The organism is Bradyrhizobium sp. Gha, assembly GCF_900113735.1.
Taxonomy (GTDB): domain Bacteria; phylum Pseudomonadota; class Alphaproteobacteria; order Rhizobiales; family Xanthobacteraceae; genus Bradyrhizobium.
This window is the reverse complement of record NZ_FOQM01000045.1, coordinates 1-57049: the sequence shown is the minus strand read 5'-3', so window position 1 is coordinate 57049 and position 57049 is coordinate 1. Positions and strand designations below refer to the sequence as shown.

Annotated in this window: 52 protein-coding genes and 4 pseudogenes (1 of these 56 cut by a window edge); 19 read left to right on the top strand and 37 right to left on the bottom strand. The window is 64.2% G+C overall.

Annotated elements, in window-relative coordinates:
* On the bottom strand, window positions 1–371 hold the beginning of the coding sequence (locus tag BM222_RS34435) for an aspartate aminotransferase family protein (RefSeq protein WP_177243629.1). It extends 832 nt beyond the left edge of the window; only the first 371 of its 1203 coding nucleotides appear in the window; its start codon is at window positions 369–371; its stop codon lies beyond the left edge, outside the window.
* Window positions 372–824: 453 nt separating this feature from the next.
* Between BM222_RS34435 and BM222_RS34430 the strand changes: the two genes are divergently transcribed.
* Window positions 825–1337: a GcrA family cell cycle regulator gene (locus BM222_RS34430; RefSeq protein WP_092238750.1), complete on the top strand. Its 513-nt coding sequence runs from the start codon at window positions 825–827 to the stop codon at window positions 1335–1337.
* Between the two features lie 101 nt (window positions 1338–1438).
* Here BM222_RS34430 and phoB read toward each other — a convergent pair whose 3' ends face one another.
* The 12 genes from phoB to BM222_RS34370 all read right to left on the bottom strand — a co-directional run bounded on the left by phoB (window position 1439) and on the right by BM222_RS34370 (window position 13012).
* Complete coding sequence (gene phoB / locus BM222_RS34425; RefSeq protein WP_092238727.1) at window positions 1439–2146, bottom strand: phosphate regulon transcriptional regulator PhoB; 708 nt, start codon at window positions 2144–2146, stop codon at window positions 1439–1441.
* Window positions 2147–2168: 22 nt separating this feature from the next.
* A complete protein-coding gene (gene phoU, locus BM222_RS34420) occupies window positions 2169–2885 on the bottom strand; it encodes a phosphate signaling complex protein PhoU (protein WP_092238724.1) in 717 nt (238 codons plus the stop codon).
* A gap of 11 nt (window positions 2886–2896) precedes the next feature.
* Window positions 2897–3721 (bottom strand): phosphate ABC transporter ATP-binding protein PstB, encoded by an 825-nt coding sequence (gene pstB / locus BM222_RS34415; protein WP_092238721.1) that lies wholly within the window; start codon window positions 3719–3721, stop codon window positions 2897–2899.
* Window positions 3718–4563, bottom strand: a complete 846-nt coding sequence (gene pstA, locus BM222_RS34410; RefSeq protein ID WP_092238720.1) for a phosphate ABC transporter permease PstA — start codon at window positions 4561–4563, stop codon at window positions 3718–3720. Before pstA ends, pstB begins: the two co-directional genes overlap by 4 nt.
* A gap of 1 nt (window position 4564) precedes the next feature.
* The gene (pstC, locus tag BM222_RS34405) at window positions 4565–5554 is read right to left on the bottom strand and encodes a phosphate ABC transporter permease subunit PstC (protein WP_177243631.1); all 990 of its coding nucleotides are present in this window, start codon (window positions 5552–5554) and stop codon (window positions 4565–4567) included.
* Window positions 5555–5703: 149 nt separating this feature from the next.
* Window positions 5704–6717, bottom strand: a complete 1014-nt coding sequence (pstS, locus tag BM222_RS34400; protein WP_092238746.1) for a phosphate ABC transporter substrate-binding protein PstS — start codon at window positions 6715–6717, stop codon at window positions 5704–5706.
* A gap of 151 nt (window positions 6718–6868) precedes the next feature.
* A complete protein-coding gene (locus tag BM222_RS34395) occupies window positions 6869–8161 on the bottom strand; it encodes an ATP-binding protein (protein WP_092238714.1) in 1293 nt (430 codons plus the stop codon).
* A gap of 28 nt (window positions 8162–8189) precedes the next feature.
* On the bottom strand, window positions 8190–9248 hold the full coding sequence (locus BM222_RS34390) for a putative bifunctional lysylphosphatidylglycerol flippase/synthetase (protein WP_092238709.1): 1059 nt from the start codon (window positions 9246–9248) through the stop codon (window positions 8190–8192).
* A 482-nt stretch (window positions 9249–9730) separates the two neighbouring features.
* Window positions 9731–10630, bottom strand: coding sequence for a haloalkane dehalogenase (locus BM222_RS34385; protein WP_092238706.1), 900 nt, complete (start codon window positions 10628–10630; stop codon window positions 9731–9733).
* Entirely contained in the window at window positions 10627–11217 is a 591-nt protein-coding gene (locus BM222_RS34380; RefSeq protein ID WP_177243630.1) for a TetR/AcrR family transcriptional regulator, read from the bottom strand. Before BM222_RS34380 ends, BM222_RS34385 begins: the two co-directional genes overlap by 4 nt.
* A gap of 101 nt (window positions 11218–11318) precedes the next feature.
* The gene (locus BM222_RS34375; RefSeq protein WP_177243628.1) at window positions 11319–11615 is read right to left on the bottom strand and encodes a hypothetical protein; all 297 of its coding nucleotides are present in this window, start codon (window positions 11613–11615) and stop codon (window positions 11319–11321) included.
* Between the two features lie 2 nt (window positions 11616–11617).
* Complete coding sequence (locus BM222_RS34370) at window positions 11618–13012, bottom strand: OmpA family protein (protein ID WP_092238697.1); 1395 nt, start codon at window positions 13010–13012, stop codon at window positions 11618–11620.
* Window positions 13013–13177: 165 nt separating this feature from the next.
* Here BM222_RS34370 and BM222_RS34365 point away from each other — a divergent pair, with 165 nt between their 5' ends.
* A complete protein-coding gene (locus BM222_RS34365; RefSeq protein WP_092238694.1) occupies window positions 13178–14236 on the top strand; it encodes a polysaccharide deacetylase family protein in 1059 nt (352 codons plus the stop codon).
* A gap of 69 nt (window positions 14237–14305) precedes the next feature.
* Window positions 14306–15106 carry an SDR family oxidoreductase gene (locus BM222_RS34360; protein WP_092238691.1) on the top strand — a complete coding sequence of 267 codons (801 nt, stop codon included), beginning with the start codon at window positions 14306–14308 and terminating at the stop codon, window positions 15104–15106.
* Between the two features lie 177 nt (window positions 15107–15283).
* On the opposite strand, the gene boxB is transcribed toward BM222_RS34360, so the two are convergent.
* The 4 genes from boxB to BM222_RS34340 all read right to left on the bottom strand — a co-directional run bounded on the left by boxB (window position 15284) and on the right by BM222_RS34340 (window position 21169).
* Complete coding sequence (boxB, locus tag BM222_RS34355; protein WP_092238687.1) at window positions 15284–16735, bottom strand: benzoyl-CoA 2,3-epoxidase subunit BoxB; 1452 nt, start codon at window positions 16733–16735, stop codon at window positions 15284–15286.
* Between the two features lie 125 nt (window positions 16736–16860).
* Complete coding sequence (gene boxC, locus BM222_RS34350) at window positions 16861–18549, bottom strand: 2,3-epoxybenzoyl-CoA dihydrolase (protein WP_092238684.1); 1689 nt, start codon at window positions 18547–18549, stop codon at window positions 16861–16863.
* A gap of 142 nt (window positions 18550–18691) precedes the next feature.
* Window positions 18692–19504, bottom strand: coding sequence for an alpha/beta fold hydrolase (locus BM222_RS34345; RefSeq protein WP_092238681.1), 813 nt, complete (start codon window positions 19502–19504; stop codon window positions 18692–18694).
* Window positions 19505–19627: 123 nt separating this feature from the next.
* Entirely contained in the window at window positions 19628–21169 is a 1542-nt protein-coding gene (locus BM222_RS34340) for a benzoate-CoA ligase family protein (RefSeq protein WP_092238678.1), read from the bottom strand.
* Between the two features lie 121 nt (window positions 21170–21290).
* On the opposite strand from BM222_RS34340, the gene BM222_RS34335 reads away from it, so the two are divergent.
* Window positions 21291–22199 (top strand): helix-turn-helix transcriptional regulator, encoded by a 909-nt coding sequence (locus BM222_RS34335; protein ID WP_092238675.1) that lies wholly within the window; start codon window positions 21291–21293, stop codon window positions 22197–22199.
* A gap of 2 nt (window positions 22200–22201) precedes the next feature.
* The gene (locus BM222_RS34330) at window positions 22202–22594 is read left to right on the top strand and encodes a group II truncated hemoglobin (RefSeq protein ID WP_092238670.1); all 393 of its coding nucleotides are present in this window, start codon (window positions 22202–22204) and stop codon (window positions 22592–22594) included.
* A gap of 58 nt (window positions 22595–22652) precedes the next feature.
* Here BM222_RS34330 and BM222_RS34325 read toward each other — a convergent pair whose 3' ends face one another.
* Both BM222_RS34325 and BM222_RS34320 read right to left on the bottom strand, forming a co-directional pair.
* The gene (locus tag BM222_RS34325; RefSeq protein WP_092238667.1) at window positions 22653–22985 is read right to left on the bottom strand and encodes a PRC-barrel domain-containing protein; all 333 of its coding nucleotides are present in this window, start codon (window positions 22983–22985) and stop codon (window positions 22653–22655) included.
* Window positions 22986–23059: 74 nt separating this feature from the next.
* Window positions 23060–23845 (bottom strand): IclR family transcriptional regulator domain-containing protein, encoded by a 786-nt coding sequence (locus BM222_RS34320; RefSeq protein ID WP_092238742.1) that lies wholly within the window; start codon window positions 23843–23845, stop codon window positions 23060–23062.
* Window positions 23846–23957: 112 nt separating this feature from the next.
* Between BM222_RS34320 and BM222_RS34315 the strand changes: the two genes are divergently transcribed.
* Both BM222_RS34315 and BM222_RS34310 read left to right on the top strand, forming a co-directional pair.
* The gene (locus tag BM222_RS34315; protein WP_092238664.1) at window positions 23958–25316 is read left to right on the top strand and encodes an aromatic ring-hydroxylating dioxygenase subunit alpha; all 1359 of its coding nucleotides are present in this window, start codon (window positions 23958–23960) and stop codon (window positions 25314–25316) included.
* Window positions 25317–25491: 175 nt separating this feature from the next.
* A complete protein-coding gene (locus BM222_RS34310; protein WP_092238661.1) occupies window positions 25492–26928 on the top strand; it encodes a glutamine synthetase family protein in 1437 nt (478 codons plus the stop codon).
* Window positions 26929–27057: 129 nt separating this feature from the next.
* Here BM222_RS34310 and BM222_RS34305 read toward each other — a convergent pair whose 3' ends face one another.
* From BM222_RS34305 to BM222_RS34275, 7 genes are all read right to left on the bottom strand, one after another.
* On the bottom strand, window positions 27058–27771 hold the full coding sequence (locus BM222_RS34305; RefSeq protein ID WP_092238658.1) for an ABC transporter ATP-binding protein: 714 nt from the start codon (window positions 27769–27771) through the stop codon (window positions 27058–27060).
* Window positions 27764–28531: an ABC transporter ATP-binding protein gene (locus BM222_RS34300; RefSeq protein ID WP_092238655.1), complete on the bottom strand. Its 768-nt coding sequence runs from the start codon at window positions 28529–28531 to the stop codon at window positions 27764–27766. Before BM222_RS34300 ends, BM222_RS34305 begins: the two co-directional genes overlap by 8 nt.
* Window positions 28524–29468 carry a branched-chain amino acid ABC transporter permease gene (locus BM222_RS34295; RefSeq protein ID WP_092238652.1) on the bottom strand — a complete coding sequence of 315 codons (945 nt, stop codon included), beginning with the start codon at window positions 29466–29468 and terminating at the stop codon, window positions 28524–28526. Before BM222_RS34295 ends, BM222_RS34300 begins: the two co-directional genes overlap by 8 nt.
* Window positions 29465–30382, bottom strand: coding sequence for a branched-chain amino acid ABC transporter permease (locus tag BM222_RS34290; RefSeq protein ID WP_092238649.1), 918 nt, complete (start codon window positions 30380–30382; stop codon window positions 29465–29467). The genes BM222_RS34295 and BM222_RS34290 overlap by 4 nt, the downstream gene beginning before the upstream one ends.
* 292 nt (window positions 30383–30674) lie before the next feature.
* Window positions 30675–30893: a hypothetical protein gene (locus BM222_RS34285; protein ID WP_092238646.1), complete on the bottom strand. Its 219-nt coding sequence runs from the start codon at window positions 30891–30893 to the stop codon at window positions 30675–30677.
* A gap of 1 nt (window position 30894) precedes the next feature.
* Window positions 30895–31554: an acyl-homoserine-lactone synthase gene (locus tag BM222_RS34280; protein WP_092238739.1), complete on the bottom strand. Its 660-nt coding sequence runs from the start codon at window positions 31552–31554 to the stop codon at window positions 30895–30897.
* A gap of 86 nt (window positions 31555–31640) precedes the next feature.
* Window positions 31641–32369: a LuxR family transcriptional regulator gene (locus BM222_RS34275; protein ID WP_092238643.1), complete on the bottom strand. Its 729-nt coding sequence runs from the start codon at window positions 32367–32369 to the stop codon at window positions 31641–31643.
* A gap of 163 nt (window positions 32370–32532) precedes the next feature.
* On the opposite strand from BM222_RS34275, the gene BM222_RS34270 reads away from it, so the two are divergent.
* The 7 genes and pseudogenes from BM222_RS34270 to BM222_RS34240 all read left to right on the top strand — a co-directional run bounded on the left by BM222_RS34270 (window position 32533) and on the right by BM222_RS34240 (window position 38273).
* On the top strand, window positions 32533–32709 hold the full coding sequence (locus BM222_RS34270; RefSeq protein ID WP_092238640.1) for a hypothetical protein: 177 nt from the start codon (window positions 32533–32535) through the stop codon (window positions 32707–32709).
* A 201-nt stretch (window positions 32710–32910) separates the two neighbouring features.
* On the top strand, window positions 32911–33849 hold the full coding sequence (locus BM222_RS34265; RefSeq protein WP_092238637.1) for a LysR family transcriptional regulator: 939 nt from the start codon (window positions 32911–32913) through the stop codon (window positions 33847–33849).
* A 145-nt stretch (window positions 33850–33994) separates the two neighbouring features.
* Complete coding sequence (locus tag BM222_RS34260) at window positions 33995–34873, top strand: shikimate dehydrogenase (RefSeq protein WP_092238634.1); 879 nt, start codon at window positions 33995–33997, stop codon at window positions 34871–34873.
* Window positions 34874–34928: 55 nt separating this feature from the next.
* Window positions 34929–35138, top strand: a pseudogene (locus BM222_RS34255) (ABC transporter substrate-binding protein); the annotation flags it as partial.
* Window positions 35135–35350 (top strand): annotated as a pseudogene (locus tag BM222_RS34250) (ABC transporter ATP-binding protein); the annotation flags it as partial. The pseudogenes BM222_RS34255 and BM222_RS34250, both read left to right, overlap by 4 nt.
* The gene (locus tag BM222_RS34245; RefSeq protein WP_092238631.1) at window positions 35347–36405 is read left to right on the top strand and encodes a Gfo/Idh/MocA family protein; all 1059 of its coding nucleotides are present in this window, start codon (window positions 35347–35349) and stop codon (window positions 36403–36405) included. The pseudogene BM222_RS34250 and the gene BM222_RS34245, both read left to right, overlap by 4 nt.
* Window positions 36402–38273, top strand: a complete 1872-nt coding sequence (locus BM222_RS34240) for a bifunctional sugar phosphate isomerase/epimerase/4-hydroxyphenylpyruvate dioxygenase family protein (protein WP_092238628.1) — start codon at window positions 36402–36404, stop codon at window positions 38271–38273. The genes BM222_RS34245 and BM222_RS34240 overlap by 4 nt, the downstream gene beginning before the upstream one ends.
* 109 nt (window positions 38274–38382) lie before the next feature.
* On the opposite strand, the gene BM222_RS34235 is transcribed toward BM222_RS34240, so the two are convergent.
* On the bottom strand, window positions 38383–39555 hold the full coding sequence (locus tag BM222_RS34235) for an ABC transporter substrate-binding protein (protein ID WP_092238624.1): 1173 nt from the start codon (window positions 39553–39555) through the stop codon (window positions 38383–38385).
* Between the two features lie 311 nt (window positions 39556–39866).
* Between BM222_RS34235 and BM222_RS34230 the strand changes: the two genes are divergently transcribed.
* Window positions 39867–41132, top strand: coding sequence for an NAD(P)/FAD-dependent oxidoreductase (locus BM222_RS34230; RefSeq protein WP_092238621.1), 1266 nt, complete (start codon window positions 39867–39869; stop codon window positions 41130–41132).
* Between the two features lie 152 nt (window positions 41133–41284).
* Here BM222_RS34230 and BM222_RS34225 read toward each other — a convergent pair whose 3' ends face one another.
* Window positions 41285–42493 (bottom strand): cytochrome P450, encoded by a 1209-nt coding sequence (locus BM222_RS34225; RefSeq protein WP_092238618.1) that lies wholly within the window; start codon window positions 42491–42493, stop codon window positions 41285–41287.
* Window positions 42494–42574: 81 nt separating this feature from the next.
* Between BM222_RS34225 and BM222_RS34220 the strand changes: the two genes are divergently transcribed.
* Window positions 42575–43078, top strand: coding sequence for a MarR family winged helix-turn-helix transcriptional regulator (locus BM222_RS34220; protein ID WP_092238613.1), 504 nt, complete (start codon window positions 42575–42577; stop codon window positions 43076–43078).
* A gap of 370 nt (window positions 43079–43448) precedes the next feature.
* On the opposite strand, the pseudogene BM222_RS34215 reads toward BM222_RS34220, so the two are convergent.
* Window positions 43449–45306, bottom strand: a pseudogene (locus BM222_RS34215) (feruloyl-CoA synthase).
* 92 nt (window positions 45307–45398) lie between these two features.
* Here BM222_RS34215 and BM222_RS34210 point away from each other — a divergent pair.
* Window positions 45399–45701 (top strand): annotated as a pseudogene (locus BM222_RS34210) (MarR family winged helix-turn-helix transcriptional regulator); the annotation flags it as partial.
* A gap of 192 nt (window positions 45702–45893) precedes the next feature.
* Window positions 45894–47699, top strand: coding sequence for an allophanate hydrolase (atzF, locus tag BM222_RS34205; RefSeq protein ID WP_092238611.1), 1806 nt, complete (start codon window positions 45894–45896; stop codon window positions 47697–47699).
* A gap of 3 nt (window positions 47700–47702) precedes the next feature.
* Here atzF and BM222_RS34200 read toward each other — a convergent pair whose 3' ends face one another.
* The 8 genes from BM222_RS34200 to BM222_RS34165 all read right to left on the bottom strand — a co-directional run bounded on the left by BM222_RS34200 (window position 47703) and on the right by BM222_RS34165 (window position 56382).
* Window positions 47703–48425, bottom strand: a complete 723-nt coding sequence (locus BM222_RS34200; RefSeq protein ID WP_177243627.1) for a GntR family transcriptional regulator — start codon at window positions 48423–48425, stop codon at window positions 47703–47705.
* 4 nt (window positions 48426–48429) lie between these two features.
* Complete coding sequence (gene hpxZ, locus BM222_RS34195; RefSeq protein WP_092238605.1) at window positions 48430–48822, bottom strand: oxalurate catabolism protein HpxZ; 393 nt, start codon at window positions 48820–48822, stop codon at window positions 48430–48432.
* A 1-nt stretch (window position 48823) separates the two neighbouring features.
* On the bottom strand, window positions 48824–50218 hold the full coding sequence (locus BM222_RS34190; protein ID WP_177243626.1) for an AtzE family amidohydrolase: 1395 nt from the start codon (window positions 50216–50218) through the stop codon (window positions 48824–48826).
* 7 nt (window positions 50219–50225) lie between these two features.
* Window positions 50226–50405: a DUF4089 domain-containing protein gene (locus tag BM222_RS34185; RefSeq protein WP_028148078.1), complete on the bottom strand. Its 180-nt coding sequence runs from the start codon at window positions 50403–50405 to the stop codon at window positions 50226–50228.
* A 29-nt stretch (window positions 50406–50434) separates the two neighbouring features.
* Entirely contained in the window at window positions 50435–52204 is a 1770-nt protein-coding gene (locus BM222_RS34180) for a dipeptide ABC transporter ATP-binding protein (protein WP_092238602.1), read from the bottom strand.
* Window positions 52205–52442: 238 nt separating this feature from the next.
* A complete protein-coding gene (locus BM222_RS34175; protein WP_092238599.1) occupies window positions 52443–53342 on the bottom strand; it encodes an ABC transporter permease in 900 nt (299 codons plus the stop codon).
* Window positions 53343–53557: 215 nt separating this feature from the next.
* Window positions 53558–54571, bottom strand: a complete 1014-nt coding sequence (locus BM222_RS34170; protein WP_092238596.1) for an ABC transporter permease — start codon at window positions 54569–54571, stop codon at window positions 53558–53560.
* Between the two features lie 191 nt (window positions 54572–54762).
* Complete coding sequence (locus tag BM222_RS34165) at window positions 54763–56382, bottom strand: ABC transporter substrate-binding protein (RefSeq protein ID WP_092238593.1); 1620 nt, start codon at window positions 56380–56382, stop codon at window positions 54763–54765.
* Window positions 56383–56764: 382 nt separating this feature from the next.
* Here BM222_RS34165 and BM222_RS34160 point away from each other — a divergent pair.
* Window positions 56765–57049: transposase (locus BM222_RS34160; RefSeq protein ID WP_143106143.1), on the top strand; the 285-nt coding region annotated here is incomplete at its 3' end.

Below are 57049 nucleotides of genomic sequence, written 5' to 3'. Positions count from 1 at the left end.
TAGCGCTCGGGATGGCCCTTGGAGAAGTGATGATGGCGGACCAGCTTGATCACGCCCTCCAGCGCCTCGGCGCCGGAATTGCAGAAGAACACGAAGTCGGCAAAACTCTCGTTGCACAGACGCGCGGCGAGCTTCTCGCCATCCGGGCTCTGGAACAGGTTCGACATGTGCCAGAGCTTGGTGGCCTGCTCCTGCAACGCCTTGACCAGCGCGGGATGGGCATGTCCAAGCGCATTCACGGCGACGCCCGAGGTGAAATCGAGATACCGATCGCCATTGGTTGCGATCAACCAGACGCCTTCACCGCGCTCAAAACCGAGATCGGCCCTGGCGAAAACGGGGAGCAAATGCGGCGCTGCGCTGTTGGTCATGACGGCCACTTGAATGTTGCGGACGGCGTGGGCGTGCATTGCGCAACGCACCATTGACCGGCCTGAAAACGAAACGTGCCGCCTTTTAAGGGCGGCACGCGTCACTATTTTAGGCTTGGTGAAACCGGTGTCAATGCCGCCCGAAAGCCTCGCGAAATGCTGAATCCGTAGTCTTGCGGTGGCGATTTTGCGGGATATCAGCCACGGAACATGTGGAAGCGAGTCGCCGGACTCTTGCGCGTGAGTCACGCCATATTGTAGCGTTCGGCTTGTCAGATACGACATCTCGTGCAGCTGTTCTGATCCCAAAAGTCCTCTCGTACCGGCGTAAACGTTCGGGCGTCTCATGGCGCCCGGCGAGCCTTAAGGGATTCTGACGGCACGGGTTTTTCGAAGCTTACGCATTCGTCGTGCGGCCCCAGGATGGCGGCGCGCGGTGAAGGAAAGGGTGCAATGACCGTTTTGACCTGGTCCGACGATCGCGTCGAACAGCTGAAAAAGCTCTGGGAGGCCGGACTTTCGGCCAGCCAGATTGCCGCGGAGCTTGGGAATGTCACCCGTAACGCCGTGATCGGTAAGGTGCACAGGCTCGGCCTGTCCGGCCGCGCCAAGAGCCCGTCTTCGGCAGCTCCGCGGCCGCGCAAGGCGCGTCCCGCGCAGCACATGATGCGCGTGAGCCGCCCGATCTCGCGCGGCAACACCGCGCTCGCCCAGGCCTTCGAGGTCGAGGTCGAGGCTGAACCTGTGACCTACGACAACGTGGTGCCGATGAGCCAGCGGCTGTCGCTGCTCGAATTGAACGAGGCCACCTGCCACTGGCCCGTCGGCGATCCGTCGAGCGCGGACTTCTTCTTCTGCGGCGGCAAGGCCCTCTCCGGCCTGCCCTATTGCGCCCAGCACTCGCGGGTCGCGTATCAGCCGGCGGCCGATCGTCGCCGCGCGCCTGCGAAGCCGGGTCCGCGCTGAGCATAGCTCCAGGCGACATCGTCCCGGTACCGGCCGCGACGACCGAGACATAAAAAGCGCGCCACAGGGCGCGCTTTTTATTTTGCGTGCTTGTCACGTGCTCAGGCCTGCTCGGCCTTCGCGAAGCGGTCGTCGAGCGCGTAGCCGGCGCCACGGACGGTGCGGATCGGGTCCTGCTCGCGGCCGAGATTGAGGAGCTTGCGCAGGCGGCCGATATGCACGTCGACGGTACGCTCGTCGATATAGATGTCGCGGCCCCAGACGCTGTCGAGCAGCTGCTCGCGCGAGAACACGCGGCCGGGATGCTCCAGGAAGAACTCCAGCAGGCGATATTCGGTCGGGCCGAGGTCGATCGGCCGGCCCGAGCGCGCCACGCGACGCTTTTCTCGGTCGAGCTCGATGTCGCCGAAAGCCAGCACGGTTGCGAGCCGCTCGGGGCTTGCACGCCGCAGCAGTCCTTTCACCCGCGCCAACAGCTCGGGCACGGAGAACGGCTTGACGATGTAATCGTCGGCGCCGGTGGCGAGGCCCCTGACACGCTCGCTCTCCTCGCCGCGCGCGGTGAGCATGATGATCGGCAGCTGCTTGGTCTCGGACCGCGTCCGCAACCGGCGGCACAGCTCGATGCCGGACAGGCCCGGCAGCATCCAGTCGAGCACGATCAGATCGGGAATGTGCTCCTTGAGACGGGTGTCGGCGTCGTCGCCGCGCATCACCGTCTCGACGTCATAGCCGTCGCCTTCGAGATTGTAGCGAAGCAGCTCGGTGAGAGCCTCTTCGTCTTCAACCACCATAATGCGTGCGCCCATGGGGTCGTCGCTCCTTGAGGAATCAGGTGTTGGGGACGGTGGTCGCGAAGGTCGTCATGTCGCCCTTCGGTCGCTTGTCGGTGATGGCCTGGCCTTCGATCATGTAGAACACGGTTTCGGCAATGTTGGTGGCGTGGTCGCCGATCCGCTCGATGTTCTTGGCGCAGAACATCAGATGGATGCAGAACGAGATGTTGCGCGGATCCTCCATCATGTAGGTGAGGAGTTCGCGGAACAGCGAGGTGCAGATGGCATCGACCTCCTCGTCGCCCTTCCACACCGCCATCGCCGCGGGCAGATCATGCGCGGCATAGGCGTCCAGCACCGACTTGACCTGTTGCTGCACGAGGTCGGTCATGTGCTCGAGGCCACGGAACAGCTTGAGCGGATGGAAATCCGTCTCCAGTGCCGCGACGCGTTTGCCCATGTTCTTGGCGAGGTCGCCGATCCGCTCGAGATCGGTCGCGACGCGCATGGCGCCGACGATCTCGCGCAGATCGATCGCCATCGGCTGGCGGCGGGCGATGGTGAGCACGGCGTGCTCCTCGATTCGCCTTTGGAGCGCGTCGATTTCGGCGTCGGTGATGACGACGCGCTGGCCGAGCGCGACGTCACGACGGATCAGCGCGTCGACGGAATCGACGATCATCCGCTCGGCGAGGCCGCCCATTTCCGCGACCGACCGGGTGAGCTCCTGGAGGTCGGTATCGAAAGCCTTTGCGGTATGTTCAGAACCCATGTCCCGTCTCCTCAGCCGAACCGGCCGGTAATGTAATCCTGCGTGCGCCGGTCGGTCGGCGACGTGAAGATCTTGCTGGTGTCGTCGAACTCGATCAACTCGCCGAGATACATGAAGGCGGTCTTGTCGGAGACGCGCGCCGCCTGCTGCATGTTGTGGGTGACAATCGCGATCGTGTAGTTCTCGGACAGTTCCTGGATCAGCTCCTCGACCTTGGCGGTCGAGATCGGGTCGAGCGCCGAGCAGGGCTCGTCGAACAGGATCACCTCGGGCCGTACGGCGACGGTGCGCGCGATGCAGAGGCGCTGCTGCTGGCCGCCGGAGAGCGAGAGGCCGGATGCGTTGAGCTTGTCCTTGACCTCGTTCCACAGCGCGCCGCCGCGCAGCGCCTTCTCGACACGGTCGTCCATCTCGGACTTCGAGATCTTCTCGTAGAGACGGATGCCGAAGGCGATGTTCTCGTAGATCGTCATCGGAAACGGCGTCGGCTTCTGGAACACCATGCCGACGCGCGCGCGCAGCAGATTGAGGTCCAGCTTGGGGTCCAGGATGTTGGTCTGGTCCAGCATCAGCTGACCGGTGACGCGCTGACCCGGATAGAGATCGTACATCCGGTTGAAGATGCGCAGCAGGGTCGACTTGCCGCAGCCGGACGGGCCGATGAAGGCCGTGACGCGGTTGGTGCCGAGCGCCAGATTGATGTTCTTCAGCGCGTGGTGCTCGCCGTAATAGAAGTTGAGATTGCGCACCGTCACCTTGGCCGGAGCTTCGGGCAGCGGCTGCTGGGCATGCGGGAGCCCGCCGGAGGCGCTCATCGATACGGAAAGGTCACTCATTTTGCGGTCCTCTCGGCGCCGAGAATGCGCGCGCCAATGTTCAGGGCAAGCACGGTCAACGTAATCAGCAGCGCACCGCTCCAGGCGAGTTGCTTCCAATAGGCGTACGGGCTCTGGACGAAGTTGTTGATGGTCACGGGCAGGTTCGCCATCGTCTTGTTCAGGCCGAGGCTGAAGAACTGGTTCGACAGCGCGGTGAAGAGCAATGGCGCGGTTTCGCCGGCGACACGGGCGGTCGCGAGCAGCACGCCGGTAATGAGACCCGAGCGGGCCGCGCGATAGGCGATCCGCTTGATCACCAGCGAGCGCGGCAGGCCGAGCGCCGAGGCCGCTTCACGCAACGCGTTCGGCACCAGCAGCAGCATGTCCTCGGTCGTCCGCAGCACCACCGGGATCACGATGACGGCCAAAGCGAGCGAGCCTGCGATCGCCGAGAAGCCGCGCATCGGCACCACCACGGCGCCATAGATGAACAGGCCGATGATGATCGAGGGCGCCGACAGCAGGATGTCGTTGATGAAGCGGATCACCGAGGTCAGCTTGTCGTTGCGACCGTACTCGGCGAGATAGGTGCCGGCGAACAGGCCGAGCGGCGCGCCGATGCCGACGCCGATCACGGTCATGATCAGCGAACCGACGATGGCGTTGCGCAGGCCGCCTTCGGTCGAGCCCGGCGGCGGCGTGTCGGCGACGAACAGTTCGAGGTTGAGGCCCGCCAACCCGTTGTAAAGCAGCGTCATCAGGATCAGCGCGAGCCAGGTCACGCCGAAGGCGGCGGCTGCGATGCAGAGCGTGCGGACGAGGATGTCCTTGCGGCGGCGGCGTGCATAAATCGGGTTCATGTTACTTCCCCGCCTTCCTTTCCAGACGCAGCAGCATCAGCCGGGCGCCGGCGAGCACGAAGAACGTCAGCACGAACAGCAGCAGGCCGAGCAGGATCAGGCCGGACTGGTGCAGCCCGTCGCTCTCGGCGAATTCGGAGGCGATCGCCGCCGAGATCGTCGTGCCCGGCGCGAAGATCGACGACGAGATGCGGAACGAGTTGCCGATGATGAAGGTGACCGCCATGGTCTCGCCGAGCGCGCGGCCCAGCGCCAGCATGACGCCGCCGATGATGCCGACGCGGGTATAGGGAATGACCACGCTGCGCACCACTTCCCAGGTGGTGCAGCCGACGCCATAGGCAGCTTCCTTCAGCACCGGAGGCACCGTCTTGAACACGTCGACCGAGATCGATGTGATGAAGGGCAGCACCATGATCGCGAGGATCAGCGCGGCGTTGAACAGGCTGAGATAGGACGGCGGACCTGCGAAGATCGCGCCGAGCACGGGGACGCCGTCGAACATCTTGATCATGAAGGGCTGGAAGGTGTTGGCCAGGAACGGGCCCAGCACGAAGAAGCCCCACATGCCGTAGATGATCGAGGGAATGCCGGCGAGCAGCTCGATCGCCATGCCGATCGGGCGGCGCAGCCATTGCGGGCAGAGCTCGGTCAGGAAGATCGCAATGCCGAGACCGACCGGAATGGCGATCAGCATCGCTATGAAGGAGGTGACGAGCGTGCCGTACATCGGTCCGAGCGCGCCGAGCACGGGTGGATCCGCCGAGGGCGCCCAGCGCTGCGTCCAAAGGAACGCGAAGCCGTACTCCTTCATCGCCGGCACGGCGCCGATGATCAGCGAAACGATGATGCCGCCGAGAATGAGAAGCACCGAAATCGCGCTGAGCCGCGTAATCCAGTAGAAGGTAACATCGCCGAGCTTGAACGCGCTCAAGGCCTTGGCGCGATCGTATGGTCCGGCGTCGTCGATTACATCGCTCTGAACGGCCATTTCTGCCACGCCGATCCCCTGTGCCAAGTCATATACGCTTTTTGATGGTCTCGCGCCCCGGACTCGGCACGAGGCCTATCCGGGGCAGACAAGTCGTGAGGTCGGCAATGCGGCCGCAGCAGGCCGCACTGCCTCCGAGAGCAAAGAGCTTAGCTCTTGATGTCGGCTGACCAGGTCTTCTCGATCAGCTTCACGACGTTCTCGGGCATCGGGATGTAGTCGAGCTCCTCCGCAGACTTCGCACCCTTTTCAAAGGCGAACTGGAAGAACTTCAGCGCTTCCTGCGACGCGGCCTTGTCGGTCGCTTCCTTGTGCATCAGCACGAAGGTCGTCGCGACGATCGGCCAGGACTTGTCGCCGGGCTGGTCGGTGAGGATCAGGTAGTAGCCCGGAGCGCTGGTCCAGTCGGCGTTGGACGCGGCAGCCTGGAACGACTCGTTGGTCGGGTCGACGGTCTTGCCGGCCTTGTTGACCATCTTGGTGTAGGTCAGCTTGTTCTGCTTGGCGTAGGCGTATTCGACATAGCCGATCGAGTTCTTGGTCTGGGCGATATTTCCGGCAACGCCCTCGTTGCCCTTGGCGCCGACGCCAACGGGCCACTCGACGGCGGTGCCTTCACCGACCTTGCTCTTCCAATCGGCGCTGGCCTTGGAGAGGTAGTTGGTGAAGTTGAAGGTGGTGCCCGAACCGTCCGCGCGGTGAACGACCGAGATCGCTTCCGACGGCAGCTTGGCGCTCGGGTTCAGCTTCTTGATCGCAGCGTCGTCCCACTTGGTGATCTTGCCGACGAAGATGTCGGCGAGGGTGGCGCCGTCGAGGACGAGATCGCCGGCCTTCACGCCTTCAACGTTCACGACCGGAACGATGCCGCCCATGACCATCGGCCACTGAGCGAAGCCGTCCTTCTGGAGCTGATCCGCCTTCAAGGGAGCGTCGGTCGCGCCGAAGGTCACGGTCTTGGCCTGGATCTGCTTGATGCCGGCACCAGAACCGATCGACTGGTAGTTCACGCCATTGCCCGTCTCCTTCTTGTAGGCATCGGCCCATTTGGAGAGGACGGGGAAAATGAAGGTCGAGCCGGCACCGGTGATGTCTGCGGCGAAGGCCGTCGTCGTCGTTGCGGCGACCAAGCCGGCAGCGACGATCGTTTTGATGAATTTCATGCTGGTCTCCATACAGGGGAGCGAAGCGCCCATCAGCGCCCGATCGCGCTCCCCGCGCCGCCCCTTTAGGAGCGGTCGGCTGAGCTTTTACGAAGCTTTCATGACAGTCGGATGACACAATCAAGCGCTTGAAATCGCTTGATTTTCTTGTCTAGACGAAAGTCTTGGCCTGGGGAAAACAGGCGGTGAAAGTGGCGCCCTGGTTGGGCACGCTTTCGATCAAAAGACGGCCGCGGTGACGATTTAGAATGTGTTTCACCAGGGATAGTCCCAGTCCTGTTCCGCCCTGCAAGCGGCTGTCGCCGACATCGACCCGATAGAACCGCTCGGTCAGGCGCGGCAGGTGCTCGGGTGCGATGCCGGGGCCGAAGTCGCGGACCATGACCCGGATTTCCTGAGTTCCATCGGCACCCGAGGGAGCGGTCAACGACACGATGACGCGCCCGCCGGAGGCACCGTATTTGAGCGCGTTCTCGATCAAATTCTCGAACAAGCGGAGCAGTTCCTCCCGGTCGCCGGCGATCATGACCGGGGTGTCAGGCAGATGGGTCTCGACCTCGACCTGACGTTCCCGCGCCAGCGGCTCGAGCCCGTCGGCGACCTGGAAGATGATCGGCAGCAGATCGACCAGGGTGTCGGGCCGCACGTGGGCCGACAGCTCCACCCGCGACAGCGACAGGAGATCGTCGATCAGGCGCGCCATGCGGGTCGCCTGATTGTGCATGATGCCGAGGAAGCGCTCGCGCGCCTTGGGGTCGTCCTTGGCCTGGCCCTGCAACGTATCGATGAAGCCGGACAGCGCCGCCAGCGGCGTGCGCAATTCATGGCTGGCATTGGCGACGAAGTCGGCACGCATCTCCTCGACCCGGCGCAACGGCGTCTGGTCGTGGAACGTCATCAGCATGCATTTGTCGGCGCCGCCGAAATTGGTCGGCACCGGCACCGGAGTGATGATCAGCTCCATCCAGCGATCGACGGGCACGTGGTCGAGATAGGTCGCGCGCCGCGGCTCGGTGGTCGCAATGGACTCGCGCAGCGCGGTGATGATCTCCGGCGAGCGCAACGCGAACTGGGCCAGCTCGTTCTTGCGCAGCGCCGGCGCGAGCTGGGCGGCGGCGGCATTGAGATGGATGACGCGGCCGGCGCGGTCGAGCAGCACGGCAGGATCAGGCATGCCCGCGACGACGGCGGCCACGGCCGCGCTCTCGACCGGATTGACCCGCCTGACGTCGTCGCGCGAGGCTGCGGTATCATGCAGGCGCCAGGGGATCAGCGCGGCAGCCGCGATGCACAGGAACACCGCCGCGGCCCGGATCGCCGACAATTCGCCGAGCGAGACCACCACCGACAACGCCAGCGCCGCGGCAATCAGGATGACGGTCGAGTGCCGCAACCGGTCGGACCAGGGCTGCGCGGGGGGAGACGAGGGAGCGTCGATCGCCATCGGGGCGGGCTTCTCCTTGTTGCGCCGGTCAGGCGCCGCTGCCGTCGCGACGCTCTCTCACATAGGCGGCTTTGGGTGCCGGACCGGGGTCGAGCTTGAGCGCCGCCTGCTGCAAGCGCTTGGACCGCGCACCGATGATAACTTCGCGAAGCGTCAGCAAGATTACAGAGATGACGAAAGGCGACAGATAATAGAGCACCCGGAACAGCAGCATGCCGCCGAGCAGCTCCTCGCGATCCATCTGCCAGAGGCCGACCAGCATGGCGGCGTCGAACACCCCGAGCCCGCCGGGCGAATGACTGGCAAAGCCGAGCAGCGTCGCCGAGACGAAGATGACCGCGACCACCACGAAGCCGAGATTGGGCTCGTCGGGGACCAGCACGTACATCGCGAGCGCGCAGAAGCCGAGATCGATGATGCCGATCGCGATCTGGAGCAGGGTCAGCGGGCCGCCCGGCAGCACCACGGTCCAGGGGCCGCGCCCGACCACCCGGGGCTGGGTCCAGACCCAGACCACATAACCAACCAGCGCCACGATGATCATCATCGCGATCGTCCTGTTGAGCCAGGGCGGCAGCTGATCGATCGCGGCGGCGGCCTCCGGATGATAGGAGATGCCGAGGCCGAGCACGGCGGCATTGCCGAGCCAGAAGGTGAGGCCGGCCAGGAAGCAGATTTTCGCGACGTCGATCGCGTTCAACCCGCTCGCCGAATAGATGCGGTAGCGCACCGCGCCACCGGTGAAGACGCTGGCGCCGACGTTGTGGCCGATCGAATAGCTGGTGAAGGCCGCGAGCGCGTTGATGCGATAAGGCACATGGGAATGGCCGATCGCGCGGACCGCGAACAGATCGTAGAATGTCAGCGTGAAATAGCCCGCGGCAACGAACAAGGCCGCCATCGCGATCTGGCGCGGCTCGGTGCTCTTGATCGCCTCGATCACCTCGTTTTTGTCGATGCCCCGCAGCATGTGGTAAAGCACATAGCAAGCGATCCCGATGACCGCGACGCTGGTCATAACTCCAAGCTTATGCAGGATTTGCTTGTGGCGCAGAAACGTCATCGTCCTGCGTATGGCTTCCAGCATCTAGACCTCGAACAACGCTTCAGCGGCCGGCGAACAGGCGGACGACGCACAGGCATTCAACGAGCCCTCGCCGCCGGCCTCGCGTATGCCCCCCGTCCTTCCACTAGCGCGTTTCGGGGCCGAGTGGAATTCGCCAATGTGAACAAAATCACGTGCCTTCAATATTTTAGGCAGGGTGTGGGCTCCTGATGCACGGTTTGGCGCTTTCGGCGCCAAGCTCGAGGCAAATCTCCATGGCGATCCTGCGCAGAGGCCATGAAGTTTTGATGATTTCGACCGGACAATGTTCCGCCGCGGCTTAAGTCGAAATCAATCTATGGATCGCATCGGCCGGTTGAAAGAGCCGACTGCAGGACGCACGACCGCGTCGCTCATGACGCCTCGCCCCAGATCATCGCGTTGCACTGCGGCATTACAGACGACATCGCGGCCACCCGCCAGGGCGGCCGCGATGCGTATGTTGTTCGGAGGTAGCGCTCTCTTCACGCCGCAAGCTGCGAGCGAACGGCTTCGATGCCTGCGATCCAGCCCGCGACGGAGCGACCGATCGCCTCGGCATGATCCTCCTGAAGGAAGTGCAGTCCGGGGCCGAGATGCACGTGCGCGCAATGCCTCAGCGAGGCCGCGAACCGCTCGGCAAAATCGGGCGAGACAATGGCGCCGGGCGCACCCGAGAACAGCAACTTGGGGTAGGACGATGTGGCCAGCGCGGCATGCGCTGATTGAAGCGTCGCATAGACATCGGCGGGCTCGTTTGCGATCGGCAGTTCGCGTGGAAGCGCAAGAACCGGGCGGCGGCTCTGCGGCGTCGGGAACGGCGCGCGATAGGGCGCCATCTCGTCGTCGCTGAGCTTGCGCACGATGCCGCCCGGCAGCACGCGCTCGACGAACGCGTTGGCCTCGAGGATCATCGCCTCACCCTCGCCCGGCGTCCTGAATTTGCGGAAGGTCTCACGCACAGCCTCGGCCTGGTGAAAGTCCTGCCAGGTCGGCATCGGACGGATGAACTCCATGAAAGCCAACCCGCGCACGATCTCCGGCCGGCGCGCGGCGAGATGGAATGCGAGCGCCGTGCCCCAATCCTGCGCGACCAGATAGGCCGATTTGATGCCGCGTTCGTCGATGAAGGCATCGAGATAGCGGGCAAGATCGAAGAAGCGATAGGCAATATCCGGTTTGTCGGATTGGCCGAAGCCGATGTTGTCCGGCGCGATGCAACGGGCGACCGGTGACACCAGCGGCAAGATGTTGCGCCAGATATGCGAGGAGGTGGGATTGCCGTGCAGGAAGAGCGCGACGGGCGCGTCCTCCGCGCCTGTCTCGCGATAGGCCATGCTGCTTCCGAGGACGGACGCTTTGCGGATCTCGATCTGCTTGGTCATGTCAGCTCCTTGAACACGGTTTGGAATGCGATGGTCTTGAAACGCTCGAGCGCTTTGGGATTGCGGTCGACTTTCATGCGCAGGATCGCGCCCTGCCACGACGCGAGCAGGAAGTCGGCAAGCTCCTCGGGCTCGAAATCGGATGCGATCTCGCCGCTTTCCTGAGCGTCTCGGATGCAGGCGGCGAACGGCGAGCGCCATTCCGCAAAGATCGCCCCAAGGCGCGCGCGCAGCAGTTCGCTGCTGCCAGATGCCTCCAGGCTGAGATCGCCGATCAGGCAGCCGCGACCGTAGCCATCAGCCTCCAGCCGGCCGGTGATGATGTCGAGATAGCGCCTGAGCCGCGCGCGCGGCGTCAGAGAGGCGTCGTCGAGGGCCTCGGCAACCAGCCCCCTGGTCACCTCGAAATAACGGTCGAGCACCTCGGAGGCGAACGCCTCCTTGGAGCGGAAATGGTTGGTGAAGGACCCCTGCGGCGCGCCCGCAGCAGTGGTGACGTCGCGCACGCTGGTGCCGTGATAGCCGGTCCGGAACATGACCTTGAGGCCGGCGTCGAGGATGGCGTCTTTGAGCGAGGGTTTCGGCATGAGGAATATAATACGTACGTACGTATTATTGTCAAGCGCCACCTTGTTTTCTCGACAATGTTGTTGCCGATCAATCCGTTACCGAGCCTTTGAAGGTCAGATCAGCCTGCCGGTTGGCTCCGCGAGACCACCCAATAGCGCAGGCATGCGCCAATGGTGCAGCCGACGAGATAGCAGGTGAACATGATGAGGCCGAGGTCGAGCCAGTAGCCGAAGCGGCCCGGGACCACATGCGCGAACGAGGCCGCGAGCAGGCCTGCAACCAGCACCGCGAGCCAGCGCGCCGTCATCTTCGAGGTGCCGTTGCCGCGCTGGACCACCGAGATCCAGCCCATGCAGAACCCCAGCAGAACCGAGCCGATCAGCCAGCCCATATGGAACGAGACGAGATAGGGCATCGTCACCTCACCAGAAATTCGATGCGGCGGTTTTGCGCCTTGCCATCGTCGGTGTCGTTGGCGGCGACAGGCTGCGTGCTGCCGTAGCCGACCGCAGTGAAGCGGTCAGCCGGCAAGCCGGCCTTGACGAGATAAGCGATCACCGCCTGTGCGCGCTTCTCAGACAGCGCCTGATTGAACGAATCCTCGCCGTCGGAATCAGTGTGGCCCGCCACTTCGATATTGGTGGTCGGGCAACGCAGCGCCGTCTCGATCAGATGATCGAGAATGCCGGCGGAGTCAGGATCGATGTCGGCGCGCTTGGGCGCGAAGCGGATCTTGCCCTTCGCCAAAAGCTCCGAGAACAGTTGCTGGCAGACGGTACCGTCGACCGGACCCGCCGGCGGCTTCACCGTGATTTCGGGCTTGTATTGCCAGTTTTTTGGAAAGTCCTTGCCGAGGCCGGCGCGGATGTCGTTGGCCGCACCCTCGTACAGCGCATCCCCCGACAGCTTCACCTCGCGATCGGACACCACGAGCGTACCGGTCGACAGCCGTGACAGCGCGCCGAGCGCTGCGATCACGGCGGTGTTGAACGAACCGGGCGCACCGACGCTGGCCTTGAGATTATCGACGACCTTCTCAGTGAAGAATTTTCGCGACGCGCTGGTCGCGATCGCGGCGTGCACGGCATTGTCAGGCACGTAGCCGGTCAGCGTCAGGGTGGCCGCGACCGGATCCTTATAGGCCTGGAAAATATAAGGCGGTGCCTTGATCTCGTTGGCGGCGATCGAGAATCCCTCGGGCAGGTTCTTCAGCGCCGCGCCGATCGCCTCGCGGCCGCCGAGGTCGCGCGCCATGCCCGACAGACTGACCTTGGTATCCGATATCGTGATCTTGCCGTCTTTGAGCTTGCCGATCTGGTCGAGCAGCAGCATCGCGGCCGCCTCGAAACGCGGCGGTGCGCCGCGGGCGAGACCCATCTGATCGGCGATCTCGGTCCCGTTGGCCTCTTTTCGCGCGGCCTCTGTGAGGCGCGCCTTTATCGCCGGCAGCGGAGCGGAGCCCGACAGCGTCACTCGCACCACGTCACGCTCGGCGTTCCAGACGAAGGGTTTGGCTTCGGGAGCAAGCCGGGTCTGGTCATCGACCAGCCGCACGCCGGGAACCAGCTCGACCGCCGTGACGGCATCGCGGCGTCCCTCCTCGGAGAAGGCATCGGCAACCAGGCTGATGTCACGGCCGTCGACCGCGATCCGGGTCTTGTCCAGGACGGTGTCCTTTAGCGCGGCCGAACTGCGGGCCGAGAGGTCGGCCTCGACAGGCAAGGTGTTGTTCCAGGCCGCAATTCCCCACATGACGGCCAGGGGAATCAGCCCCGGCCACCATTTGCTGGCCCACCTGAAAAGCATCTGCATTCGACGATCCGAACTCTGGAACCGGAGACAAAACAAACCCTTGGCAGGCTGTCAAACCGGAAATGGGGCCCTTTGCGGGGCCACGCGTGGACAATTGGAATAACTTTTTCTTCAAGGGTCATTCCTTAAAACTGAAGGCGGAATGCCAGGGGCGACCCACCGGTCATGAAACAACTGCGTAACAACGTCATTCGCGCCGGGCTGGGAGCACTCTATTTCAGCGGGGCGCACCATCTGCTGCGCCCGCTGCTGTCGGGCGTCGGCGCCATTTTCATGCTGCACCATGTGCGGCCGGCCCGGGCGGGCGCCTTCCAGCCGAACCGGCATCTCGAGGTCACCCCCGACTTCCTGCGCGCGACGCTGTGCCATTTGCGCTCATGCGAGATCGACATCGTCAGCATGGACGAACTGCACGAGCGGCTGGCGCAGGGCCGCTTCGAGCGCCGCTTCGCCGCCTTCACCCTGGACGATGGCTATCGCGACAACCGGGACCATGCGTTGCCGGTGCTGCGCGAATTTGACGCGCCCGCGACCATCTATGTCGCGAGCGACTTTGCCGAGGGCACGGGTCGATTGTGGTGGACCGCGCTGGAGGCCGTCATCGCCAAGGCCGAGCAGGTCGAGGTGCGGATCGGCCGTTCCGCGCTTCGGCTCGATGCGAGCACGACGGCCGCGAAACAGGCGGCATTCGACCGTCTGCATGATTGGCTGCGCGCGCTGCCGGGCGAGCACGATCTGAAGCGCGAGATCGAAGCTCTCTGCGCCGCGCATGGTGTCGATATGGCAGCCCTGTGTCGCAGCCTTTGCCTGTCCTGGGACGAGGTGAAACAGCTCACGGCCGATCCGCTGGTCACGATCGGCGCACACACCGTCAGCCATTGCAACCTCGCCAAGCAGAGCCAGGAGATCGCCGCGCGGGAGATGGCCGTGAGCCGGGCGCGGATCGAGAACGCGCTGGAGCGCGAGGTGGTGCATCTCGCCTACCCCTATGGCGACCACGAAGCCGCAGGAACGCGCGAATTTGCGCTCGCGGCATCCGCCGGCTTCAAGACCGCGGTGACGACACGGCCCGGCATGCTGTTCGCCGAGAATGCCGGCCACATGACCGCGCTGCCGCGCGTCTCGCTCAACGGAAATTACCAGGATGCGCGCATTCTGCCGGTGCTGACCTCCGGCGCCGCGACCGCGATGTGGAACGGTTTTCGCCGGATCTCGGCGGCTTGATCCGTCTGCCCATTCCTTGACTCCCCTCCCCGCCGCGCTCAAAACGAGCGCCAACTCAAGGGAGGCACCATGTCCAACGATCTATTCTCGCTCAAAGGCCGCATCGCACTCGTGACCGGCGGCTCGCGTGGCATCGGCAAGATGATCGCGGCCGGATTTCTCGGCGCCGGCGCCGCAAAGGTCTACATCACCGCACGCAAGGCAGGACCCTGCGAAGCCACCGCGAAAGAGCTCTCGGGGCGATATGACGGCGAATGCATCGCGCTGCCGATCGACATTTCGACCGTCGAAGGCTGCAACAGGCTCGCTTCCGAAATCATCAGGCTGGAGCCGAAGCTCGACATCCTCGTCAACAATGCGGGCGCGGCCTGGGGCGCGGAGTTCGACGAATTCCCGGAAAGCGGCTGGGACAAGGTGATGGACCTCAACGTCAAGTCGCTGTTCTTCCTGACCAAGGCGCTGGCCAAGCCGCTGCGCGCGGCGGCCTCGCACGCGCGCCCTGCCAAGGTCATCAACATCGCCTCCGTCGACGGCATCTTCGTCAATCCCGGCGAGACCTATTCCTACGCCGCGAGCAAGGCCGCGGTGATTCATCTGACACGGCGCATGGCCACGAAGCTGATCAAGGACAACATCAACGTCACCGCGATCGCGCCGGGCGCGTTCAAGTCCGACATGAACCGCGCCGCACGCGACCACGCAGACGACGTCGCCAAGCGCATTCCCGCGCGCCGCATCGGCACCGACGAGGACATGGCCGGCGTTGCGATCTATCTGGCCTCGCGCGCAGGGGATTATGTGGTCGGCAACACCATCGCGGTCGATGGCGGGGTGGTGTACGCGAATGCGGGGCTGGAGATCGCGGGGTAAGGAAGCGCCTGGCTAACGACTCGCCCTCACCAAACACTCGCTGTCATGCCCCGGCCGACCGGGGCATCCAGTACACCGCGGCCCGTCGGCTCAATCACTTCGGCCTCGGAGTACTGGATCACCCGCTTTCGCGGGTGATGACAGCATTCGCGGTGCAGACGCGTCGAACCGCACCGCTTACGACTCGATCTTCACGTACTCGAAATCGCCCGGCTTGTTGTCGATGCCGACCTTCGGCGGCGAGATCCAGGACGCGAACTTGCCGCTTTCGGTGACGGGCTGCATCAAGGAGGTGATGAAGTCGCCGTCGGCGGTCGAGGGCAGCCAATCGTCTCTGCGCTTGGCCCAGGTGGCATCGTCGATCAGGATGCCCTCGGGCGTCGCATGCACGTCCTTGAACTCGCCGATGTGGCGGTGGAAGGCGACGTTGGGCAATTTGAGCTGGAAGTCGTAGCCGGCAGTCGAGATCACCTTGTTCCAGCGCAGCATGCCCTTGACGCAATCCTGGCTGTAATCGTCGCGCAGGCGCATGTTGAGCGCGGTCAGCGCCGGCTCGTCGACCAGCTTGATCTCACCGTCGACCAACTTCAGCACCGGATAGGTCGAATTCTTGAGCTGGTGATCGTCGTCGATCTGGGTCTCGTGATAGCGGCCCTTGATGCCGGTGTTGAAGGCATTGGCCGCGTTGGTCGAGACTTCCGAGCCGAACAGATCCAGCGACAGCGTGTAGTGCAGGTTCAGCTTCTTCTGGATGGTCGGAAGATCGATCACGCCGAGCGCCCGGACCTTGGCGACGTCGGTGGGATCACTGATGCCCGCCTCCCGCATCGCATCGCAGGTGCGCTGCACGACGCGGGTGATGCCGGTCTCGCCGACGAACATGTGATGCGCTTCCTCGGTCAGCATGAAGCGGCAGGTGCGCGACAGCGGATCGAAGCCCGACTGCGCCAGCGAATGTAGCTGCATCTTGCCGTCGCGGTCGGTGAAGTAGGTGAACATGAAGAAGGACAGCCAGTCCGGCGTCGCCTCGTTGAAGGCGCCGAGCATGCGCGGCGCGTCGGCATCGCCAGAGCGGCGGCGCAGCAAATCGTCGGCCTCCTCGCGACCGTCCCGGCCGAAATATTTCTGGAGCAGATAGACCATCGCCCAGAGGTGACGCCCTTCCTCGACATTGACCTGGAACAAATTGCGCATGTCGTAGAGCGAGGGCGCGGTCTTGCCGAGATGACGCTGTTGCTCGACGGAAGCAGGCTCGGTGTCGCCCTGGATCACGATCAGGCGGCGCAGCATGGCGCGATATTCGCCCGGAACTTCCTGCCAGGCAGGCTCGCCATAATGCTCGCCGAACGGCACGACGCGGTTCTCTTCCTGCGGCGCAAGCAGGATGCCCCAGCGATATTCGGGCATGCGGACATAATCGAACTTGGCCCAGCCGCGCGGATCGACCGAGTAAGCGGTTCGCAGATAAACCAGCGACTCCTGGAAGCCTTCGGGGCCCATGTCGCTCCACCAATCCATGTAGCCGGGATGCCAGCCCTCGAGCGCCTTCAGCACCTGGCGGTCTTCGGCGAGATTCACGTTGTTCGGAATCTTGGTCGAGTAGTCGACGTTCATGATGTTCATGTTCATGTGGCACCTCCCGTGCGGGACTGATTTACGTGATCGCTGTCATCGTCTTCCGGGCTCGCGAGTAGCGAATGGCGAGTAGCGAATTAAGATGCACCATCCGCTATTCGCCACTCCCCATTCGCCCGCTACACCCGCGTCATATCGAATTTCGGCTTCTGGCCGCTGCCGTAGCGGCGCAGCGCGCCCTCCTCGCCGACCGCGTTCGGGCGCTGGAAGATCCAGTTCTGCCAGGCGGTGAGGCGCGCGAAGATTTTTGATTCCATCGTCTCGGGGCCGACGAAGCGCAGGCTCGCTTCCATGCCGGTGAGGCTGTCGGGCGAGAAGCTGGCGCGTTCCTCCAGGAACACGCGCACCTCGTCGTCCCAGTCGATGTCGTCGAGCGCGAAGGTGACGAGGCCAAGTTCTTCAGCCTGCTCGGCGTCGAGAGCGGTGCCGAGCGTGGCTTCCGCGCGCTCCACATCCGCCGGATCGGCCTGGAAACGCGACTCCAGCCGCGTCAGGCCGTGGCTCATCGGATAGGGACCGAAATTCATTGCCGACAATTCGATCGAGGGCGCCGGCTGGTTGTCGCCCTGGCGCGTGCCGATCAGCATGTAGGAGCGGTCGGCGGCGAAGACGAGCTCGGCGAGCGTGCCGGCAAAGCAGGAGCCCGGCTCGACCAACGTCACCAGCGTGCGCGAGGTGAGGTCGATGCGCTTGAGCACGCGCTTCCAGTAGTGGCGGATTTCGTTGACCAGCCAGTGCGCCTTGGTGGCTTCGAGGAAAGCGTCAGATGCCAGCACATGGGCGCGGTCGCCATGGCTCTTGAACACCAGCATCGCGATCTCGAGCTCGTTGATGCGCAGATGCAGGATGGCGTCATCGAGCTCGCGCGCCACCTGCAACGGCCAGAACGAGGCGCCCTGCGCCATCATCCCGTCGATGTCGGCGGGCGGCGCTGTCTCCGGCGCCTTGATCGAGATGGTGGCGACGCGCGCGGTGCGGTCTATGTCGACGGTGACGAAGCCATAGCGGATGCTGGTCTCGCCGATGACGCGCTTCAGCGGAGAGAGCGTGATACCCTTGCCGCTGCCGGCACGCTTCGACTTGCCCGCGAACTCCTTGGCGCGCTCGACGACCTTGGCCTCGAGCCTGGAGTTCGGCGCGATCTCGTCGACGAGGCGCCACTGCACCGCGCGCTTGCCCTTCACGCCCTCTTCGATGGTGCAAAAGAAGTCGGCGTGGTCGCGGCGCACCTTGCGCTTGTCGACGACGCGGGTGAGACCACCCGTGCCAGGGAGCACCGCGAGCAGTGGCACTTCGGGCAGCGCAACGGCAGACGCGCCATCGTCAGCGAGGATGATGTGGTCGGTTGCCAGCGCCAGCTCGTAGCCGCCGCCGGCGGCCGAGCCGTTCACGACGGTGATGAAGCGCTGGCCGGAATTCTCCGACGAGTCTTCCATGCCGTTGCGCGTCTCGTTGGTGAACTTGCAGAAATTCACCTTGTGGGCATGGGTCGAGCCCGCGAGCATGCGAATGTTGGCGCCGGCGCAGAACACGCGGTTCTTGGCCGAGCGCATCACCACGACCTTCACCTCGGGATGCTCGAAGCGCAGCCGCTGGACCACGTCCGCAAGCTCGATGTCGACGCCGAGATCGTAGGAATTGAGCTTGAGCAGATAGCCCTCGAACAGGCCGCCGTTCTCGTCGACGTCCATCGTGAGCGTCGCGACGTCACCCTCGACCGCCAGCTTCCAGTGCTTGTAGCGGGACGGATCGGTCTGGAAATCGATGAATGTTGCGCCGCCTGCGAGGCGCCGATCTTCCCCGGCCATGGGCTACCCTTGAGCTCGTTTTGATTTGTCTTAGATGCACAATAATGCATCTTTCGAGAGGTGTCTAGATCAAATCCAATCCTTACATGCACTTTGCTTCATCTTGGCGCCAGCGGTGTCGCGGATGTTCCCCTGGAACGCGTCACGCAGCCTGAAGCCCTCGGTCGTCCCGCAAAGCGGCTTTTGCAAATTGCTCGATGGCGTCAAGCGTTGGCGCAGGCGCCTCGCGGTGAGGAGAATGCCCGGCGCCTGGAATGATCGTCACATCGACCGGGCAATAACATTCCTGCTGCGCGATCTCGACTTGGCGCAGCGTCCCATACTGGTCGTCCTTGCCTTGAACGACCAGCATGGGAACGCGGATATAGGCGAGATATTCCGAGATGTCCCAGTCGCGGAATGCCGGATCGAGCCAGGCGCCGCTCCAGCCATAGAAGGCGTTGTCGACGTCCTGGTGCCAGCGCGCGAGTTTCGTCTTGAGGTCGGTGGTCTCATAGGTCGTCTTGATCGCAGCGATGGAGGCGACCGAGATATCCTCGACAATGAAATGCGGCGCGATCAGAGCGATGCCTTGCAGGCGATGATCCTGATGGGACCCAGCATAGATCGCAGCGATCGAGCCGCCGTCGGAATGGCCGAGCAACAGCCCGCGCTTGAAGGGAACGGCGTCGAGCACCTTCGGCAGCACGTCCAGCGCCTCACGGTGCATGTAGTCGAGCGGTCGCGGCAACGTCGCCGGACTGGACCGGCCGTAACCCGCGCGCGAATAGGCGAAGATGCCGGCGCCGGTGGCCTCTCGCAGCTTCTCGGGGAAATCACCCCACAGTCCGACCGAGCCGAGGCCTTCATGCAGCATGACGATGGTGGGCGCGTCGGCGTCTTGCGGCGCGAGCCAGATGTATTCGAGGCTGGCGGCGCCGATGCTGAGGAAGCCGGAGGGGGGGAGGTTGGTCATGCTGTCATTCCTTCAGTCCGTCATTCCGGACAGCTCGCGACGCGAGCCGATCCGGAATCTGGAGATTGTTTTGCGGCTCGAGATTCCGGGTTCGGGCTTCGCGCGCCCCGGAATGACGAGCGATCAGTTCGCCCCTTCTCGCAACTTGAACCGCTGGATCTTCCCCGTCGCCGTTTTCGGCAGATCGTCGACCACCTCGATCCAGCGCGGATATTTCCATGGACCGATCGTCTGTTTGACGTGCTCTTTCAGCGCCTCGAACAGATTGTCGCTGTCGCTGCCGGCGCGCAGCACGACGAACGCCTTTGGCTTCAACAGGCCTTCCGGATCGGCTTCGGCGACGACGGCGGCTTCCAGCACCGCGGGATGCGTGATCAGCGCGCTCTCGACCTCGAACGGCGAGACCCAGATACCCGATACCTTGAACATGTCGTCGGCGCGGCCGCAGAAGGTGTAACGGCCATCGGCGCCGCGCACATATTTGTCCCCGGTGCGGGTCCAGTGGCCCTGAAAGGTGTTCCTGCTTTTGGCGCGCTGATTCCAATAGCCCTCGCCGGCCGAGGGAGCCTCGACCAGGAGTTCGCCGACCTCGCCATCCGGCACATCGTCGCCGGCCTCACTGACGAGGCGAACCTTGTAGCCGGGGACGGCGCGGCCGGAGGTGCCGTATTTGATGTCGCCGGGCGCGTTCGACAGGAAGATGTGCAGCAGCTCGGTCGAGCCGATGCCGTCGAGGATGTCGACGCCGAACCGTGACTTCCAATTGGTGCCCACCGATTCCGGCAGCGCCTCGCCGGCGGAGGCGCAGATACGCAGGCGCGTCCCTGCCCGCGCGGACTTTGCGGCCTCGTCGTTCAGCATCGCCGCGAACAGTGTCGGCGCGCCGAAGAACAGGGTCGGATTGTACTTGTTCAAGAGCTCGAACATCAGCGCCGGAGTTGGCCTCGCCGAATTCAGCACCGTGCTGGCGCCGACCGACATCGGGAAAGTCAGCGAGTTGCCGAGGCCGTAGGCGAAGAACAGTTTTGCCGCCGAGAGACAGACGTCGTCCTCGCGGACGTTGAGCACCTGCTTGCCGTAGGTATCCGCGGTCGCCTGCAGGCTGGCGTGCAGATGCCGGACGCCCTTGGGCATGCCGGTCGAGCCCGACGAATAGAGCCAGAACGCCGGCTCTTCGGGATGGGTCGGCGCCGTCGTGAATGTGTCGCTCTCGCGCGCGAGCTCTTGGGCGAGCAGCTTGTGGCCATGCGCGTCCTTGCCGGAGACGACGACATGCTCGAGATCGGGCAGCCGTCCGAGCACGTCCTTCAGCACCGGCAACACTGCTTCGGACACGAACAGCACGCGCGCGCGGCAGTCGCCGAGGATGTAGGCGTATTGATCTGCGGTGAGCAGCGTGTTCAGCGGCACCGGCACGATGCCGGCGCGGATCGCGCCCAGGAACACGATCGGGAAATCGATCGTGTCCAGCATGATCATCGCCACGCGCTCCTCGCGGCGGACGCCGAGCCGGCGCAGCATGTTCGCCGCACGCCGCGTCTCGCGCTGGAGTTCGCCATAGGTGAGCCGCGAGACGGTGTCGTCGAAGGCGAGCTTGCCGCCCCGGCCTTCCTCAACATTACGGTCGAGCAGCCAGGTCACCGCGTTGTAGGATCCCTCGCTCACGGTCGTCTCCCCGGAATTTAGAATTATAATTCATAGAAAGACACTGGGACAGCTTGCTGTCAATGGCAGCTGGCACTATGTTTCATTAAGACGCGCCGCAGGACCCCTGTAAAGAAGGCTCATGACCGACAGTCCCGACGCCGAATCCCGCTTTCTCGAACAACTCGGCCAGCGCGTGCGCACCATGCGGGCGTTGCGCGGCATGTCGCGCAAGGTGCTCGCCAAGGTATCAGGAATTTCGGAACGCTACATCGCGCAGCTTGAAAGCGGCAAGGGCAATGTCTCGATCGTGCTGCTGCGCCGCGTCTCCGACGCGATGGGCGCGCATCTGGAAGACCTGCTGCCGTCAGCCGACCCGACACCGGACTGGCAGATGTTTCGCGATCTCTTGCGCAAGGCGACGCCAGCGCAGATCGCGCAGGCAAAGGATCTGCTCGCCGGCGGCAACGCCTCCGCGCCACGGCCCGCGCCGTTCTGCGGCATCGCGCTGATTGGGTTGCGCGGCGCCGGCAAATCCACGCTGGGAAGAATGCTGGCGAAGAAGATCGGCTGGAGCTTTGTCGAGCTCAACAAGGAGGTCGAGCAGCAGAACGGCCTCTCGGTCGCGGAGATCATCGCACTATACGGCCAGGAAGGCTTTCGCCGCATGGAGCAGGCGGCGCTGCAGCAGCTGCTCGCGCGCAACGAGCTGATGGTGCTCGCAACCGGCGGCGGCATCGTCTCGGAGCCGCTGACCTTCGACCGGATCCTGACCTCGTTCTACACGATCTGGCTGAAGGCCGAGCCCGAGGAGCACATGGCGCGCGTCCGCCGCCAGGGCGACCTGCGCCCGATGGCCGACGATCGCTCCGCCATGGCGGAGCTGCGCAACATCCTGCTCAGCCGCGAGCCGCTCTACGCGCGCGCGACGGCGGTGGTGGATACGGCGGGGCTGTCGGTCGACGCGGCGGCCGCAAGGCTGATCGACGCCGTGCGGCCGGTGCTGCAGAACGAAGCGCGCAGCTTCGGCCTGCGGAGCGTGGCGCTGTAGAGATGACCGACAGCGACCTCAGCACCACTATGTTCGAGCAGATCGGCGGAACTGCCACGATCGACGCCCTCGTCGACCGCTTCTACGACCGCATGGACACGCTGCCGGAAGCGAAGATCATCCGGGCCATGCATGCGGACGACCTCGGCCTGATCAAGGATGTGCTGAAACGCTATCTCACCGAATGGACCGGCGGCCCCAAGCTCTATTCCCCCGACAAGGGCCATCCGCGGCTGCGGCAGCGGCACATCGGCTTTGCCATCGGCGATGCCGAGCGCGACGCCTGGATGCTGTGCATGCGCGGCGCGATGGAGGAGACGGTGACGGATGGCGCCGCGCGCCAGGAGCTCGATCGCGCGATATCGGGCTTGGCCGACTGGATGCGCAACAGGTAGCGCGGCCACAGCTCGGATCGAGCAAAGCGCAACCCGGCTACGAAGACTGCAGCACGACCTAGATCGACCAGTAATTCGGATGCTGGTAGGGCGGAGAGCGGTCGCCCCAATCGAATTCATCACCATCGACTTCACAGGGGCCGCTGCTCAATTGCTCGGGGGTCAGGTCGACCTGGAAGGCCTGACGTGCCCGGTCGTATTTCAGTGCGCTCCACTGCACGGGATAGTGGTGATGCGTCCCGAGCAGCTTGCCCGTTTTGATCACGGCGTAAGCGACGGTTCCGCTCACCTTGTCGAGCATCAATCGCTCGATCGTGCCGAGCTTCGTCCCGTCACAGCCAAAGACGGCGACGTGCTCCACGCGATCGCTGGGAACCATGGTGTGTTGCATGGCGCGCTCCCTGATGTTGGGGGTTAGATCATAGCACAACACCGGGAGTGGAGGGTGGATTTGCGGCCCTGCAGTTACAACAATTGCGACCGCACCGACTCCGCCCCCTCGCGCAACAGCGGCAGGAAGCGGTCGATCAACTCCTGCGCCGGCACGCGGTCGACATGGGCGCCCATGTTGATGGCGGCGACGATCACGCCGTCGTAGCGGCGCACCGGCACCGAGATCGAGCGGAAATGCGGCTCGGCTTCGCGGTCGACCAGCGAATAGCCCTGTCCGCGGTCGGTGGCGATGCGCGCGAGCAGCGCCTTGGGATCGGTCACCGTATGCGGCGTCAGGGCCTCGCGCGTCATCGCCTTGAGGCGCGCGAGCAGATCGGCATCATCGCGCTGGCCGAGCATGGTACGGCCGACCGAGGTGCAGAACGCCGGCAGCCGGTAGCCGATCTCCAAACCGCCGGAGAACATCCGCGCCGGACTGCTGCGGGCGATGAACACGACGTCGTCGCCGTCGAGCACCGCAAGCGAGGAGATTTCGTTGGCCGCGGTCGCGACGCGATCGAGCACCGGCTGCAGCACTGTGACGAGCTGGTTGGAGCGCAGATAGGACGCCGCCAGCGTCAGCACATGCGGCGTCAGCGTGAACAGCTTGCCATCGCCGGCAACAAAGCCACCGCGCTGGAGCGTGAACAGCATGCGCCGTGCGGTGGCGCGCGGCAGGTCGGCGGCGCGGGCGAGATCGCTCAGCGTCATCGGGCCGGCGTTGGTGCCGAAGCATTGCAGCAGCCGCAGGCCGCGATCGAGGGCCTCGACGAAATCCGTCGCGCGCTCGTCAGTCTCGCTCCGCTTCAGCTTGGGCATGGCTTCCGGATCGTCCTGCAAAATAGTGCTTGCTGCCGATCCAACTCATGTCATAATTCGCCCATTCGTTCAATAGGCGAACAATCGCCATTCCACAAGGGATGCCTGCGCCATGATGAGCCAGGAGCAGAACGACCTGATCACGCGCACCGGGCCGAAAGACCCGTGCGGCAAGCTGATGCGGAGCTATTGGCAGCCTGCGGCGCTGGTCGATGAGCTCGAGGGCGAGCGGCCGATCCGTCCCGTCAAGCTGCTCGGCGAAAACCTGGTGCTGTTCCGCGACGAGACCGGGCGCTACGGCCTGATCGACCGCCACTGCGCCCATCGCGGCGCCGACCTCGCCTTCGGCCGCCTCGAGCATGGCGGCCTGCGCTGCGCCTTCCATGGCTGGCTGTTCGACGCCTCAGGCCAGTGCATCGAGACGCCGGCCGAGCCCAGGGATTCAAAGCTCTGCCAGAACATCCGCCAGCGCTCCTATCCCGTGGTGGAGAAGAGCGGCATCCTCTGGGCCTGGCTCGGCGAAGGTGAGCCGCCGGCATTTCCGGAACTCGACTGCTTCGTCGCGCCCGGCACGCATACGTTCGCATTCAAGGGCCACATGGCCTGCAACTGGCTGCAGGCGCTCGAAGTCGGCATCGATCCCGCGCACGCCTCCTATCTGCACCGCTTCTTCGAGGACGAGGACACCTCGACCGCCTATGGCAAGCAATTCCGCGGTGCTTCGGCCGGAAGCGATTTGCCGATGACGAAGATCCTGCGCGAATATGATCGCCCCATCATCAACGTCGAGCACACCGAGTATGGCCTCCGGCTGATCGCGCTGCGCGAGATCGACGAGGAGCGCACGCATGTCCGCGTCACCAACCAGCTGTTTCCGCACGGCTTCGTCATTCCCATGAGCACGGAGATGACGATCACGCAGTGGCACGTGCCTGTCGATGACGAGAACTGCTACTGGTACGCGATCTTCACCAGCTATGCGAACCCGGTCGACAAGAAGAAGATGCGCGACCAGCGGCTCGAGCTCTATGAGCTGCCGGATTACGTCTCGCGGAAGAATCGAAGCAACGATTACGGTTTCGATCCGCACGAGCAGCAGACCGCGACCTATACCGGCATGGGCAACGACATCAACGTCCACGACCAGTGGGCGGTGGAATCGATGGGCGCGATCCAGGACCGCACCAAGGAGCATCTCGGCACCAGCGACAAGGCGATCGTGCAGTATCGCCGCCTGCTGCGGCAGCAGATCGAGAAGGTCGGGGGCGGCGAGAAGCCGATGCTGTTCCTGGATGGGGCCAACGCGCGCAGCATTCAGGGACCGGCGACGATGGACGGCATCGGGCCGACGCGTGGCTGGGAGACCTATTGGATGGAAATCGACGTCAAGCGCCGCCGCGGCGCGCCATGGGCTGCGCCGGTGCCGAAGGAGATCGAAGGCCAGGTGCATCGGCTGACGGCGGCGGAGTGAGGCTGCCAATGGCTGCGGGAAAATTGCGACGGCGGCTCCGCATCCTCCGCTGTCATGCCCCGCGAAGGCGGGGCATCCAGTACGCCGTGGCCTCTCGTGGACACACGGCCGTCTCTGGAATACTGGATCGCCCGCCTTCGCGGGCGATGACAGCGTGGACCGAGGAGCAACCAAAGTGACATTCGTCGCGCGGCATGCGCTATGGTCGGATGAGCAGAAGGACGCCGCAGCGCGCATCCGTCGCATCGTCGAGGAACAGAACCTCGAGGTCATCCGTCTCGCCTTCCCCGACCAGCACGGCATCCTGCGCGGCAAGACCATCATTGCCTCCGAGGCCATGGCCTCGCTGGAGAGTGGTTGCTCCATCACCACGACGATGCTCGCCAAGGACACCTCGCACCGCACGGTTTTTCCGGTGTTCACCTCAGGCGGCGGCTTCGGCATGAAGGAGATGGAAGGCGCGGCCGATGTGCTGATGGTGCCTGATACCACCACGTTTCACGTGCTGCCATGGGCGCCGGCGACGGGCTGGGTGTTGTGCGACCTCTATTTCAATGACGGCCGTCCCGTTCCGTTCGCGACGCGCGGGCTTTATCGCAAGGTCCTCGACGAGCTCGGCCGCCGCGGGCATGATTTCGTCGCGGGACTCGAGGTCGAATTCCACATCTTCAAGCTCGACGATCCGCATATGCGCGCCGAGGACGCTGGACAGCCCGGCACGCCGCCCTCGGTGAGCCTGCTCTCCCACGGCTATCAATACCTCACCGAACAGCGCTTCGATCAGATGGAGCCGGTGCTGGAGATCCTGCGCCGTGATATCGTCGCGCTCGGTCTGCCGTTGCGCTCCGTCGAAGTCGAGTTCGGGCCGAGCCAATGCGAGTTCACCTTCGCGCCGAAGAAGGGCCTGGAGCCCGCCGACAACATGGTGCTGTTCCGCAGCGCCGTGAAGCAGATCGCGCGCCGGCACGGCTATCACGCCACCTTCATGTGCCGGCCGAAACTGCCGAATTTGTTTGCCAGCGGCTGGCACCTGCACCAGTCCGTGGTCTCGCGCGCGAGCGGCGAAAATCTGTTCATGGCGAAAGAGGCCGGTCAGCCGCTCAGCGAGTTCGGCCGCGCCTATCTGGCCGGCCTGCTCGATCACGCCCGCGCCGCGACCGTATTCACCACGCCGACCATCAACGGCTACAAGCGCTACCGCTCCTATTCACTGGCGCCCGATCGCGCGATTTGGGGCCGCGACAACAGGGGCGTGATGATCCGCGTGCTGGGCGGCGCGAACGATGCCGCCACGCGCCTGGAAAACCGCGTCGGCGAACCGGCCGCCAATCCCTATCTCTACATGGCAGCCCAGATTGTGTCGGGCCTCGACGGCGTCGATCGCAAGCTCGATCCAGGCCCGTCCGCCGACACGCCCTACGAGACCAAAGCGCCGCTGCTGCCGAAGAGCTTGCGCGATGCGGTTTCGGCGCTGAAGGACGACCCGTTCTTCCGCGAGAAGTTCGGCGCGGCGTTCGTCGACTATTACACCCACATCAAGAACGCCGAGATCGACCGCTTCCTGGCGGAGGTGACGGATTGGGAGCATCGCGAATATTTCGAGGTGTTTTGAGCTGGGCGATTGCACGCCTCTCTCCGCCGTCATTGCGAGGAGCGGAGCGACGAAGCAATCCAGAATCCCTCCGCAGAGAATTCCTGGATTGCCTCGCTGCGCTCGCAATGACGTGGAGAGAGCGTCGGCTCAAATCCCCAGATATTTATGCTGCAAATCCGGCTCGGCCATCAACTGGTCCGACGTGCCGCTCCACACCGTCTTGCCGCGCTCGATGATGGTGTGACGATCGCAGATGCGGGCGAGGTGATCGACGTTCTTGTCGACGACCAGGATCGACTGGCCCCGGCTCTTCAGCATCGACAGGCAGTTCCAGATCTCCTCGCGGATCAGCGGCGCAAGCCCTTCGGTCGCTTCATCCAGGATCAGGAGTTTTGGGTTCGTCATCAGCGCGCGGCCGATGGCGAGCATCTGCTGTTCACCGCCCGAGAGCTGGTTGCCCATGTTGGCGGCGCGCTCGGCGAGGCGCGGAAACAGCACGTAGATCGCAGCTAAGGTCCAGGGATTGGCGCTGTCGAAGCGGTCGGCCGCGGCAGCAACCAGGTTCTCGCGCACGGTCAGGTTCGGGAAGATCTGGCGGCCCTCGGGCACGAGGCCGACGCCGAGCTTGGCGATGCGATACGAAGGCAGCTGCCGCACCTCCGCGCCCGCAAAGCGGATGCTGCCCGATCGCGCCGGCGTCAGGCCCATGATCGAGCGGATCGTCGTGGTCTTGCCCATGCCGTTGCGGCCCATCAGCGAAACCATCTCGCCCGGCTTGATCGACAGCGACAGGCCGAACAGCACCTGGCTGAGGCCATAGCAGGTCTCGATGCCGTCGACCTCGAGCAGCATGTCAGCCATGGTGCGTCACCACGTGCTGGTCGCCGAGATAGGCGCGCTTGACGTCCTCGTTGGCCCGGATCGCGGCGGGATCGCCGGAGGCGATGACACGGCCATAGACCAGCACCGAGATGCGGTCGGCCAGCGCGAATACCGCCGGCATGTCGTGTTCGACCAGCACGATCGAGACCTCTTTGCGCAGCTCCTGGAGCAGCTTCACCATGCCCTGGGATTCGGTGACGCCGAGACCTGCCATCGGCTCGTCCAGCAGCAGCAGTTTTGGCTTGCTCGCCAGCGCGACCGCAAGCTCGATCTGGCGGCGCTCGCCATGGCTGAGCCTGCTCACCAGGACATCGGCGCGATCGAGCAGGCCGACACGATCGAGCGCGGCACGGGCCGCATCGCGCAAGCCCTTTTCCTTGCGCGCATTGGCGAAGAAGCGGAACGAATGGCCGGCATGCGCTTGCGCGGCCAGCGCGACGTTGTCGGCGGCAGTGAAGTCGAGCAGCAGCGAGGTGATCTGGAACGAACGCGCGAGACCCAACGCGCAGCGGCGATAGGCCGGCAGATAGGTGATGTCGCGGCCCCCGAGCGAGACGCTGCCTGAATGCGGCTGGAGGTGTCCGGTGAGCTGGCTGATCAGGGTGGTCTTGCCGGCGCCGTTCGGCCCGATGATGGCGTGCAGCTCGCCGGCCGCGACGTCGAGCGAGACGTTGTCGGTTGCGGTAATGCCGCCGAAGCGGCGCACCAGCTTTTCGACGCGGAGCAGCGGGTCAGCCACGATCGAGCCTCCCCAGCAGACCCATGATACCGCCGCGGCCGAACAGCACGATCAACAGCAGCAGCGGGCCCATGATCAGCGCCCAATATTCGGTGATCTGCGACAGGAACTCTTCCAGCAGCAGATAGATCACCGCCCCCACCACAGGGCCGAACAGCGTGCCCATGCCGCCCAGGATCACCATCACCATGAGATCGCCGGAGCGGGTCCAGTACATCACGGCCGGACTGACGAAATCGGTGTTGTTGGCGAGCAGCGCGCCGGCGAGGCCGCACATCGTGCCCGAGATGACGAAGCAGACGAGCTGATAGCGTTTTGCCGGAAAGCCGATCGCCTGCATGCGCTGCTCGTTGGAGCGCAGCCCCTGCACGACAAGGCCGAAGCGCGAATTGACGATGCGCCAGATCAGGAAGATCACGCCGAACAGGCAGGCGAGGCAGAGGTAATAGAACTGCGTGCGGTTCGACAGGTTGATCAGGCCGGAGAAATCGCTGCGCTTGTAGACGGTGAGGCCATCATCGCCGCCGTAGCGCGCGAGACCCGAGGCGACGTAATAGGCCATCTGTGCGAAGGCCAGCGTGATCATGATGAAATAGACGCCGCGCGTTCGCAGCGAAAGCGCGCCGATCACCAGCGCATAGATGGCGGATGCCGCCAGCGCGACCGGAAACTGGATGAAGCCGCTTCCAACACCTTCCTGCGCGAGCATGCCGACCGCGTAGCCACCGATGCCGAGATAGGCCGCGTGGCCAAAGCTCATCATGCCGCCGAAGCCCATGATGAGGTTGAGGCTGGCGGCGGCCAGCGCCAGGATGACGATGCGCGTGAACAGCGTCAGGATGAAGATGTTGCCGGACAGATACGAATAGAGCGGCAGCAGCAGCAGGCCCGCCAGCATCAGGGCCGTGACGGCCTTGCTCACCGAGAAACCCTTCATCGACGGCTGGCCGGAAACAGCCCCTCCGGCCGCACCACCAGCACCATCGCCATCAGCAGATAGATCAGCATGGAGGACAGCGCGGGCGCGGCGGTGGAGGCAGCCGCCCCGCTCAGCACCTGCCGCAACAGATTGGGCAGGAAAGCGCGGCCGAGCGTGTCGATCATGCCGACGAAGATCGCGGCGAGGAATGCGCCGCGGATCGAGCCGATGCCGCCGATCACGATGATGACGAAGGCAAGGATCAGGATGTTCTCGCCCATGCCGATCTGCACGGTGAGAATCGGCGCCTGCATCAGCCCCGCGAGGCCGGCGAGTGCGGCACCCAGGCCGAACACCAGCGTGTAGAGCAGCTTGATGTTGATGCCGAGCGCGCCGATCATCTCGCGGTTGGAGGCACCGGCGCGGATCAGCATGCCGATGCGCGTGCGCATCACGCCGAGATAGAGCAGCAGCGCAACCAGCAGCGCGACGACGATGATGGCGAGGCGGTAGGCGGGATAGTGAATGCCTGGCAGGATCGGCACCGGCACGGTGAGCCAGGCCGGCAGTGGCAGCGCGAGGCCCGCCGGCCCCCAGATCAGCCGTACGGCTTCATTGAAGAACAGGATCAGTCCGAAGGTTGCGAGCACATGGTCGAGATGATCGCGCCCGTAGAGATGCCGTAGCGCACTCACCTCGAGAACGATGCCGAGCGCCAGCGTCGCCCCTAACGCCAGCAGCGCCCCCAGCAGGAAGCTCCCGGTCCAGGCCGCAAAGGTCGCGGCGAAATAGGCGCCCATCATGTAGAGCGAGCCGTGCGCCAGGTTGACGAGATCCATGATCCCGAACACCAGCGTCAGGCCGGCGGCGAGCAGGAACAGCAGCAGGCCGAACTGCAATCCGTTCAAGAACTGTTCGACGACGAGCAGCATCAAGACTCTTTCAGGCGCATGCAGACGCGCGCCGATGTTCGAACACAGTCGCCATCACTGAAAGAGCTCCCCCTGCCTCTTCAAGGCAGAAAAATGGGTAACGGCAGTATCGTTCCGAAGCAAGAGCGATTCCACACCCGACATGCACTTTGTTGCATGCCGGTGCATGCGACCAGAGCCGGCCATGCAAGGAGGCTGCCGCGCTGGATGGAGCAGCCTGCCGCACCCAAGCGAACACCCTCCCCCGGGTGCCGGGGGAGGGCGCGGTTGAGGCCGGGATGAGGAAGCGACTCTAGTGCGACGTGATGTGACCGGGAAGATCGTCCGGCTCGTTGAGCTCGCTATTGGCGGTCGAGGCCTCCAGCGCCGCCATCCGGAACAAATAGGCGAGCGTCGCCAATCCGGCGTCTTCCGCCATCTGCGCGAGTTCGAGCGCCATGTCCGACATGTAGCCGAGATTTTCGTCCTTGGTCTGCGCCATGATCTGGGCGTCTCGCATCATGTTGGACATGTCAGGCGCTCTTTCGTTGTGCGGCGGTTCGGCCGCAGGTGTTGGCACGAGCGATGCAATCGAGACGCGGCCCGTCCTGATGGACGACACTCTTCATCCCGATACGGTCGCGTACGATGTCGAGCGATTCCTGGCGGACCTCGATGGTCGCGGCCATAGTCCAGGAATCCTCAATCAGCGCAGGCAATCCCAGCGGCTTGACGACGAAGCCGATGTCGTGGAAACGCGGCAGCCACCACGTCTCCATCACCAGGCAGAGGCGTTCGATGCCCTGATCGAGGCAGAACTCCTGCGCCGCCGCCATCAGTTGCAGATTGAATGCGCCATCGCGGCGCTCGCGCCTCACGAAGAAGCGGGACCACTCCCAGATCTGCGGGTCGACAGGGCAACCCCGCACCGCGGCGAGATAGGGGAACACCTCGCTGAGCATGGTCGGCTTGGTGGTCGGATACAGGCGGGAGCCGCCCAGCACGCGGCGGTTCTCGAGAGCGAGCAGGTAGATCGCGTCCTCATTGTCGTAGGCGTCGATCTCGCGCCTGTCCGGCTTGCGCAGTCCCTCCCATTTTCGCTCCTCGACGAAAATCTCGTGGCGGACCCGGAAGTGCTCGTCGAGGACGTCTTCGTAGAGGTGCCGGTTAACAGCAGAAATGATGTGAATCATGAAGTCCCCCATCGTGTGCAAATGGGGGGAACGTCAGCGAAAACGGCCAAATCGACTATTGGGAAATTTCCCAGTAGGCGAAGTTTTCAGGGCGTGATGATTCTTTGGCGGATCGCGATCGCGACCGCATGCGTCCGGTTGGCGGCGCCGAGCTTGCGCGCAGCGGTAGCAAGATGCTCTTCCGCCGTTCGCTGCGTGATGTTCAGTATCTCGCCGATCTCCCAGGCGGACTTGCCCTGCGACGCCCAGGCGATCACCTCGCGCTCGCGCGGGGTCAGGCGCGCCGACGGATGCGGCGAGGGCGCAAGCAGGCGGCGAATGTGATCGAAGCCGTACATCGCGACCAGATGCAGTGCGGGCTTGCTGCGGACGTTGAGATCGAGATGAACGCCGGCGAGCGAGACGCCGGCTTCGTAACCGGTCAGGCCATGGATTGGCACGACGAAACCGCGCGACATGCGGAAATCGGCGGCGCGGCGCATCACCTCCACCGCGCCCGGCTCGAGCTTCACGTCATAAGGCGCTTCCGACCATTCGAACGGATTGACCGTGTGCCGGCACTTCCGGATCACGGGATCGACGCGGTCATAGCTCTTTTCGGTATAGAGGCTGAACCATTCAGCCGGCCATTTCTTGGCCAGCACCATCTGGGAAAAGCGCTGATCGTGATTCGGCAAACCGGTGACGATGATGTGCTCGAAGCCGTAGCGGCCGAACGTGATTGCGAGCGCATCCATTGTGTCCGGGACCTTGTCATAGGCTCCCAGCCCTTCAATGAAGTCCAGCGCTTCCCGGCCATAGTCTACGGCGGACATCAGTTCGTTCCCTGACTCTCCTCATCGGTATAGCACTCTTGGGGGGCGGCCTCAATTCACCGCGTCCGTAGTTCCCCGGTGTGGCCATGACGCCGAAGATTCAATCTACTTGTGGAGGAAGTGACGCCCAGTTGCACCTCGCGCGTCGAGCGGGAAAGCTACGATGGAAGACGAGAACATCGCCCTCAACAGCGTGCTCGGCCTGGAATTGATCCGCGTGTTTTTCGCCGTCCGCGATATCGCGAACAGGCAGAAGATCATCGAGCACGCCCGCGACGTGCTGCAAAGCGAGCGTGCGGAGCGGCCCGGCAGCGTGTCGCCGGAAGGACCTTCGAGCTGAGACCCAGGCTGCTGGGGCAGAGGGCGCCGATGCAACGGACCGCCCGACGATGCCGTTCCCTGTGAACGCGCCGATTTTGGTCGAAACACCCCGGTCGCGAAACTTGTCGCTGTTCTCCGCCCTGGCCTCACTTTGCCGCTGGATGACATCACGGCTCTCGTGAGATGATCGCCGCCACGATCTCTCTCGGATGCCAAGACCATGATGACGCTGCGCCAGGTTGAAGTGATCCGTGCCGTGATGGTGACGGGCACCATTGGCGGCGCGGCGAAACTGTTGAACGTGTCGGCGCCGGGGATCAGCCGGCTGGTCAAATACACCGAGCGCTCGCTCGGCATCCGCTTCTTCCAGCGCCAGAACGGCCGCTACTTCCCGACGCCGGAAGCCGAGAACATCTTTGAGCAGATCAACGGCGTCTACAAGAAGGTCGACGACCTCTCCGAGCTCATCTCCAAGATCGGCCGGGGCGGATTGTCGGAATTGCGCATCGGCTCGGTGCCGAGCATCTCGCAGGTGATGGTGCCGCGCGCGATCGAGCGCGTGCGCCGCCGCTATCCCGATTTGGGCATCGACATCAACATCCTGAAGCTCGAGGAAGCAATCGATTATCTCATGCTCGGACGCGGCGAGTGCGTTGCCATGAGCTACCGGCTGGAGCATTCCGGACTCGACTTCATGCCGCTCGCTTCGGGCGAGCTCTATTGCATCGTGCCGCTGGGCCACGAGCTGGCGGGCCGCAAACAGGTCTCGGCCGCCGAGATCACCCGCTACCCTCTGATCGGTATCGATCCCAACGATCCTTACGGCCGCATCATGGCCGAGATGTTTGCCCGCCACCGGCTCGACTACAACATCACCATCCGGGCGCGGTTCGGCACCACGGTCTGCGCGCTGGTGAAAGCAGGGCTAGGCATCGCCATCATCGACCAGTTCACGGTGGCGCATGGCGGCTATCCCGGCATCGAGCTGTTGAAGATCACCGAGCCGACCCGTTTCGAGACTTATATCGCGGTCAAGCGCGGCGCGCCGCTGTCGCTCCATGTCGAGCATTTCATCGAGTCCCTGCGCGCCGAAATGCGCGCCGTCGAGCCGTCCCGCGGCAACGGCAAGGCCGCGGCCGGGCGCACGCGGAAGAAATAACATCATGTTAGGTTTGCGGGACGAAAGGGTAATTGTCTCAGGCCGGGGATTGACTATCGTTCCTCTTGGAATTGCGCGGATTTTGCCGCTAATGGCCTGACATCAACGCGCCCCCGAAGAGACGACCAAGAGACCATAACGGATCATGACGAACCGCGGGCCTGCCGCCTCCAAAAAGCTCCTGACCGGCCTGATCGGCGCGCCGATCGCCCATTCCGCCTCCCCCGCCATGCATGAACGCGCGGCCGAGGCACTCGGCTTGCGCGGCCACTACCAGCTCATCGAGGTCGCGGGCGCCGACCCGGCCGGGCTCCGCCTGATGCTGGAGGGCGTGCGACGGCTCGGCTTTGCCGGCGTCAACGTCACCTTTCCCTACAAGGAGGCCGTCGTGCCGCTGCTCGACGAGCTGGCCCCGGGCGCGGCCGCCATGGGCGCGGTCAATACCGTGGTCGTCAAGGACGGGCGGCTGATCGGCCACAACACCGACACCACGGGCTTTGCACATGCCGTTCAGCCGCTGCTGGCCCCTGCCGGAAATGCGGTGGCCGTCATCGGCACCGGCGGCGTCGGCAAAGCGATTGCGTTTGCGCTGGCGAGCCTGAAGGTCGCCGACCTCCGCATCTTCGACAGCGAACCGGCGCGAGCCGAGAAGCTTGCCACCCTGCTGGCCGAGCACGGTGGCGCACGGGTGGCCCGAAGCGTCGAGGACGCGCTCGATGGCGCGACCGGGCTTATCAATGGAACGCCGGTTGGCATGCTGCCGAACCGCAACACACCGGTGCCGCCGGTGCTGCTCCGAGCCGATCTGTGGGTCGCCGATGCCGTCTATTCGCCGCTGATCACGCCGCTTCTTGCCGCAGCGCGAGAGAAGGGCGCCCGGATCATGACGGGGCGGGAGCTTGCGATCTACCAGGCTGCCGACGCCTTCGAACTGTTCACAGGCCTCGCCCCCTCGACCGAAGTCATGGGAGAGGCTTTTGACGCCGTGATGGCGGCACGTAGCGCCGCCTATCAGGCAGCTTGAGGCGAAGCGGCCGGGCACAAGGCCGCTTGCAAGATCGAACCGGGCGGAGAGGACGATGAAGTCAACGCTACTGGTGGGCGCGCTGCTCGCCGCAATCACGACGTCAGGCGTCTTCGCGCAGACGATCAAGCTTGCGGACGTCGCCGGGCTTTCGGGTGGCGGCGCCACCGTCGGCACCAACTGGAAGAACGGCACCGACCTCGCAATCGAGGAGATCAACGCCGAGGGCGGCGTGCTCGGCCGTAAGCTCGAAGTCACCCGCAGCAGACCTTCGATATCCTCAAGGGCCTGCGCAACCGCGGCATGACCATCCTGATGATCGAGCAGAACGCGCGCTCGGCGCTCGAGATAACGGATATCGGCATCGTGCTCGAGCTCGGCCGGACCCGGATCGTCGACAATGCGGCCTCGATCCTGGATGATCCAAGGATCGGCCAGCTCTTTCTTGATGGCGCGATGGAGGAGAACGCAGCATGAGCCCGCGAAAGCGCATTGCGGTCGCCGGCGCCGGCTTGATCGGCCGCCGCCATATGGAAGTGATCGAGGCCTCGCAAGACTGCGTGCTGGCCGGCATTGCCGATCCCTCACCCGCTGCGACCGATCATGCGCGGGCGCGCAACGTGCCCTGCTACACGGATCACCGCGCATTGCTGGCGCAGGAGCGACCCGACGGTCTGATCATTGCTTCCCCGAACGCCCTGCATTTCCAGATGGCCGTCGACTGCGCCGAGGCCGGCGTGCCGGCGCTGATCGAGAAGCCTGTGACCGATACCGTCGCTGCCGCGCAACGTCTGTGCGCAGCCGTCAAGCGGACCGGCGTGCCGATGCTGGTCGGCCATCACCGCCGGCACAATCCCATCATCAAGGCCGCTCGCGAGACGGTGGCAAACGGCAAGCTCGGCCAACTCACGGCCGTGGTCGGATTGTGGCTGCTGAAAAAGCCCGACGATTATTTTGATGTGACGTGGCGGCGCGAGCAGGGTGGCGGCCCGCTGCTCATCAACCTCATCCACGACATCGACAACCTCCGCTTCATCTGCGGCGAAATCAGCGAAGTGCAGGCATTGACGTCGAACAAGGTTCGCGGCTTCGCCGTCGAGGACACCGCTGCATTGCTGCTGCGCTTCGCCAATGGCGCACTGGGAACGGTGACCGTGTCGGATGCGACGCCGGCGCCGTGGAGCTGGGAGCTCGCGTCCGGCGAGAACGCTGCATACCCCAAGCAAGACCAGCCCTGCTACATCTTCTCCGGAACCGCGGGTTCGCTGTCCGTGCCCAATATGGAGCTGTGGACCTATGCGCAGCAGCCCGGCTGGTACGCGCCGTTGTCGCGCGCGACGATCGCGCCGGCCGCATTCGATCCCCTGGCCGAGCAGCTCCGGCATTTCTGCGCGGTGATCGCGGGTCGCGAACAGCCCTTGATCTCGGTGCAAGACGCGATGGCCACACTCGCGGTCGTCGAGTCCGTCGGCGAAGCCGCGCGCACCGGTCAAAAAATATCGCCGGGCCACATCATGGAGCAGGCCGCATGAACAAGCGCTCGATCGCAACCGTTTCCCTCTCAGGCGCCCTCGACGAAAAGCTGCGCGCCATCGCATCCGCCGGCTTCGAAGCGGTCGAGATCTTCGAGAACGATTTGCTGTCGTTCGGTGCGAGCCCGCGCGACATCGCAAAACACTGCAAGGACCTCAATCTCGAGATCTGCGCGTTCCAGCCGTTCCGCGACTTCGAAGGCATGCCGGAGCCTCAGCGCTCGCGCAATTTCGCCCGTGCCGAACGCAAGTTCGACCTGATGCAGGAGCTCGGCACCGATCTGCTGCTGATCTGTTCGAACGTCTCGCCCGCCTCGGTCGGCGGCATCGACCGTGCCGCGGATGATTTTCGCGAGCTCGGCGACCGCGCCGCCAGGCGGGGCCTGCGCATCGGCTACGAGGCGCTGGCCTGGGGCCGGCACGTCAACGATTATCGGGACGCTTGGGAGATCGTGCGACGCGCCGATCATCCCGCGATCGGCATCATCCTCGACTCTTTTCACGCGCTGGCGCCCGGCTTCCCGGTACGGCCGATGGCCTCGATCCCCGGTGACAAGATCTTTCTGGTCCAGCTCGCCGACGCGCCGAAGCTCGAGCTCGACATTTTGTCCTGGAGCCGACACTTTCGCTCCTTTCCCGGCCAGGGTGATCTGCCGGTCAGCGAGTTCATGCAGGCGATTGCCGCGACCGGTTATTCCGGTCCGTGGTCGCTGGAGATTTTCAACGACCAATTCCGCGCCGGCTCGGCCGGACAGACCGCGGTCGACGGCCTGCGCTCGCTGATCCTGTTGCAGGACCAGCTCGCTCCGGATTGGCCGAAGCTCGTCGGCGAGCCCTTGGCGCCGAAGGCCAAAAGCGGCGGTACGGGCTTCATTGAATTCGCCGTCAACGAGAACAAGGCCGGCGAGCTCGCGCATTTGTTGTCACAGCTCGGCTTCCGCAAGAGCGGCAAGCACCGCAGCAAGGCGGTGGAGCGCTGGTCACAGGGCAAGGTCGAGCTGGTGATCAACTCCGAGACCGATGGCTTTGCGCATTCGCATTATGTCACGCACGGCCCCGGCGTCTGCGCCATCGCCCTCGACGTCGACAATGCGGGGCTTGCCATGCAACGCGCCGAGACGCTGAAAGCGCGCACCTTCTATCAGCCGGTCGGGCCGGGCGAGCTGGAGATCCCCGCGATCCACGGCGTCGGCGGCAGTCTGCTCTATTTCCTCGACCAGGCCGGCAAGAACTGGGACATGGATTTCGAGCCCGTTACGGGCGAGGCAGGTGCGGATGCGCTGCTCGCGGTCGATCACATCGCGCAGTCGATGCCCTATGACGAGATGCTGTCCTGGCTGTTGTTCTACACCGGCATCCTGGACCTCGCGCGGCTGCCGCAGATGGAGATCGCGGACCCCCGCGGCCTCGTGCAGAGTCAGGCCCTCGTCAATGGCGACCAGAGCCTGCGCTTCGTCGTCAACGGATCCTCCGCCAACCGCACGCTGCCGGCGCGCTTCATCTCGGAGTTTTTCGGCTCAGGCGTGCAACACGTCGCCTTTGCGTGCAAGGACATCTTCGCCACCGTCGCAGCCATGCGCGCCCGCGGCGCGGAGTTCCTGGATATTCCTGACAACTACTACGACGACATCGAAGCCAAATACGACCTCGCCCCGGATGTCATGGCCAAGCTCCGCGCCAACCACATCCTCTATGACCGCGAGGGCGACGGCGAATTCTTCCAGGTCTACACCCACATCTTCGACGAGCGCTTCTTCTTCGAGATCGTCGAGCGGCGGAGCTATCAGGGCTTTGGTGCGGCCAATGCCGGCATCAGGCTCGCCGCGCAGGCCCGCGAGGTGCGGCCCGCGAGCATACCGCGGGTGTAGGTTCCACCCCCGTCATTGTAAGGAGCGTAGCGACGAAGCAATCCAGCGTCTTCCCGCAGACGGATTCTGGATTGCTTCGCTTCGCTCGCAATGACGGCGGAGAGAGCGATCACTTCATCGGGCACTTGTCGTGGAAGCGGTCCTGATCGTCGGTGACGATGGTGGCGACGGTCTTCAGCGAAAGCTCGCCGCCTGCACCCTTCACCACGTCCTGGAGATAGAAGTTCTGGATCGGGATGTGGTTGTTGCCGTATTTGAAAGCGCCGCGCAGTGACTTGAAGTTGGCCTTCTCCATCTCCGCCTTCATCGCTTCCTTCTTGGAGGTGTCGCCGCCGACGGCGACCACCGCGCTGTTGATGAGCTGCGCCGCGTCATAGGCCTGCGCGCCGTAATAGCTCGGCCGGGCGCCGGGATATTTCGCGCGGTAGTCGGCGACGAACTTCTTGTTCTGCTCGTTCGGGAGATCGTTCACCCATTCCTGCGCACCGGGCACACCGAACGCATTCTCCTTTTGCAACGGCAACGTCGTCTCGTCGACGGTGAAGGCGGTGTAGAGCGGCATTGTGGTCTTCATGCCGGCCTGGACATATTGATTGAGGAACTGCGCGCCGGCCGCACCGGGATAGAACACGAAGATCGATTCGGCGCCGGAGGCGCGGGCTTTCGCCAGCTCCGCCGAGAAATCGAGCTGGCTCGGCCAGACCGTGTATTCCTCACCCTTGATCTCGCCCTTGAACGTGCTCTTCACGCCCGCAAGCATATCCTTGCCGGCGGCGTAGTTCGGACCGATCAGGAACACGCTCTTGACGCCGTTCGCATTCATGTAGAGGCCCATGGCGGCCGGCGTCTGGTCGTTCTGCCAGGAGGTCGAGAACACGTATTTCGAACACAGCTCGCCCGCGAGCTGCGACGGACCGGCGTTGGCCGAGATCATGAAGGTCTCCGAATCCACCGCGGTCTTGAGCGAGGCGAGCAGCACGTTCGACCAGATGTAGCCGACCAGGAAATCGACCTTGTCGGACTGCACCAGCTTCTCGGTCTTCTGCTTGCCGACGTCGGGCTTCTGGCCGTCGTCCTCGTAGATCACCTCGACCGGCTTGCCGCCCATCTTGCGACCCATGTGGTCCAGCGCGAGCTCGAACGAATTGCGCATGTCGTTGCCGATCACGGCGGTCGGGCCGCTGAAAGTCGAGACGAAGCCAATCTTGATGGTGTCGCCGGCGAATGCCTGATTCGCCAGCACCAGCGCCGCTGCGCCCGCCAGCCAGAATGCCGTCCTCATAGCCACTCCCCTCCTCATTCTTGATCCCGGAAACGGGGTGATCGCCGCCTTCGGGTCTGTCCCTATTGAACGCAAAATCCGTCGCGCCGCCAATGGCTCAGCGCCGACTCCTGCACCATATTTCGCTCCAAACGGGGATGGCAAGAAATATAATTCTACTCACTCGACCGACGGCACTCCAAGGCTGCGGCGCTTTTCCGCGCCTGATCGATACATCGCCGCTATTCCCTGATTGATGACGACTATTGGACCGCGGCACCCAATCCGCACTTAAATGAAGCAAAGTGAGCAGCGAGATTCGAGGGTGCATCATGGCCACAACTCCCCATCGCGTCGTCGTCGTCGGCGCCGGCTTCGGCGGGCTGGAGACGACCTACCGGCTTGCGGGCGCGCCGGTGGAGATCACGCTGATCGACCGCCGCAACCATCATCTGTTTCAACCGCTGCTTTACCAGGTCGCGACCGCCTCGCTCGCGACCAGTGAGATCGCCTGGCCGATCCGTCATCTCATGCGCGACCGGCGCGAGGTGACGACGCTGTTCGCGACGGTGAGCGGCGTCGATGCCGCACGCCGATGCGTGCTGATCGACGATGGCAGCGAAGTGCCTTACGACACGCTCGTGCTTGCCACCGGCGCGCGTCACGCCTATTTCGGCCATGACGAGTGGGAGACATGGGCGCCGGGACTGAAGACGCTGGAAGACGCGACCACGCTGCGCCGTCACATCCTGGTGGCGTTCGAGCGCGCCGAGCGCGAGACCGATCCGGCCAAGCGCGCCGCGAGACTGACTTTCGTCATTGTCGGCGCCGGTCCTACAGGCGTTGAGCTCGCGGGCACCATCGCCGAGATGGCGCATCACACGCTGCCCGATGATTTTCGCAACATCGATACGACCAAGGCCCGCGTCGTGCTGATCGAGGCTGGTCCACGCGTGCTCGCGGGCTTTCCCGACGACCTCTCCGCCTATGCGCAGGCTTCGCTCGAAAAGATCGGTGTCGAGGTCGTACTCGGGCAGGCCGTCACCGAAATCAACCGTGAAGGCGTCGTCTTCGGCGGCAAGCTGCTCGAGGCGAAGACGCGGATCTGGGCCGCCGGCGTGCGCGCTTCGCCCGCCGCCGAATGGCTGGGCGCACCGGCCGATCGTGCCGGGCGCGTGCAGGTCGAGAACGATCTCACCATCCCCGGCCATCCCGAGATCTTTGCAATCGGCGACACCGTCAACATCAATGCCTGGGAGGGCAAGCCGGTGCCCGGCATCGCGCCGGCCGCCAAGCAGCAGGGCAAGCACGTCGCCGAAACGATCAAGGCCCGCCTGCGCGGCGAGAGCAAGGGCGCGTTCCACTACAAGCACGCCGGCAGCCTCGCCCAGATCGGCAAGCGGCTCGCCGTGATCGATTTCGGCAAGGTCAAACTGCGCGGCGCCATCGCATGGTGGATCTGGGGTATCGCCCACATCTACTTCCTGATCGGCCTGCGTCATCGCCTCAGCGTCGCGCTGAGCTGGCTGTGGATTTACGCCCGCGATCAACGCGCGGCGCGGCTGATCACGCAAGGGAGCAGCAAGGTGGTAGGCTAGACGTCAAAGCCCCGATCAAAAACATAGTGCGATGATCCCGGTGATGATGCCGAGCGAGCTTGTCGATGGCGCGGGAATTGCGGATGCTGCGAAGGCGATGGCCGCGAGGGCGTGATCAGCGCCTCCGATTTGCTCTTTTGTCGCCCACGGTGTCAGGCGGGCGTGATCGTCACCGGCAGGCTGTCGAGCCCGCGCAGCGTGTTGTTGAAGCGGCGCTTCGGTTCGCCCGTGATCTCGATCCTGGCAATACGGCGGGCCAGCGCCGAGAGCATCGTCTCGCCTTCGAGCCGCGCCACGAGCTGGCCCACGCACATATGAATGCCGGAGCCGTAGCCGACATGGCCGGCGGTTCGCCGCGTGATGTCGTAACTGTCAGGCTTGTCCCAACGCCTGGGATCGCGGTTGGCGGCGGCGAGGAACATCAGGACCTTCTCGCCTCCGCCGATGGTCGCACCTGACAGTTCGACCTCACGCGTTGTGGTACGGAAGAAGGTCTGCACCGGGCTTTCGAACCGAACGGCCTCCTCGAATGCATTGCGCGCAAGCGTGAGATCGCCACGAAGGCGCTGCCACTGATCGGGGAAGCGCGCGAGGCAATGGACCGCGGCACCGATGCCGTTGACGGTAGTGTCGAGGCCGGCCGATAACAGCGAGCGCACCAGCAGCGGCGCTTCACTCGCCGTGATCGCGCCCTCGTCGACATGGGCATGAATGCAGGCGCCGATGCCGCCGGGTGTCAGGTTGTCGCGCTGGCACTGGTCGGTGACGTAAGCCTGGTGCGGCGCCGAGCGCGCGATCGCGTCCTGGCGCAGCTGGTTCGGCGGACCGAAGGCGTTGAACACCAGGCTCGCATAGGGAATGAGATGCTCGCGCCCCCCCGGCTTCAGACCGAGCGCATCGGGGAAGATCGAGAGCGGATAGGCCTCGGCGAGATCTGCGATCGCATCGAAGCTGCGTTTCTCAAGTAGCAGGTCCGCGCGCGTCTCGGCCGCAGCGGCAAACCGGTCGCGCAGCCCCTTCATCACCGTCGGCGACAGCACCTTTGACAACACGGCCCGGGTGCGGGTGTGCTCAGGTGGATCGGCCTCGAGAATCAGGCTCGGCGGTCGCCACGGCGTCTCCTTCTTGAAATCGCTCAGGCCGACGCCGCGGCTCGAGCAGAACGTCGCGGGATCGCTCAGCACGGCATGGACCTCGGCATAGCGCGCCACGCCATAGAACTTCCATTTGTCGAGATAGACGACTGGGGCGGTCTCGCGCAGCAGCTCATGGGTGGGATAGGGGTCGGCAAAAAAGTTCATGTCGAAGGGATCGACGTCGAGATGCGGGACGCCTGATGCGGTCGAGGCGGCTGGGCTCATGAGTGTCCTCCCTCATTTTAATCTTGTGAAAGGGCGCCGCTTGCACTTAGGTCATAGTAGCGCCGCGAGACAGAACCCGACATGCCGCCTTCGACCCGATTCCGCCAAAAGCCTGCGCCCGCTGACGTCGGACCGACGCTCGATCTGGATCGGTACGTTCCGGCTTTCATCACCTTCATTGCCAACAAGTTATCGAACAGCGCGACCGCGCTCTACCAGCGGCAGTTCGGCGTCAACGTCACGGAATGGCGGATCATGTCGCTGCTGGCGATCGAGCCCGGTATTCCCGCTTCGCGCATCTGCCACGTCATCGGCTTCGACAAGGGCCCGGTGAGCCGGACCCTGGCCGGCCTTGAGAAGCGCGGCCATGTGTCGATCCGCACCGATCCGAACGACGGCCGCACCCATTCGATCTCGCTGACGGCGAAGGGCCGCACCACCCATGACAAGGTGATCGCCGCCGCCTTCGAGCGCGAGCGCCGGTTGTTGTCTTGCCTGAACGAGGACGAGCGCGAGGTATTGATCGACCTGCTGCGCCGGCTGCACGAAAATCTCGGCGCGGTGACTGGCAGCAGCGACGCTTGACGGAATGCGCGAGAGGCGCGATCCGGCGTCATTTCCAGGCATACGCCGGCATTGCCCGCGGCTCCCTCTCTGCCGAGCATCGTTTCCTCCGATCCGACGCGGCGGCTTGTCCGCCGTCTTTCCTGCATGGAATGGTTCGCACAAGTTAGTTGCTTCGGCAACAAAAGAATTCCACAGGATATTGCGGCAGACTGACTGGCTTGTTTGGGACCGGACGATTGCCTCTCGCCGTCTTTGCGAGGAGCCCTTGCGACGAAGCAAATCCAGAATCCCTCCGTGGAAAGATACTGGGTTGCTTCGCTACGCTCGCAACGACGATCTGGAAGCCGGCGCGCCCAAGACTGCCGACCGAATCGAAGAGAGCTGGTCTTCAGCCACCTGGCCCGATCCACTCCACCGACGCATCATCATTCAGCCGCGCCACCAGTTCCGCCCGCCGCGTCAGCACGGCGCGCTGGTTGATGTAGCCCTTGTCGGTGATCTCGCCACCATCCACCGACGGCGGCTCGTCGAGCAGCAGCGCGCGCGTGGCGTGGGCAGAGGAATTGGTGCCCTGCTGCTTCAGCCTTGCCAGGCCCTGTGCAATCGCGGACCGCACCTTGTCATGCGCAAGCACATCACTCACGCTTGCCGACAAAGGCAGGCCGGCATGTGCACGGCAGGCGACGAGGTTCGGGAACACCAGAAACCGCACCTCATCGCCGCCATGGCCGGTCACAACGATATCTTGCGCGAGCGGCGCAAGCGCTGCGATGCCGGCGACGCGCAACGTTCCGGCGCTGACCCAGGTGCCGGAATTGAGCTTGAAGTCTTCCGCGACGCGCCCGTCGAAGAACAAGCCGCGCTCCGGACGCTCGGCGTCGGCGAATTTCACGGCGTCGCCGATGAGATAAAAACCCTCTTCGTCAAAGGCCTGCCTCGTCAGCTCCGGCGCCTTCCAATAGCCGGGCGTGACATTGGGTCCGCGCACCCGCACCTCCAGCTTGTCACCGGAGGCGGTGAGCTTCAATTCCGTGCCGGGTATGGGCACGCCGATGTTGCCGGAGCGTTCCGCGAGAAAATGGCAGTCGGTCGCCAGCGGCGAGGTCTCGGTCGAACCCCAGGCCGAAACCATCGGCATGGCGTGACCGATGGTTTTGATCGACAGCTCTTGCAGCGCATCCCAGATGGTTCTGCGGCAGTGCGGCGCCGGCGTAGAAGGCGAATTTCACCTCGCTGAAGAAACGGCGGCGCAATTCTTCGTCGCCGCGCAGCGCCGCGATCAGCATATCGAAACCGCGTGGCACGTTGAAATAGACCGTCGGCATCACGCTTTTCAGATTGGCGAGCGATGTCGCAAAGAGGCCGGGGGCGGGCTTGCCGCCGTCGATATAGAGCGAGCCGCCATTGCGCAGCACGAGATTGAAATTGTGGTTGGCCCCGAAGGTGTGGCTCCACGGCAGCCAGTCGAGGATGAGGAGATCGTCGCCGCTCTGTTCGAGAAAAGTCCAGGTCTGCGCCCTTGCTTGCTGGCTCGACGTCAGCATGCGCTGGGTGTTGATGACCGCCTTCGGCGTGCCTGTTGAGCCCGAGGTGAACAGGAATTTTGCGATTGTATCAGGCGTCACCGCGGCGAAGGCCTTTGCGACCTCAGGCGTCTCGGCCGTTGCCGCGATGAGGCGGAACGCAAGCGCATCGGCATCGCCGGAGACGCCACTGATGATCTGTGCCGCGTGCAGCGGTTTTATCGCGGCGAGCGCCGCCGCAAACGGCTTGGTGCCGGAAACATAGATCGCGCCGGGCTCAAGCAGCGAGATCATGCTTTTCAGCTTGTCGAAATCTTTCGACATCAGCGAATAGGCCGGCGAGATCGCGGCCGAGGGCACACCGACATGCTGGGCGGCGAGCGCCAGCAGCGCGTGATCGATGCTGTTGTCGGAGAGAATGACCACGGGGCGTTCGGCGCTGAGCCCTTGTGCCAGGATCCACGATGCCGCCGCGCGTACCCGCCGCAGGGCGCCTGCGTAAGTCACGGTCGCCCAGGGCGTCTCGGCGCTGTCGCGCTCGGCGAGGAAAATCCTGTCCGGCCTCTGCCGCGCAAAATGCTCGAGCCAATCGCCGATGCAGCGCGCGCTCTCGCGCAACGGCTCCGGCGAGCGCAGCACGATGCTGCCGTCGGCGCGATGCCCGGCGACGGTCTTCGGCGTTGCGAACAGGCTCGAAGCGTCACCGCGAATGGCTGACGTCATGGTTTCCTCCTCGCCCCTGTCAGGCATCGGTCACGGCCTCGTTTTGGGCTGCCTTGGCCACAAGGTTGAGCACGGCAATTGTTGTCGTCAACTACTCGGTGCTCACCGTTGTCGGCGCCAATCCCGGCCTGTCGCAGATGGCGGTGGCCAAACGGCTTGGTATCGAGCGCGCTCGGCTGGTCCATCTGCTCGACGGCCTCGAGGAACGCAAGCTGGTGAAGCGGATCAAGTCGAAATCGGACCGGCGCTCCCACGCGCTGCACCTCACCGCGCGAGGGCAGGCGGCGCTGGCCAAATTCAAGCGGCTCGCCGCCGAGCACGAGCGGCACGTCGAGGAGAAGATCGGCAAGGCGAACCTTGAGCGGCTGCTTCAGATCCTCGCGGGTTTCACCTGATCGGGACTGCCTAATATTTGCGCAAGTGCCCTGCAGAGGGCGTTTGCGGGAGGGCATCCTGCTCATCGGCATATCCCTCAAGCCTATGATCTCACGACAATATCTGGAGCGACTGCACCGCCCGGATAATGTACACAATGGCACATCGCTTGCTTCAATCCGGGTGAGACCTGTTGCCGGAGTTTTGTCGCCATGGGGGCTGAACAGCCTGAAACGATCGCCGCGATCGTGGCCGCGCATCGCGCGGGCACGGTGACGCCGGCGCAGACGATCGCGCGAACCTATCAGCGCATCCGCGACCGCAACGATCCCGCTGTTTTCATCAGCCTGCGCGACGAGAAGGACGCGATCGCTGAAGCCGAAAAGCTTGCCGCGAAAGACCCCGCCAGCTTGCCGCTCTACGGCGCGCCGGTCGCGGTGAAGGACAACATCGACGCGCTGGGATTTCCGACCACGGCGGCCTGCCCGGCTTTCTCCTATACGCCGACGCACGACTCGACCGCCGTGGAGCGGCTGCGGGCAGCGGGCGCGATCATCATCGGCAAGACCAATCTCGACCAGTTCGCAACCGGCCTCGTCGGCGTGCGGTCGCCCTACGGCATTCCCAAGAATTCGATCCGCGAGGATCTGATTCCCGGCGGATCGAGCTCGGGCTCGGCGGTCGCGGTCGGCGCAGGGCTCGTGCCGCTGGCGCTTGGCACCGACACGGCCGGCAGCGGGCGCGTGCCGGCGATGCTCAACAACATCGTCGGACTGAAGCCGAGCCTGGGCATGATCTCGACTGCTGGCCTGGTCCCGGCCTGCCGAACGCTGGACTGCATCTCGGTGTTCGCGCTGACCGTGGATGACGCCGCGCTTGCGGTGTCGGTCATGGCCGGACCTGACCAGGCCGATCCGTTCTCGCGCGACCGGCCGCTTCAGGCGCTCACAGCGTTCCCAGCGAATTTGCGCCTGGGCGTGCCGCGAAATGGGCAGTTGATCTTCTTCGGCGACAAGACATCGGAAGCTGCTTACGGCGAAGCCCTCAAACGCTGGACGGCTCTCGGTGCCACGCTGGTCGAATTCGATCTCGAGCCGTTCTACGAGACTGCACGGCTGCTCTATGAGGGGCCCTGGGTTGCCGAGCGCTATCTCGTGATCAAGAATCTGCTGGCTTCCGCACCCGATGCTATTCATCCCGTGACACGAGAGATCACTGCCGCCGGCGCGCGGCTCACGGCAGCGGACACTTTCTCCGCGCTCTACCGCCTGCAGGGTCTGCGCAAGATCGCCGAGCGGACGTTTGCAAACATCGACGCGCTGGTGCTGCCGACGGCGCCGACGGCCTACACGACCGCCCAGGTGCTGGCCAATCCGGTCGAGCTCAACAGCCGGCTCGGCACCTACACCAATTTTGTCAATCTGCTCGACCTCTGCGGTCTCGCCGTGCCGGCCGCAATGCGTGCGGACGGCATTCCGTTCGGGATCACGCTGCTCGCGCCGGCCGGATGCGATGCGCTGCTTGCGAGCATCGGCCGCGTGTTCCATGCGGATACGAAGCTGACGGTCGGCGCGAAGGGCGCGGCGCAAGCGCCGCTCGCGCCTTTGCCGGCTGGTAGCGACGACGGGATTCCGATTGCGGTGGTCGGCGCGCATCTCTCGGGCATGGCACTCAATGGCGAATTGAAGGCGCTGAATGCAAAGCTCGTCGAGACGTCGGAGACTGCGCCGGACTACAAGCTTTACGCACTCGAGACCACGCCGCCGAAGCCCGGCATGCTGCGCGTCGGGGCTGGAAAAGGCGCATCGATCGAGCTGGAGATCTGGTCGCTCTCACCGTCCGCCTTCGGCAAGTTCGTCAACGCGATTCCCGCGCCGATGGCGATCGGCACGATCAGGCTGGCGGATGGCCGCAGCGTCAAAGGGTTTCTCGTCGAGCCGGAGGTATTGGGCGAGGCGCGGGATATCACCGCGTTTGGGGGATGGCGGAAGTTCATGGCGGAAGCCGCGGCGACGTAGAGCCTACACCGACACTGCGTAAATCTCGTACTCCCCGCGCACGAGCTCGATATGGGCGCGCATCGCGGCGGCGGCGCCCTGCTTGTCGCCGCGCATGATGGCGACGACGACACGGTCGTGCTCGGCCTGCGATTTTGCCAATCGGCCGAGATTGCGGAACTGGGCGCGACGGAACGGCTGCACCCGAACACGCGTCGCCAGCGTGATCTCGGCGATATAGCCGTTCTGCGATCCCGCATAGATCGCGTTGTGGAAACGCTCGTTGACCTCGTGAAAGCGATCGGGATTGCCGGCATAGCTGAGAACGCGCAGCTCTTCGTGGATGGCCTCCAGGCCGTGACGCTCGGCCGCCGACATGCGCTCGGCGGCGAGGCCGGCACACAATGCCTCCAGCTCGGCCATCGCGTCGAACATGCTTGTCAGCCGCTCGATGGACGGTTGCGCGACGACCGCGCCGCGATGCGGCCGCGCCTCGACCAGGCCGCTGGCGACCAGCTGACGCAAGGCTTCGCGCACGGGCGTGCGCGAGACGCTGAAGCGTCGCGCGATGTCGGTTTCGTCCAGCGGCCCGCCGGGCGCCAGGGTTCCGCGCACGATCTCGTCGGCAAGCTGGAGACGGATTTCCTCGGCGCGCGTGACCTTCGGCACCGATGGCGAGGCGCGGTCGACCCGCGGCACCACCGGTTCGGCCGGCAGTATCCCGGGCGGAAAATCGTCAAGCGTCATACGGTCAGGTCTCTTTCGACTCGTCGATGATGCTGACATGGGCAGCGACGACGCGCCAGCCCTCAGGGAAACGAATCCACGTCTGCATCTGCCGTCCGACCTTGCCGGGAGCCGTGTCGCGATAGAACAGGGTGGAGGCGACCGCCGTGTCGCGGCCATAGCTCGAGATCACCGTCCTGGCGGTGCGACGGTTGAGACCAACCGGCGAGCGGCCGGCGCGGAAGCCGGAGATCGCCTCATAGCCGTAGAGGTTCTCGCCAATGCCATAGCGCAGCGTACGAGGATCATTGCGGAAGAGTTCGCCGAGCACGACAACGTCGTTGCTGACGAGGGCCTGCTCATAACGCTCGAATGCGGCTTTGACTTCCGCGATCACGTCGGGGAGATCGATCTCCATCTCAAATTCCTCTTGGGGCAGGCGCTGCGACGACACCCATCTTCTCCAATGCGTACGCGACGCGGAGCGCGATGTCCTCGCGCCAGGGCGCACAGATGATCTGCACGCCGATCGGCAGGGGCTCGAGCGGCACCGGCACCGCAACCACGGGCAGGCCGATGAACGAGATCGGCTGGGTGTGGATGCCGATATTGGCGCGCACCGGCAGTTCGACGCCGTCGAGATTGAAATTGACCTGACCAAGCTTCGGCGCGGTGCAGGGTGTGGCCGGTGCGATCAGCACGTCGACGGATCTGAAAATCTCCGCGAATTGCGCGCGATACCAGCGTCGGAATTTTTGCGCGCGGTCGACCAGCGGCGCCGGCACCATCGCGCCGGCGATAAGGCGGTCACGCACGGCCGGATCAAAATCGTCGGGACGCTTGCGCAGGCGATCGAGATGCAGCGAGGCACCCTCGGTGGTGGTGATGACATAGGCCGCGGCGCGGGCCCGCGCGGCTTCGGGCACGTCCACGACCTCTGTTGTGCCGAGCGCTTTGGCAACGCGGCTGACGGCTTCGACGGCTTCCGGGAACACATTCTTCTGGAAGTATCCGCCGGCGATTGCGATGCGCAGATCCGAGATCGGATTGGCGAGCAGCGGCAGTGTCGGCTCGAGGCCTCGCGTGGTGCAGGCGCCATCGTCGGCATCCGGGCCCTGCATCGCATCGTAGGCAAGCGCGAGATCGGTGACATCACGTGCGAACGGGCCAAGATGATCGAGGCTCGCGACGAACGGGAACGAGCGTGCGCGTGACAGCCGACCATAGGTCGGCTTCAGGCCGAAGATACCGCAGAACGACGACGGCACGCGGATCGAACCATTGGTGTCCGAGCCGAGCGCGATCGGCACCAGCGCGCCGCCGACGGCGCTGCCGGAACCGCCCGACGAGCCGCCGGTCATCCGCGTCGGGTCATGCGGATTGCGCGAGGGGCCGTCATGGACGTTCTCGCCGGTGAAATCGTAGGCGTATTCGCCCATGTTGAGCGCGCCGACCAGCACGGCGCCGGCGGCTTCCAGGCGCTCGATCAGCGTGGCGTCACGCCGGGATGGTGCGAGGTCGCGGTTGATCTTCGAGCCGGCTCGTGTCGAGAGGCCTGCGACATCGAACAGGTTCTTCACCGCGAAGGGCACCCCGGCGAGTGGACCGACGGCCTTGCCGGCCGCGATGTCGGCATCCATGGCACGCGCTTTCGCGCGTGCGCGATCGGCCGTGACGTCGGTGAAGGAATTGAGGACACCGTCGTACTGCTTGATGCGCGCAAGCGCCGCTTCGGTCGCTTCGAGCGCCGACATCTTGCCGGCAGCAACCGCACCCGCGATTCCCGCAGCCGTCATCTCTGGCTTGGTTGTCATGGCGATGTCAGACCGTGAAGATGGGCGCCGGCTCGGTCTCGTCCGGCAGCGCGAATTCGTCGACCAGGCGGCCAAGCCGCAGCGACACTTCGAGATTGGCACGCACCGCAGGCCGCCAGGCCTCCTCGACGGGCAGCGCCAGCGCTTTCGATACGGCGTCGATATAATCGTCCAGCGGCTCGGCCATCACTCTCTCAAGCTGATCTCAGTGAACTCTCAGTGTACCTGCAACGGCGGATGCGGGATCGCCGTCAGCAGCTCCTTGGTGTAGCCATCCTGCGGATCGCTCAAGACCTTCTCGGAAGTGCCTTGCTCGACGATCCGCCCCGCCCGCATCACAATGACACGATCGCACAACAAGCGCACTACATTCAAATCATGCGAGACGAACAGGTAGCTCATACCTAGACGCGCTTTCAGGTCCTGAAGCAGGTTCAGAACGACCGCCTGCACCGAGACGTCCAGCGCCGCGGTCGGCTCGTCCAGGATGACCAGCTTGGGATGCAGCGCGATGGCGCGGGCGATGCCGACGCGGGCCTTCTGGCCGCCGGAGAGCTGGTGTGGGAAGCGATCCAGCAGATCGTGCGGCAGGCCGACCATGGTCGCAAGCTCCTCGCAGCGGGCACGAAGCGCATCGCGGCCCCTGATGTCGCCGAGTTGCATGAGGGGATCGGCGATGGCACGCGCGGCGGTGAAGCGTGGGTTGAGGCTGTCGGTCGGATCCTGGAACACCATCTGGATGCGGCTGCGCTGCGGCAGCCGGGCAAAGGCAGATGGCGCGATGCCGGAGATGTCCTCGCCGTCGAACCGGATCAGGCCCGAGGTCTGGTCGAGCAGCCGCATCACCATCATCGAGGTGGTCGATTTGCCGCAGCCGGATTCGCCGACCAGGCCGACGCTCTCGCCGGCGCGAATCGAGAAGCTGATGCCGTCGACCGCGCGGAACATGTCGGGCTCAAGGCGCGGCTTGCGGCCGAACAGCTTTCCGAGCGTGGCGGTGGCGCCCTGGCGGGGATATTCCTTGACGAGCTTTTCGATGAGCAGGAGAGGCTCGGGAGTCCCGTCACCCCCGGGCTTGACCCGGGGGGCCATCGATTGAGATGAGTCTTGCGAAGCGTGTTGGATGGCCGGGTCAAGCCCGGCCATCACAGTCGTGCCCTCTTCCTCCGGCAACAGGTCGCGCAAGCTCACGCCGAGTCGCGGCGTCGCGCGCATCAGCTTCTTGGTGTAGGGGTGCTGCGGGCTCGCGAAGATGTCGGCGGCCTCGGCCGTCTCGACGACGCGGCCCTTCTCCATCACGACGACGCGGTCGCAATAGGCGGCGGCGAGGCCGAGATCGTGGGTGATCAGGATGGTCGACATCGCCCGCCGCCTGGTGAGCTCGACGATCAAATCCATCACCGCCTTCTGCGTCGTCACGTCGAGACCGGTGGTCGGCTCGTCCGCGATCAAGAGCTGCGGATTGCAGGCGAGCGCGAGCGCGATGACGACGCGCTGGCACATGCCGCCTGACAGCTCGAACGGATAAGCGTGATAGCGCTCGCGCGGCCGCGCGATCCTGACCTGCTCCAGCGCCTCGATCGCCTTTTCGCCATGGTCCGAAACCATCGCCTGCTGCACATGGGTGCGCAGCACGTCCTCGATCTGGTCGCCAACCTTGCGGATCGGGTTCAACGCGGCACGCGGGTTCTGGAAGATCATCGAGACTTCGCGGCCGCGCAGGTCGCGCATCTGGTCTTCGCTCGCCGCCTTGACGTCGATGCCCGAGAACATCACCGAGCCCTCGGCGATCCGCCCCGCGCGATCGAGGATACGCATCACCGCGTAGGAGGTCACCGACTTGCCGGAGCCTGATTCGCCGACGATCGCGAGCGTCTCGCCTTTGGCGACGGAGATGTTGACGTGCTGCACGGCCTTGACGATGCCGCGGCGCGTGGCGAATTCGACCGTGAGATCCTGCACGTCGAGCAGCGGCTTGGCGGTCACGCATGCCTCCCGTCGCTCAGGAGTTCAAAAACAACCCCATGCACAGTAGGACGGGAACTGGAATCATTGAGAGATTTTGCGGGTGAGGGAGGCACGACTCTCTCATTCCCTCCCCCCTTGTGGGGGAGGGGCAGGGAGGGGGGTAGCCACAAACTCAGAACTCTCCCGGGGCTACCCCCCTTCCTGCCCCTCCCCCACAAGGGGCGAGCGAGCGATACAGCGGAGCTCAAAATCACCATCACGTCCTCCGCTGGGGGTCGACGATGTCGCGCAGGCCGTCGCCGAGGAGGTTGAAGCAGAACACGGCGATCATCAGCGCAAGGCCGGGGAACAGCGCGATCCACCACTCGCCTGACACCATGAAGCCCGCGCCTTCCGCGACCATGATGCCCCATTCGGCGGTCGGCGGGCGAACACCGAGGCCGATGAAGGAGAGGCCCGCGGCATTGAGGATGGCATAGCCCATGGTCAGCGACATCTGCACGATCATGATCGGCATGATGTTCGGCAGGATGTGCACCAGAAGTACTCGGAACTCGCCGTTGCCTGAGAGGCGCGCGGCCTGCACGAAACCGGCATTGCGACGGACGTTCGCCTCCGCGCGCGCGACGCGGGCATAGAGCGGGAAGTTCACGATGGCGGTCGCGAGGATGATGTTCTGAACGGTGTTGCCGAGCGCGGCAACGATGCCCATCGCCAGCACGAACAACGGGAAGGCCATGATGGTGTCGGCGATGCGGCCGACGATACGGTCGGTCCAGCCGCCGAAATAGCCGGCCGCAATGCCGGCGAGCCCGCCCATCAAAAACACCAGCACGACGGAAGCGACCGCAATGAACGTATCGAGCCGCGTCGCCACCACGACGCGGCTGAAAATGTCGCGGCCGAGTTGGTCGGTGCCGAACCAGTGCGCCGCCGATGGCGGCTTCAGCGCGGCGGCGGTGTCGGAAGCGAGCGGATCGTAGGGCACCACATAAGAGCCGAAGATCGCGGCGATGAGGATCAGGATCAGCAGCGCGAAGGCGAAGCCGGTGACCTTGTTCTCACTGAGCACGTAGCGGGCCTGTTCGAGGACGGCAGCAAGCCCCGAGGTCCGCGCGGGGCCGACGGGCTCAACGGCTGGCGCGACGGAGCTCATGAGACCACCCGGATGTTGTTTGACCGAACATGCAAGCCGCGGGGGTGCCTTACCTCTCCCGCTTGCGGGGGAGGTCGGCGCAACGCGCCGGGTGGGGGCTCTCTCCACATCGGGACTCTCGCCCGCGGAGATACCCCCTCCCCAACCCTCCCCCGCAAGCGGGAGAGGGGGCGCACCTTCGCCGGAATTTGCACAGGACGAAACCTCATCATGGTTTAGCCCTCCAGCCGCACGCGCGGATCGATCACGCCATAGAGAATGTCGATCACGAGATTGAGCAGCACGTACATGACCGCCATGGTCAGCACGAAGCCTTGCACCGGCGCGAAGTCCGACGAGATCAGCGCTTCCACCGCGTAGGAGCCGATGCCGGGCCAGGCGAACACTTTTTCCACCAGCACGTTGGCGCCGAGCAGGAACGAGAACACCATGCTGAGCGTGGTGATGACGGGAAGCATCGCATTGCGGAAGGCGTAGGTGACGATGACCGTTGATGGTGACAGGCCGCTGGCGCGCGCGGTGCGAACGAATTCGGATGCGAGCACCGCCAGCATCGAGGCGCGAGTCATGCGCGCGATCGGTGCCAGCGAGAAGATCGCGAGCGTCGTCGCAGGGAGGATGAGCTGGCTCAGGGCCGAGCGAAACGCCTCGAAGTCGCGAGCGATCAGGGTGTCGACCAGATAGAAGCCGGTGACGGTGGGCGGCGCGCTGTAGAACACGTCCAGGCGGCCGAGGGGTGCCGGCGACCAGCCGAGTTGGAAGTAGAAGACATAGACCAGCACGAGACCGGTGAAGAACACCGGCAGCGAGACGCCCGCTGTCGTCGTCACCCGGCAGAGATGGTCGATCCACGATCCCGGCCGTGTTGCAGCCAATACGCCGAGCGGAATGGCGATCGCGACGGAGACGATCAAGCCGAGCAGCGTCAGCTCGGCGGAGGCCGGCAGGCGGTTGCGAATTTCGGCTGCCACCGGCTGGCCCGTCGTCAGCGAGTTGCCGAAATCGCCATGGGCGAGATCGTTGGCGTAGCGGAAGAACTGCTCGATCAGCGGCTTGTCGAGGCCGAGCTTTTTGCGAATCTGCTCGACGGCTTCCTTGGTCGCGGCGGGACCGGCGAAATAAGCGGCGGGATCACCCGGCAGTGCGCGCGTCAGCAGGAAGGTGACGATGACGACGCCGATCAGCGAGGGAATCGCAAACATCAGGCGCTTGCCGATCATGGTGAGCATGGGGTGCTCCTGCGTGTGTTGCGCGCGCTGTCAGCCGCCCGCTCCGCCGCGTTCCCTCCCCCCTTGTGGGGGAGGGTTAGGGAGAGGGGTGGCCCCAGCAGAGGTCTGAGTTCGTGGCTACCCCCCTCCCCAACCCTCCCCCACAAGGGGGGAGGGAGCGAGAGAGCTGTGCTCACCTCTCCCATGTCCCCTCACCCCTTCGCCATCGCGCGATAGTCGAGTCTGCGGTGGAACCAGTACTGGTACCCCGAGATGTTCTTCTGCATCGCGACGTTGACGAAGGGCTGGTACAGCGGAATGCGAGGGATGTCGGTGTAGGCGAGGTCAACGAAGCCCTTCACGTCGGCGTCGTAGGTGGCGGTGTCGCCGGTGGCGGCGGCGGTGCGCGCACCGTCGATCAGCCTGTCCATCTCCGCCGACTTGTAGCTCATGGTGTTGAAGACGGAATTGTTGCCGTGATAGCACCAGTAGAAGAAGTATTCGGGGTAATCGAGCCAGCCCGAGAACACGTTGGTGAAGAGCGGCATCTCCTTCTTGTTGAGCTCGGTGCGCCAGTTGGCACCAGGCACCTTGTTGATGGTGGTCTTGATGCCGATCTGCGCGAGACTCTCCTGCACCAGCACGCAGAGCGGCTCGTTGACGCCGGCAAAATTCAGGTCGAACGAGATCGTGGTCTCTAAGCCGCCGGAGAGGCCTGCTTCCGCCATCAGCGCCTTCGCCTTGTCGATGTCGGTGTTGTATTTGTGGGGCTGGGGCCAGGCGACTTCGGTCGGCTTGTCCTTCGCGGCACCGAACATCGGATTCGCCAGCCCGAACATCACGGCGTCCATGATCTTCTGATAGGGCAGCGCATAGGCGACGGCCTGACGGATCTTGGGATTGTCGAACGGCGGCCTGGTGACGTTCATGCCGATATATTGGATGCCGTTGGAGAACGGCAGCGACACCACGTTGAGCTTGCCGTTGGCCTTCATCTCCTGAAAATCCTTGTTCGGAAGTTCGTAGGAAATGTCGGCGTCACCGCGCTCCAGGAGCGCGCGGCGGTTGCCGGCCTGGGGCACCATGCGCCAGATCACGCGCCTGATCTTCGGCAGCGGACCGCACACCCAGTCCTCGTTGCGCTCCATGATCACTTCGGTGCCGGCGGTCCACTTCGTCACCTTGTAGGCGCCGGAGCCCGCGGTCTGCTGCTTGGTGAACTCCAGACCCCAGGGGTCCTTCTCGCTCGAATTCTTCTTCACCAGCTCGGAGTTGACGATGCAGGGCACGATGACGGCGAGATCGGGGACCGTCAGCCTGTCCTTCTTCAGGAAGTCGACGCGCACGGTATAGTCGTCGATCACGACGAACTGCTCGGGCTTGGTCAGCGATCCCGCGCTCATCTGGAACGTCGGGAAGCCGCCGACGCTGACCGCGCGGTCGAGCGACCATTTCACGTCCTTGGCAGTCACCGGCGCGCCATCGTGGAATTTCGCATTCTTGTGCAGCTTGAACGTGACCGACATGTCGTCGACCTTGAAGTCCTCGGCGAGCTCTCCCTTGAACTTGTCGCGGTCGTAATAAGGCACGCCGCCGGGACCGGTCTTCATCTCATGGCTGATCAGGCGGTCGTAGCAATTCCAGGACACCTCGTAGCCCGGCACGTTGGTGCCGACGCCGTGGATGTCGAGATTGTTGGGGCCGCCCTCCGAGACGATCAGCAGCGTCTCCGAGCGCGCATCGGCATGGGCCGAGGAGATGATTTGTGGCACCCCCGGAAGCGCGGCGGCGGCCAATCCGGACACGGATTTGAGGAAATCGCGACGCTGCATCGGACTGCTCCAACTCAGAAGTTTCTGGTTGGAACTGGATTCGCAAGGTTCGTGCCAGAGCTTAATGAAGGATTAGCGACACATTAATTTATTGATATCGCAGTAAAATCCCAAAAATTGGCGACGGAACGTCAACGCCCAGATCCCCGGCATTGCATACAAAGAGCATTATTTGCTTATTAAATAGAGCGACGCAAATACTTGCCTATTTAATGCGCAGAACAGACAGCTACAACCTCCACGACCTATCGCGAGGAGGAAGGCTCGCGCCTTGAACCCGTCATTGCGAGCGAGGCGAAGCAATCCAGTCTTTCCAGCGGGGCAGTTCTGGGCCTCCCCTAAATTGGTGGACACCTATAGCTTAGGCAGAGAGAGGTGTCGGATGGCGAAACGGCAGCGTCGGTCATATTCGGACGAGTACAAGGGGCAGGCAGTTGATCTGGTTTTGTCGAGCGGTCGCTCGGCGAAGTCGGTATCGAAAGAGCTCGGGCTCGATGGCTCCGTGCTCAGTCGATGGGTGAAGGAGCGGAGCACGGTAGCAGCCGGCGGCAGCGCCGCGGCGCCCACGTCGCAAGCGTCGGTGCCGTCGGCGGACCAGGCTGACGTGATCGCACGGTTACAGCGGGAAAACGAGCAGTTGCGCATGGAGCGCGACATTTTAAAAAAG

Coding starts and splice junctions, on each gene's coding strand:
- BM222_RS34220 (WP_092238613.1), top strand. CDS start 42,575: ATGCCGCCTTCGACCCGATTCCGCCAAAAGCCTGCGCCCGCTGACGTC.
- BM222_RS34360 (WP_092238691.1), top strand. CDS start 14,306: ATGTCCAACGATCTATTCTCGCTCAAAGGCCGCATCGCACTCGTGACC.
- BM222_RS34380 (WP_177243630.1), bottom strand. CDS start 11,217: ATGCCGAAACCCTCGCTCAAAGACGCCATCCTCGACGCCGGCCTCAAG.
- BM222_RS34235 (WP_092238624.1), bottom strand. CDS start 39,555: ATGAGGACGGCATTCTGGCTGGCGGGCGCAGCGGCGCTGGTGCTGGCG.
- BM222_RS34290 (WP_092238649.1), bottom strand. CDS start 30,382: ATGCTGCTCGTCGTCGAACAGTTCTTGAACGGATTGCAGTTCGGCCTG.
- BM222_RS34280 (WP_092238739.1), bottom strand. CDS start 31,554: ATGATTCACATCATTTCTGCTGTTAACCGGCACCTCTACGAAGACGTC.
- BM222_RS34245 (WP_092238631.1), top strand. CDS start 35,347: ATGAGCCCGCGAAAGCGCATTGCGGTCGCCGGCGCCGGCTTGATCGGC.
- boxC (WP_092238684.1), bottom strand. CDS start 18,549: ATGGCCGGGGAAGATCGGCGCCTCGCAGGCGGCGCAACATTCATCGAT.
- hpxZ (WP_092238605.1), bottom strand. CDS start 48,822: ATGGAGATCGATCTCCCCGACGTGATCGCGGAAGTCAAAGCCGCATTC.
- BM222_RS34190 (WP_177243626.1), bottom strand. CDS start 50,218: ATGACAACCAAGCCAGAGATGACGGCTGCGGGAATCGCGGGTGCGGTT.
- BM222_RS34175 (WP_092238599.1), bottom strand. CDS start 53,342: ATGAGCTCCGTCGCGCCAGCCGTTGAGCCCGTCGGCCCCGCGCGGACC.
- pstC (WP_177243631.1), bottom strand. CDS start 5,554: ATGGCCGTTCAGAGCGATGTAATCGACGACGCCGGACCATACGATCGC.
- BM222_RS34345 (WP_092238681.1), bottom strand. CDS start 19,504: ATGACCAACCTCCCCCCCTCCGGCTTCCTCAGCATCGGCGCCGCCAGC.
- BM222_RS34265 (WP_092238637.1), top strand. CDS start 32,911: ATGATGACGCTGCGCCAGGTTGAAGTGATCCGTGCCGTGATGGTGACG.
- pstA (WP_092238720.1), bottom strand. CDS start 4,563: ATGAACCCGATTTATGCACGCCGCCGCCGCAAGGACATCCTCGTCCGC.
- BM222_RS34285 (WP_092238646.1), bottom strand. CDS start 30,893: ATGTCCAACATGATGCGAGACGCCCAGATCATGGCGCAGACCAAGGAC.
- BM222_RS34430 (WP_092238750.1), top strand. CDS start 825: ATGACCGTTTTGACCTGGTCCGACGATCGCGTCGAACAGCTGAAAAAG.
- BM222_RS34315 (WP_092238664.1), top strand. CDS start 23,958: ATGATGAGCCAGGAGCAGAACGACCTGATCACGCGCACCGGGCCGAAA.
- BM222_RS34275 (WP_092238643.1), bottom strand. CDS start 32,369: ATGTCCGCCGTAGACTATGGCCGGGAAGCGCTGGACTTCATTGAAGGG.
- BM222_RS34395 (WP_092238714.1), bottom strand. CDS start 8,161: ATGGCGATCGACGCTCCCTCGTCTCCCCCCGCGCAGCCCTGGTCCGAC.
- BM222_RS34370 (WP_092238697.1), bottom strand. CDS start 13,012: ATGCAGATGCTTTTCAGGTGGGCCAGCAAATGGTGGCCGGGGCTGATT.
- BM222_RS34225 (WP_092238618.1), bottom strand. CDS start 42,493: ATGAGCCCAGCCGCCTCGACCGCATCAGGCGTCCCGCATCTCGACGTC.
- BM222_RS34295 (WP_092238652.1), bottom strand. CDS start 29,468: ATGAAGGGTTTCTCGGTGAGCAAGGCCGTCACGGCCCTGATGCTGGCG.
- BM222_RS34170 (WP_092238596.1), bottom strand. CDS start 54,571: ATGCTCACCATGATCGGCAAGCGCCTGATGTTTGCGATTCCCTCGCTG.
- BM222_RS34185 (WP_028148078.1), bottom strand. CDS start 50,405: ATGGCCGAGCCGCTGGACGATTATATCGACGCCGTATCGAAAGCGCTG.
- BM222_RS34320 (WP_092238742.1), bottom strand. CDS start 23,845: ATGCCCAAGCTGAAGCGGAGCGAGACTGACGAGCGCGCGACGGATTTC.
- BM222_RS34230 (WP_092238621.1), top strand. CDS start 39,867: ATGGCCACAACTCCCCATCGCGTCGTCGTCGTCGGCGCCGGCTTCGGC.
- phoB (WP_092238727.1), bottom strand. CDS start 2,146: ATGGGCGCACGCATTATGGTGGTTGAAGACGAAGAGGCTCTCACCGAG.
- BM222_RS34325 (WP_092238667.1), bottom strand. CDS start 22,985: ATGCAACACACCATGGTTCCCAGCGATCGCGTGGAGCACGTCGCCGTC.
- BM222_RS34385 (WP_092238706.1), bottom strand. CDS start 10,630: ATGACCAAGCAGATCGAGATCCGCAAAGCGTCCGTCCTCGGAAGCAGC.
- BM222_RS34260 (WP_092238634.1), top strand. CDS start 33,995: ATGACGAACCGCGGGCCTGCCGCCTCCAAAAAGCTCCTGACCGGCCTG.
- pstS (WP_092238746.1), bottom strand. CDS start 6,717: ATGAAATTCATCAAAACGATCGTCGCTGCCGGCTTGGTCGCCGCAACG.
- BM222_RS34200 (WP_177243627.1), bottom strand. CDS start 48,425: ATGACGCTTGACGATTTTCCGCCCGGGATACTGCCGGCCGAACCGGTG.
- atzF (WP_092238611.1), top strand. CDS start 45,894: ATGGGGGCTGAACAGCCTGAAACGATCGCCGCGATCGTGGCCGCGCAT.
- BM222_RS34330 (WP_092238670.1), top strand. CDS start 22,202: ATGACCGACAGCGACCTCAGCACCACTATGTTCGAGCAGATCGGCGGA.
- BM222_RS34390 (WP_092238709.1), bottom strand. CDS start 9,248: ATGCTGGAAGCCATACGCAGGACGATGACGTTTCTGCGCCACAAGCAA.
- BM222_RS34270 (WP_092238640.1), top strand. CDS start 32,533: ATGGAAGACGAGAACATCGCCCTCAACAGCGTGCTCGGCCTGGAATTG.
- BM222_RS34240 (WP_092238628.1), top strand. CDS start 36,402: ATGAACAAGCGCTCGATCGCAACCGTTTCCCTCTCAGGCGCCCTCGAC.
- BM222_RS34305 (WP_092238658.1), bottom strand. CDS start 27,771: ATGGCTGACATGCTGCTCGAGGTCGACGGCATCGAGACCTGCTATGGC.
- BM222_RS34365 (WP_092238694.1), top strand. CDS start 13,178: ATGAAACAACTGCGTAACAACGTCATTCGCGCCGGGCTGGGAGCACTC.
- BM222_RS34335 (WP_092238675.1), top strand. CDS start 21,291: ATGACCGACAGTCCCGACGCCGAATCCCGCTTTCTCGAACAACTCGGC.
- phoU (WP_092238724.1), bottom strand. CDS start 2,885: ATGGGTTCTGAACATACCGCAAAGGCTTTCGATACCGACCTCCAGGAG.
- BM222_RS34165 (WP_092238593.1), bottom strand. CDS start 56,382: ATGCAGCGTCGCGATTTCCTCAAATCCGTGTCCGGATTGGCCGCCGCC.
- boxB (WP_092238687.1), bottom strand. CDS start 16,735: ATGAACATGAACATCATGAACGTCGACTACTCGACCAAGATTCCGAAC.
- BM222_RS34375 (WP_177243628.1), bottom strand. CDS start 11,615: ATGCCCTATCTCGTCTCGTTCCATATGGGCTGGCTGATCGGCTCGGTT.
- pstB (WP_092238721.1), bottom strand. CDS start 3,721: ATGAGTGACCTTTCCGTATCGATGAGCGCCTCCGGCGGGCTCCCGCAT.